The 57,671-nt window shown below is 28.3% G+C and carries 53 protein-coding genes (2 of these 53 cut by a window edge); 42 read left to right on the top strand and 11 right to left on the bottom strand.

Features of this window, described 5'->3' with window-relative positions:
• From ACYUEW_RS08905 to nadA, 9 genes are all read right to left on the bottom strand, one after another.
• Positions 1-131, bottom strand: the 5' portion of a protein-coding gene (locus ACYUEW_RS08905; protein ID WP_003486595.1) for a M4 family metallopeptidase. 1,648 nt of this gene lie to the left of the window's left edge; the window shows 131 of its 1,779 coding nt (coding positions 1-131); the start codon lies at positions 129-131; its stop codon lies beyond the left edge, outside the window.
• Between the two features lie 119 nt (positions 132-250).
• The gene (locus ACYUEW_RS08900) at positions 251-2,017 is read right to left on the bottom strand and encodes a M4 family metallopeptidase (RefSeq protein ID WP_003486593.1); all 1,767 of its coding nucleotides are present in this window, start codon (positions 2,015-2,017) and stop codon (positions 251-253) included.
• 115 nt (positions 2,018-2,132) lie between these two features.
• A complete protein-coding gene (locus tag ACYUEW_RS08895; protein ID WP_460276603.1) occupies positions 2,133-3,926 on the bottom strand; it encodes a M4 family metallopeptidase in 1,794 nt (597 codons plus the stop codon).
• Positions 3,927-4,030: 104 nt separating this feature from the next.
• Entirely contained in the window at positions 4,031-5,815 is a 1,785-nt protein-coding gene (locus ACYUEW_RS08890) for a M4 family metallopeptidase (protein ID WP_460276602.1), read from the bottom strand.
• Positions 5,816-5,935: 120 nt separating this feature from the next.
• The gene (locus ACYUEW_RS08885) at positions 5,936-7,678 is read right to left on the bottom strand and encodes a M4 family metallopeptidase (RefSeq protein WP_460276601.1); all 1,743 of its coding nucleotides are present in this window, start codon (positions 7,676-7,678) and stop codon (positions 5,936-5,938) included.
• 123 nt (positions 7,679-7,801) lie between these two features.
• A complete protein-coding gene (locus ACYUEW_RS08880) occupies positions 7,802-9,541 on the bottom strand; it encodes a M4 family metallopeptidase (protein ID WP_460276600.1) in 1,740 nt (579 codons plus the stop codon).
• A gap of 594 nt (positions 9,542-10,135) precedes the next feature.
• Positions 10,136-10,972 (bottom strand): carboxylating nicotinate-nucleotide diphosphorylase, encoded by an 837-nt coding sequence (nadC, locus tag ACYUEW_RS08875; protein ID WP_460276599.1) that lies wholly within the window; start codon positions 10,970-10,972, stop codon positions 10,136-10,138.
• Positions 10,953-12,254, bottom strand: a complete 1,302-nt coding sequence (locus tag ACYUEW_RS08870; protein WP_460276598.1) for an L-aspartate oxidase — start codon at positions 12,252-12,254, stop codon at positions 10,953-10,955. Before ACYUEW_RS08870 ends, nadC begins: the two co-directional genes overlap by 20 nt.
• A gap of 2 nt (positions 12,255-12,256) precedes the next feature.
• Complete coding sequence (nadA, locus tag ACYUEW_RS08865) at positions 12,257-13,171, bottom strand: quinolinate synthase NadA (RefSeq protein ID WP_460276597.1); 915 nt, start codon at positions 13,169-13,171, stop codon at positions 12,257-12,259.
• Between the two features lie 364 nt (positions 13,172-13,535).
• On the opposite strand from nadA, the gene ACYUEW_RS08860 reads away from it, so the two are divergent.
• Positions 13,536-14,462 (top strand): M28 family peptidase, encoded by a 927-nt coding sequence (locus ACYUEW_RS08860; RefSeq protein ID WP_003486578.1) that lies wholly within the window; start codon positions 13,536-13,538, stop codon positions 14,460-14,462.
• 90 nt (positions 14,463-14,552) lie between these two features.
• On the opposite strand, the gene trhA is transcribed toward ACYUEW_RS08860, so the two are convergent.
• Both trhA and ychF read right to left on the bottom strand, forming a co-directional pair.
• Complete coding sequence (gene trhA / locus ACYUEW_RS08855) at positions 14,553-15,191, bottom strand: PAQR family membrane homeostasis protein TrhA (RefSeq protein WP_003486575.1); 639 nt, start codon at positions 15,189-15,191, stop codon at positions 14,553-14,555.
• Positions 15,192-15,310: 119 nt separating this feature from the next.
• On the bottom strand, positions 15,311-16,408 hold the full coding sequence (ychF, locus tag ACYUEW_RS08850) for a redox-regulated ATPase YchF (RefSeq protein WP_003486574.1): 1,098 nt from the start codon (positions 16,406-16,408) through the stop codon (positions 15,311-15,313).
• 756 nt (positions 16,409-17,164) lie between these two features.
• Here ychF and mraZ point away from each other — a divergent pair.
• From mraZ to ACYUEW_RS08645, 41 genes are all read left to right on the top strand, one after another.
• Entirely contained in the window at positions 17,165-17,593 is a 429-nt protein-coding gene (gene mraZ / locus ACYUEW_RS08845) for a division/cell wall cluster transcriptional repressor MraZ (RefSeq protein ID WP_030034702.1), read from the top strand.
• Positions 17,594-17,672: 79 nt separating this feature from the next.
• Complete coding sequence (rsmH, locus tag ACYUEW_RS08840) at positions 17,673-18,602, top strand: 16S rRNA (cytosine(1402)-N(4))-methyltransferase RsmH (protein ID WP_003486569.1); 930 nt, start codon at positions 17,673-17,675, stop codon at positions 18,600-18,602.
• An 82-nt stretch (positions 18,603-18,684) separates the two neighbouring features.
• The gene (locus tag ACYUEW_RS08835; RefSeq protein ID WP_042385199.1) at positions 18,685-19,188 is read left to right on the top strand and encodes a cell division protein FtsL; all 504 of its coding nucleotides are present in this window, start codon (positions 18,685-18,687) and stop codon (positions 19,186-19,188) included.
• A 15-nt stretch (positions 19,189-19,203) separates the two neighbouring features.
• A complete protein-coding gene (locus ACYUEW_RS08830; RefSeq protein ID WP_042385197.1) occupies positions 19,204-21,384 on the top strand; it encodes a stage V sporulation protein D in 2,181 nt (726 codons plus the stop codon).
• A gap of 230 nt (positions 21,385-21,614) precedes the next feature.
• Positions 21,615-23,063, top strand: a complete 1,449-nt coding sequence (locus tag ACYUEW_RS08825) for a UDP-N-acetylmuramoyl-L-alanyl-D-glutamate--2,6-diaminopimelate ligase (RefSeq protein ID WP_003486561.1) — start codon at positions 21,615-21,617, stop codon at positions 23,061-23,063.
• 116 nt (positions 23,064-23,179) lie between these two features.
• A complete protein-coding gene (locus tag ACYUEW_RS08820; protein WP_003486559.1) occupies positions 23,180-24,568 on the top strand; it encodes a UDP-N-acetylmuramoyl-tripeptide--D-alanyl-D-alanine ligase in 1,389 nt (462 codons plus the stop codon).
• 34 nt (positions 24,569-24,602) lie between these two features.
• Positions 24,603-25,556: a phospho-N-acetylmuramoyl-pentapeptide-transferase gene (gene mraY, locus ACYUEW_RS08815; protein WP_003486557.1), complete on the top strand. Its 954-nt coding sequence runs from the start codon at positions 24,603-24,605 to the stop codon at positions 25,554-25,556.
• A gap of 78 nt (positions 25,557-25,634) precedes the next feature.
• Positions 25,635-26,747, top strand: a complete 1,113-nt coding sequence (gene spoVE / locus ACYUEW_RS08810) for a stage V sporulation protein E (RefSeq protein WP_003486555.1) — start codon at positions 25,635-25,637, stop codon at positions 26,745-26,747.
• A gap of 321 nt (positions 26,748-27,068) precedes the next feature.
• Positions 27,069-27,839 (top strand): cell division protein FtsQ/DivIB, encoded by a 771-nt coding sequence (locus tag ACYUEW_RS08805; protein WP_043031836.1) that lies wholly within the window; start codon positions 27,069-27,071, stop codon positions 27,837-27,839.
• Between the two features lie 10 nt (positions 27,840-27,849).
• On the top strand, positions 27,850-28,563 hold the full coding sequence (locus ACYUEW_RS08800; RefSeq protein WP_003486550.1) for a DUF881 domain-containing protein: 714 nt from the start codon (positions 27,850-27,852) through the stop codon (positions 28,561-28,563).
• 32 nt (positions 28,564-28,595) lie between these two features.
• Positions 28,596-28,946 (top strand): small basic family protein, encoded by a 351-nt coding sequence (locus ACYUEW_RS08795; RefSeq protein ID WP_003486548.1) that lies wholly within the window; start codon positions 28,596-28,598, stop codon positions 28,944-28,946.
• On the top strand, positions 28,947-29,678 hold the full coding sequence (locus ACYUEW_RS08790) for a DUF881 domain-containing protein (RefSeq protein ID WP_003486546.1): 732 nt from the start codon (positions 28,947-28,949) through the stop codon (positions 29,676-29,678).
• A gap of 93 nt (positions 29,679-29,771) precedes the next feature.
• Positions 29,772-30,443: a YggS family pyridoxal phosphate-dependent enzyme gene (locus tag ACYUEW_RS08785; protein WP_042385192.1), complete on the top strand. Its 672-nt coding sequence runs from the start codon at positions 29,772-29,774 to the stop codon at positions 30,441-30,443.
• A gap of 20 nt (positions 30,444-30,463) precedes the next feature.
• Positions 30,464-30,922, top strand: coding sequence for a cell division protein SepF (locus tag ACYUEW_RS08780; protein ID WP_460276596.1), 459 nt, complete (start codon positions 30,464-30,466; stop codon positions 30,920-30,922).
• A gap of 15 nt (positions 30,923-30,937) precedes the next feature.
• The gene (locus ACYUEW_RS08775) at positions 30,938-31,213 is read left to right on the top strand and encodes a YggT family protein (protein WP_003486541.1); all 276 of its coding nucleotides are present in this window, start codon (positions 30,938-30,940) and stop codon (positions 31,211-31,213) included.
• Entirely contained in the window at positions 31,214-31,984 is a 771-nt protein-coding gene (locus ACYUEW_RS08770) for a YlmH family RNA-binding protein (RefSeq protein WP_460276595.1), read from the top strand.
• Positions 31,985-31,999: 15 nt separating this feature from the next.
• Entirely contained in the window at positions 32,000-32,659 is a 660-nt protein-coding gene (locus ACYUEW_RS08765; RefSeq protein WP_460276594.1) for a DivIVA domain-containing protein, read from the top strand.
• Between the two features lie 308 nt (positions 32,660-32,967).
• Positions 32,968-34,056 carry a 3-dehydroquinate synthase gene (aroB, locus tag ACYUEW_RS08760; RefSeq protein ID WP_042385189.1) on the top strand — a complete coding sequence of 363 codons (1,089 nt, stop codon included), beginning with the start codon at positions 32,968-32,970 and terminating at the stop codon, positions 34,054-34,056.
• A complete protein-coding gene (locus ACYUEW_RS08755; RefSeq protein WP_460276593.1) occupies positions 34,057-34,749 on the top strand; it encodes a 5'-methylthioadenosine/adenosylhomocysteine nucleosidase in 693 nt (230 codons plus the stop codon).
• Between the two features lie 99 nt (positions 34,750-34,848).
• On the top strand, positions 34,849-35,652 hold the full coding sequence (aroF, locus tag ACYUEW_RS08750) for a 3-deoxy-7-phosphoheptulonate synthase (RefSeq protein WP_460276592.1): 804 nt from the start codon (positions 34,849-34,851) through the stop codon (positions 35,650-35,652).
• A 179-nt stretch (positions 35,653-35,831) separates the two neighbouring features.
• The gene (gene aroA / locus ACYUEW_RS08745; protein WP_460276591.1) at positions 35,832-37,160 is read left to right on the top strand and encodes a 3-phosphoshikimate 1-carboxyvinyltransferase; all 1,329 of its coding nucleotides are present in this window, start codon (positions 35,832-35,834) and stop codon (positions 37,158-37,160) included.
• Between the two features lie 216 nt (positions 37,161-37,376).
• The gene (locus tag ACYUEW_RS08740; protein ID WP_003486525.1) at positions 37,377-38,000 is read left to right on the top strand and encodes a TraR/DksA C4-type zinc finger protein; all 624 of its coding nucleotides are present in this window, start codon (positions 37,377-37,379) and stop codon (positions 37,998-38,000) included.
• A gap of 315 nt (positions 38,001-38,315) precedes the next feature.
• Positions 38,316-38,759 carry a signal peptidase II gene (lspA, locus tag ACYUEW_RS08735; protein ID WP_003486524.1) on the top strand — a complete coding sequence of 148 codons (444 nt, stop codon included), beginning with the start codon at positions 38,316-38,318 and terminating at the stop codon, positions 38,757-38,759.
• Between the two features lie 3 nt (positions 38,760-38,762).
• Positions 38,763-39,680 carry an RluA family pseudouridine synthase gene (locus tag ACYUEW_RS08730; RefSeq protein ID WP_003486521.1) on the top strand — a complete coding sequence of 306 codons (918 nt, stop codon included), beginning with the start codon at positions 38,763-38,765 and terminating at the stop codon, positions 39,678-39,680.
• Between the two features lie 492 nt (positions 39,681-40,172).
• On the top strand, positions 40,173-40,709 hold the full coding sequence (gene pyrR, locus ACYUEW_RS08725) for a bifunctional pyr operon transcriptional regulator/uracil phosphoribosyltransferase PyrR (RefSeq protein WP_003486519.1): 537 nt from the start codon (positions 40,173-40,175) through the stop codon (positions 40,707-40,709).
• A 43-nt stretch (positions 40,710-40,752) separates the two neighbouring features.
• Positions 40,753-42,096: a uracil permease gene (gene uraA / locus ACYUEW_RS08720; protein WP_003486516.1), complete on the top strand. Its 1,344-nt coding sequence runs from the start codon at positions 40,753-40,755 to the stop codon at positions 42,094-42,096.
• Positions 42,097-42,647: 551 nt separating this feature from the next.
• Positions 42,648-43,409, top strand: coding sequence for an exodeoxyribonuclease III (locus tag ACYUEW_RS08715; RefSeq protein ID WP_265204550.1), 762 nt, complete (start codon positions 42,648-42,650; stop codon positions 43,407-43,409).
• A gap of 223 nt (positions 43,410-43,632) precedes the next feature.
• Positions 43,633-44,775: a THUMP domain-containing class I SAM-dependent RNA methyltransferase gene (locus ACYUEW_RS08710; protein ID WP_003486512.1), complete on the top strand. Its 1,143-nt coding sequence runs from the start codon at positions 43,633-43,635 to the stop codon at positions 44,773-44,775.
• 230 nt (positions 44,776-45,005) lie between these two features.
• Positions 45,006-45,551, top strand: coding sequence for a carbonic anhydrase (locus ACYUEW_RS08705; RefSeq protein WP_003486510.1), 546 nt, complete (start codon positions 45,006-45,008; stop codon positions 45,549-45,551).
• 179 nt (positions 45,552-45,730) lie between these two features.
• Positions 45,731-46,546, top strand: coding sequence for a molybdate ABC transporter substrate-binding protein (gene modA, locus ACYUEW_RS08700; RefSeq protein ID WP_003486508.1), 816 nt, complete (start codon positions 45,731-45,733; stop codon positions 46,544-46,546).
• Between the two features lie 9 nt (positions 46,547-46,555).
• Positions 46,556-47,227, top strand: coding sequence for a molybdate ABC transporter permease subunit (gene modB / locus ACYUEW_RS08695; protein ID WP_003486506.1), 672 nt, complete (start codon positions 46,556-46,558; stop codon positions 47,225-47,227).
• A 198-nt stretch (positions 47,228-47,425) separates the two neighbouring features.
• Positions 47,426-48,085: an ATP-binding cassette domain-containing protein gene (locus tag ACYUEW_RS08690; RefSeq protein ID WP_460276590.1), complete on the top strand. Its 660-nt coding sequence runs from the start codon at positions 47,426-47,428 to the stop codon at positions 48,083-48,085.
• Between the two features lie 65 nt (positions 48,086-48,150).
• Positions 48,151-48,720, top strand: a complete 570-nt coding sequence (locus ACYUEW_RS08685; RefSeq protein ID WP_003486501.1) for a hypothetical protein — start codon at positions 48,151-48,153, stop codon at positions 48,718-48,720.
• Between the two features lie 347 nt (positions 48,721-49,067).
• Positions 49,068-49,988 (top strand): patatin-like phospholipase family protein, encoded by a 921-nt coding sequence (locus ACYUEW_RS08680; protein ID WP_043031838.1) that lies wholly within the window; start codon positions 49,068-49,070, stop codon positions 49,986-49,988.
• A gap of 351 nt (positions 49,989-50,339) precedes the next feature.
• The gene (locus ACYUEW_RS08675) at positions 50,340-50,495 is read left to right on the top strand and encodes a hypothetical protein (RefSeq protein ID WP_003358525.1); all 156 of its coding nucleotides are present in this window, start codon (positions 50,340-50,342) and stop codon (positions 50,493-50,495) included.
• Between the two features lie 268 nt (positions 50,496-50,763).
• On the top strand, positions 50,764-51,816 hold the full coding sequence (locus ACYUEW_RS08670) for a methylcobamide--CoM methyltransferase (RefSeq protein ID WP_043031840.1): 1,053 nt from the start codon (positions 50,764-50,766) through the stop codon (positions 51,814-51,816).
• Positions 51,817-51,863: 47 nt separating this feature from the next.
• Complete coding sequence (locus tag ACYUEW_RS08665; RefSeq protein ID WP_003486495.1) at positions 51,864-53,261, top strand: Na+/H+ antiporter NhaC family protein; 1,398 nt, start codon at positions 51,864-51,866, stop codon at positions 53,259-53,261.
• Between the two features lie 222 nt (positions 53,262-53,483).
• Entirely contained in the window at positions 53,484-55,214 is a 1,731-nt protein-coding gene (locus tag ACYUEW_RS08660; protein WP_003486494.1) for an ASKHA domain-containing protein, read from the top strand.
• A gap of 89 nt (positions 55,215-55,303) precedes the next feature.
• A complete protein-coding gene (locus ACYUEW_RS08655) occupies positions 55,304-56,233 on the top strand; it encodes a GTP-binding protein (RefSeq protein ID WP_460276589.1) in 930 nt (309 codons plus the stop codon).
• A 23-nt stretch (positions 56,234-56,256) separates the two neighbouring features.
• Entirely contained in the window at positions 56,257-57,129 is an 873-nt protein-coding gene (locus ACYUEW_RS08650; protein ID WP_042385182.1) for a methylcobamide--CoM methyltransferase, read from the top strand.
• Between the two features lie 31 nt (positions 57,130-57,160).
• Positions 57,161-57,671: the 5' portion of a corrinoid protein gene (locus ACYUEW_RS08645; RefSeq protein WP_096044093.1), read on the top strand. It continues 152 nt past the right edge of the window; only the first 511 of its 663 coding nucleotides appear in the window; the start codon lies at positions 57,161-57,163; its stop codon lies off the right edge, out of view.

The following is a 57,671-nucleotide window of genomic DNA, read 5'->3' as shown; positions in this document are numbered from 1 at the left end:
TCCCAGGATATTGTTGTGGTTTTTGGCTCGCTTTTACTTTCTTTTCCTACAGGTGCAGCTGAAACTGCTGAAACTGCTGAAAAAGTGATTACAGCACTTAATACTGTAGCTAATAATTTTTTACTTTTCATGAATAAATAACCCCCAGTTAATATATTTTTACTTATAAACCTATTGATATTTATATAGCAAAATATCAATAGGTTTATAATTTTATATAGATATATTTATAGGTTCAATAGGATTTTTATTATAATGGTAATTGAGGTGTAGCAGTTATTCCAACTTGGTCAAAAGCTTTTTCAACAATTTTTACATAGTTGCTATTTTCGCCATAAAGTTCTTTAGTAACTTGAACTACGTCATTTCTGCATTTGGCAAAATTTGTTGTTTCATCCCATTTATAACAATTAGCTGTATAGAATATTTTTCCCATAATATCTTTACTATTTTTTGCACCAGTTTTTTCTATTCCATCTGCAACTAAATAAGCAGCATGGTTTATTATACCTGAGTTTGCATGAACTCCACCGTTGTCATTTTCTTGATCGTTAGGCATATATCTATAATCTTTCATGTGTGCTGGTTGGTCACCTCTAGATGGATCCTTCATATCTCTCATTACGCCGTTAGCTACCCAGCAATCTTCACCTATTATAAAGTTTTTACCCTCAACAGCTACTCCCATAATGTCTGAGAATGATTCGTTTAAAGCTCCAGATTCATTCTCGTATTTAAGATTAGATTCTTTATTAGTTACACCGTGGCTCAGTTCATGTCCCACAACATCTAAAGCTTTTGCTATAGAAGAGAAGTATACTCCATCACCATCACCAAAGAACATACTATCATATGGTCCGAACCAAAAAGCGTTACCAAAATTTTTACCAATATGGACAAATCCATTAACATTCATACCATTACCATCAATGCTGTTTCTGTTTAAATTATTTTTATAATAATCATAGGTCTTTCCCATATTTACATAAGCGTCTATAGAGTTAGCTTGATTGGCATTTACGAAATTATTACTTTGATTAGATACTAGTTCGGATTTAGACAGTAATCTTTGTTTATAATGAGGTCCTCCATAGTAATAATCTCTGATATACATAGATAAGTCATTAGCACTAACCTTATTTTTTAAATCATATACATAAATATTCTTACTACTATCTTTTAAATAATAGTTTCCGTTTTTATAAGTTAAATCAATATCTATTATCCCGTCTAAACTAGTTCTACCTTTTCCTTTAACGGTTTGGCCTTGAACATCGATTACATTATTTGCATTGCTAGATTTTTTAGCTTCATCTTTAATTTTTTTAGCATTGGGTAATTTTTGACCTTTAGTATCAATTAAAGTAGGAGTGTTATTGAATTTATTTACTATAGAACCATCTTCAGCATTAACAAAAACCGTCCAACTCCCATTATCTGTAATTAGATCTACTAAATAAACTACATAAGGTTTCCCATCAAAATTATAAAGATATATATCGGCCTTTTTACTAGTTGCTTTTTCATCTTTAATATCATTTTTAGCTTTTGCTATGGCATTATCCTTTGATAGTTTAATTCTGTTTTTCCAATTTCCATTTTCAAAAACAGTATCAATTCTACCATTTATAGAATCCATGGAGGAGTCTTTTTCAGTTGTAAAGACAATTCTTCCATAGTATACAGGTATACCTTCTACTTCATAAATCATATGATAGTTAGTTTTACCTTTTTCGTCTTTTACAGTTTTGGTGCTTTTAAGAGAGCCTTTTTGTACACCAAATTTAGATATGTTTTTTTCAAAGAATTTAGCTATTTCCCCAGAATTATTAAATTTCTTTTCAGTTATATCAGTAGTAGCTTTTTTAGTATTTTGTTCATTTTTTTCCCAAGTTATTGTTGTAGTTTTTGGTTCAACTTTACTTTCTTTTCCTACAGGCGCAGCATAAACTGCAGAAACAGTAGAAAGAGTGATCACAGCACTTAGCACTGTAGCTAATAATTTTTTACTTTTCATGAATAAATAACCCCCATTTAATATATTTTTACTTATAAACTTACTAATGTTTATAAAGTAAAATACTAAAATTATATAGTTTTATAAATATATTTTATAATCAAAGTATATTTGATTATAATGGCAATTGAGGTGTAGCAGTTATTCCAACTTTATCGAAAGCATTTTTTACAATTTCAATTTCTTTACTATTGTCGCCGTAAAGATCTTTAGTAACTTTAACTACATCGTTTCTGCATTTAGCAAAATCTGTTATTTGATCCCAGTAATAGCAGTTAGCTATATAGAATATTTTTGCCATAATATCTTTACTATCTTTTGCACCCATTTTTTCAAATCCATCTGCAATTAAATAAGCAGCATGGTTTATTATACCTGAATTTGTATGAACTCCACCCCAATCATGATCTTCATCAACAGGAAGATCTCTAAAATCTTTCATATGAGCTGGTTGATTTCCTCTAGCTGGATTTTTCATATCTCTCATTATCGGTCCATATTGAGCACTAGGTATCCAGCAATCTTCACCTATTTCAAAGTTTTTACCCTCAATAGCTGTTCCCATAATATCTGAGAAAGATTCGTTTAAAGCACCAGATTCTTTTTCATATTTAAGATCGGATTGCTTATTAGTAACACCATGACTTAGTTCGTGGCCTACAACATCTAAAGCTTTAGCAAGAGGGGAGAAGTATAGTCCGTTACCATCGCCAAAGAACATACTATCGTATTCTCCATACCAAAAGGCGTTACCATAATCTTTGCCTACATGAACAAATCCCTTAACATCCATACCTTTATTATCAATACTATTTCTAGATAATTTATTTTTATAATAATCATAAGACTTACCCATATTTACATAAGCATCTACAGAGTTAACTTTATCATTATCTACAAAATTATTATTGGAATTAGATACTAATTCAGATCTACCCATTAGCGCTTCATTGTGGTTCCCAGGGTACCAAGTCAAATAATTTTCTAAGTCAGTGTCATTAACTTGATTTTTTAAATCATATATATAAATTTTTCTATTATTATCTTTTAAAAAATATCTTCCATAGCCATAAGTTAGATCAATATTTACTAGTCCATCTAAGCTAGTTCTTCCTACTCCTTTAACGCTTTGACCTTGTACATTAACTATACTATTTACATTGGTAGCCTTATTAGCCTTTTTAGCTTCATTTTTTTTAGCTCCATCTTTAATTTCTTTAGCATTGGGTAATTTTTCAGCTTTATTGTCAATTAAAGTAGGAGTATTATTAAATTTATTTACTATAGAGCCATCTTCTGCATTAACAAAAACATCCCAATTGCCGCTATTTGTAATTAAATTTACTAAATAAACTACATAAGGTTTTCCTTCAAAATTGTACAAATATAAATCAGCTTTTTCACTATTTGACTTTTGATCTTTAATATCAGTTTTAGCTTTTTCTATGGCATCTTCTTTTGATAGTTTGATTTTGTTTTTCCAATTTCCATTTTCAAAAACAGTATCAACTCTACCATTTATAGAGTCCATAGTTGAGTCTTTTTCAGTAGTAAAGACAATTCTTCCATAGTATACAGGTATTCCTTCTACTTCATAAATTGTATGATAGTGAGTTTTACCTTTGTCATCTTTTAAAGTTTTAGTACTCTTAAGAGTACCTTTTTTTACCCCAAATTTAGATATGTTTTTCTCAAAAAATTTAGTTATTTCTTCAGCGTTGTTAAATTTCTTTTGCTTTATGTCTGTGGTAGCCTTTCTAGTATTTTGTTCACTTTTGTCCCAAGATATTGTTGTGGTCTTTGGGTCACTTTTACTTTCTTTTCCTACAGGTGCAGCTGAAACTGCTGAAACTGCTGAAAAAGTGATCACAGCACTTAACACTGTAGCTAATAATCTTTTACTTTTCATGAATAAATAACCCCCATTTTAATATATTTTTATTTATAAACTTTTTAATGTTTATAAAGTAAATATAGTTTTATAAATATATTTTATAATCAAAGTATATTTGATTATAATGGCAATTGAGGTGTAGCAGTTATTCCAACTTTCTCGAAAGCATTTTTTACAATTTCAACTTCTTTACTATTGTCACCGTAAAGATCTTTAGCAACTTTAACTACATCATTTCTGCATTTAGCAAAATCTGTTGTTTGATCCCAGTAATAGCAGTTAGCTATATAAAATAGTTTTCCCATAATATCTTTACTATCTTTTGCACCCATTTTTTCAAATCCATCTGCAATTAAATAAGCAGCATGGTTTATTATACCTGAATTTATATGAACTCCACCCCAATCATTATCTCTATCAACAGGAAGCTTTCTAAAATTTTTCATGTGAGCGGGTTGTCTTCCTCTAGATGGATCTTTCATATCTCTCATTACCTCTCCATAGAACCAAGTAGGTATCCAGCAATCTTCACCTATTTCAAAGTTTTTACCCTCAATAGCTGTTCCCATAATATCTGAGAAGGATTCATTTAAAGCACCAGATTCCTTTTCATATTTAAGATTTGATGCTTTATTAGTAACACCATGACTTAGTTCGTGGCCTACAATATCTAAAGCTTTAGCAAGAGGAGATAAGCGCACTCCATCACCATCGCCAAAGAACATACTATCGTATTCTCCAACCCAAAAGGCGTTACCCAAATTTTTGTCAAAATGAACAAATCCCTTAACATTCATACCTTTATTATCAAGACTATTTCTAGATAGTTTATTTTTATAATAATCATAAGACTTAGCCATATTTGCATAAGCATCTATAGAGTTAACTTGATTATCATCTACAAAATTATTATTAGAATTAGATACTAATTCAGATCTACGCATAAGCTCTTCATTATGGCCACCCTTTGGAGAGTCATAAAAATCGTTTAAGTCATCCAGATCAACTTGATTTTTTAAATCATATATATAAATTTTTCTATTATTATCTTTTAAATAATATCTTCCATTGCCATAAGTCAGATCAATATTTACTAGTCCATCTAAGCTAGTTCTTCCTAATCCTTTAACGCTTTGACCTTGTACATCAATTACATTATTCACATTATTAGCCTTTTTAGCTTTATTTTTTTCAGCTTCATCTTTAATTTTTTTAGCATTGGGTAATTTCTCAGCTTTAGTATCAAGTAGAGTAGGCGTATTATTAAATTTATTTACTATAGAACCATCTTCAGCATTAACAAAAATATCCCAATTACCGCTATTTGTAATTGAATTTACTAAATAAACTACATAAGGTTTGCCCTCGAAATTATACAGATATAACTCAGCCTTTTCCTTGTTGGATTTTTCATTTTTAATATCAGCTTTAGCTTTTGCTATGGCATCTTCTTTTGATAGTTTGATTTTGTTTTTCCAATTTCCATTTTCAAAAACAGTATCAACTCTACCATTTATAGAATCCATAGTTGAGTCTTTTTCAGTAGTAAAGACAATCCTTCCATAGTATACAGGTATACCTTCTACTTCATAAATTGTATGATAGTGGGTTTTACCTTTGTCATCTTTTAAAGTTTTAGTACTCTTAAGAGTACCTTTTTTTACCCCAAATTTAGATATGTTTTTTTCAAAGAATTTAGTTATTTCTTGAGCGTTGTTAAATTTCTTTTGCTTTATGTCTGTAGTAGCCTTTTTAGCATTTTGTTCACCTTTGTCCCAAGATATTGTTGTGGTTTTTGGATCACTTTTACTTTCTTTTCCTACAGGTGCAGCTGAAACTGCTGAAACTGCTGAAAAAGTGATTACAGCACTTAGCACTGTAGCTAATAATCTTTTACTTTTCATGAATAAATAGCCCCCATTTTAATATATTTTTACTTATAAACCTATTAATATTTATATAGTAAAATATTAATAGGTTTATAATTTTACATAAAAATATTTATATAATTAAAATATTTTTAATTATAATGGTAATTGAGGTGTGGCAGTTATTCCAACTTGGTCGAAAGCGCTTTCTACGATTTTGACATGTTTACTATTTTCACCATAAAGATCCTTAGCAACTTTAACTACATCATTTCTGCATTTAGCAAAATCTGTTATTTCATCCCAGTAATGGCAGTTTGCTCTATAAAATAAATTTGCCATAATATCTTTACTATCTGACTCACCGGATTTTTCCATTCCAACTGCAATTAAATAAGCAGCATGATTTATTATACCTGAATTTGTATGAACTCCACCCCAATCATGCTCTTTATCAACAGGAAGATCTTGAAAATCTTTCATATGAGCTGGTTGATTTCCTTTAGATGGGTCTTCCATATCTCTCAATGCATCTCCAGGAATATTTGGAGTATAGCAGTCTTCACCTAACTGGAAGTTCTTACCCTCAATAGCTACTCCCATAATATCAGAGAAGGATTCATTTAAAGCACCAGACTCCTTTTCATATTTAAGATTGGATTCTTTACTAGTTACACCATGACTCACTTCATGACCTACAACATCTAAAGAACTTGCAAAGGAAGAGAATAATTTACCATCTCCATCACCAAAGAACATAGAACCAAGGTCATCTCTCCAAAAGGCATTATTGAATTTTCTACCAGTGTGAATGAATCCTTCAACATTCATACCTTTATTATCTAGACTATTTCTATTAAACTTATTTTTATAGTAATCATAAGTTTTGGATAAATTAACATAACCATCTACTGCAGTAACATGTTTATCCTCTGTAAATTTATTGCTGTTATTTTCTACAAGGGTTGAACGTCTTAATATATAATCTTTAGAAAAAAGACCAATTGTAGGAGCCCAACTATTATTTATGTCATATAGATAAACATTTTTATTACTATCTTTCAGATAATATTTTCCATTTGCATAAGTTAAATCAATATCAACTATTCCGTCTGAAGTAGTTTTACCTTGCCCTTTAACAGTTTGACCATTAACATTTATTACATTATTTATATTGGCAGGTTCTTTGGAAGCTTTTTTAATTTTTTCAGCATTAGGTAAATTTTCATCTTTATTTTCAATTAGGGTAGGGGTATTGTTAAATTGATTTATTATAGAACCATCCTCAGCATTAACAAAAACATTCCAATCTCCATTATCTGCAACCAAATTAACTAAATAAGCTACATAAGGTTTTCCTTCAAAGTTGTATAAATATAAATCTGCATTTGTTTTAGATAAACTATCATGTTTTATGCTATCTTTAGCTTTTTCTATAGCATTATCCTTTGATAGTTTGACTTTGTTTTTCCAACTGTTATTTTCAAAAGTGGCATCAATTTTACCAGTTATAGAGTCTATAGATGAATCTTTTTTAGTTGTAAAAATAATTCTTCCATAATATACAGGAATATCATCTACTTGATAAATCATATGATAGTTAGTTTTACCTTTGTCATCTTTTACAACTTTAGTATTTTTAAGAGAACCTTTCTTTACACCAAATTTAGAGATGTTCTTTTCGAAGAATTTAGTTATATCCTGGGAGCTGTTAAATTTTTCTTGAGTTATGCCAGTAGTAGATTTTCTAGTATTGTGAGTGTTATTTTCCCAAAATATAGTTGTAGTTTTTGGCTCGCTTTTGCTTTCTTTTCCTACAGGTGCAGCAGAAACTGCAGATACTGCGGAAAAAGTAATTATAGCACTTAACACTGTAGCTAATAATCTTTTACTTTTCATAAATATCTTAACCTCCAATAGAATATAAATTGTTACTTATAAACCTATTAATATTTATTAAGTAAAGTATTAATAGGTTTATAAGTTTATATAGATATATTTATAAACTTAAAATATTTTTAATTATAATGGTAATTGAGGTGTAGCAGTTATTCCAACTTGATCAAAGGCATTTTCAACAATTTTTACATGCTTACTATTTTCACCATAAAGGTCTTTAGTAACTTTAATTAAGTCATTTCTACATTTAGCAAAATTTGTTGTTTCATCCCATTGATAGCAATTAGCTCTATAAAATAATTTTGCCATAATATCTTTACCATTTGCTTCACCGGATTTTTCCATGCCATCTGCAATCAAATAAGCAGCATGGTTTATTATACCTGAATTTGTATGAACTCCACCCCAATCATTGTCTTCATCATTAGGAAGATATTTGAAATCTTTCATATGAGCTGGTTGATCTCCTCTAGATGGATCCTTCATATCTCTCATTGTATCTCCAGGAATATTTGGTGTATAACATTCTTCACCTATTTCAAAGTTCTTACCATCAATAGCTACTCCCATAATATCAGAGAAGGATTCGTTTAAGGCTCCAGATTCATTTTCATATTTAAGCTTGGATTCTTTACTAGTTACACCGTGACTTACTTCATGGCCTACAATATCTAAGGATTTTGATAGGGGAGAGAATACTCTTCCATCTCCATCACCAAAGAACATAGCACCTAGATCATCTCTCCAAAAGGCATTATTAAAATTTTTACCAGCATGAATAAATCCTTCAACATTCATACCTTTGTTATCTATACTATTTCTGTTGAATTTATTTTTATAATAATCATAGGTTTTGGATAAATTAACATAACCATCTACTGCAACAACATGTTTATCATCTGTAAACTTATTGTTGTTATTTTCTACAAGATTTGATTGTCTTAATATATATGATTTAGGATAATTATACAAACAAGCCCAGCTGTTATTTATATCATATAAATAAATGTTCTTATTACTGTCTTTTAAATAATATTTTCCGTCTTTATAGGTTAAATCGATATCCACTATTCCATTTAGACTAGTTTTTCCTTGGCCTTTAGTACTTTGTCCATTAACATTTATTACACTATTTATATTAGGAGCTTTTTCAGAACTTCTTTTAATCTCTTCAGCATTGGGTAATTTTTGATCTTTATTATCAATTAAAGTAGGGGTGTTATTAAATTTGTTTACTATAGAACCATTTTCAGCATTAACAAAGACATTCCAATCTCCATCATTTGTAACTAAATTTACTAAATAAACTACATAAGGCTTTCCTTCAAAATTGTACAAATATAAGTCTGCATTTGATTTAGATAAATTATCATATTTTAGGCTACTTTTAGCTTTTTCTATAGCATTATCCTTTGATAGTTTAACTTTGTTTTTCCAACTTTCATTTTCAAAAGCAGTATCGATTCTACCATTTATAGAATCCATAGATGAGTCTTTTTCAGTTGTAAAAACAATTCTTCCATAGTATACAGGGATGCCTTCTACTTGATAGATCATATGATAGTGAGTTTTACCTTTGTCATCCTTCACAGCTTTGGTATTTTTAAGAGAACCTTTCTTTACACCAAATTTAGAGATGTTTTTTTCAAAGAATTTACTTATCTCATCAGAATTGTTAAATTTCTTTTGAGTTATATCGGTAGTAGCTTTTTTAGTATTTTGTTCACTTTTGTCCCAAGATATTGTTGTGGTTTTTGGTTCCTTTTTACTTTCTTTTCCTACAGGTGCAGCAGAAACTGCAGAGACTGCTGAAAAAGTGATTACAGCACTTAAGACTGTAGCTAATAATTTTTTACTTTTCATAAATATTTACCCCCTATATGGTTAAATGGAATTTACAATATTAATTATATCAATTGCCAAAATAAAGAACAATTCACAAATTAACCATTTATTAACACTAAGTTTAAATTTACGAATTATTCTTTGAAATTGTAAATATTCCTTCAATTTTTAAAATTCAGTATATTATATGTGAATAAAAAAAATTATGTTCCCAAATAAATGAATATATTAATTTATTAATCTATTTGGATATGAATATATATAGCCTATTTCAAGGTTTTGGAGCAAATGAAAAAATATAAAATTTAACAAGCTATACTGTATAATTTATTTATAGATTAAATAATTATAAGCATTTATAATATTTGTAGATATATTATATGCTTGTTATTGTTTGAAGAAATTTGTAAAAAAATATATTATAATTTATTAACTAAATGTAAATATTGTTCAAAAATATAAAAGTATATGAAGTGGATTATGCACAAAAAAATAATCTGTGTAAACTCCATAGAAAGTAATAATAATTTTTATAAAATTAGAGTTTTCACAAATTATTTTAAATTTTTATTGTAATATAACTATAGAAAAATGGGAAATGAAATTTTGGAGCTATAAATAGGTTAAATTTTTTATACTTAAATCTAAAACTTTAAAAGAATGAGTAAGTGATCCAGTAGAAATATAATCTACACCACAGTTTGCTATATTTTTTATTTTGTCTAAGGTTACATTTCCAGAAGCTTCAGTTATTGCTCTTCCATCTATTATATATATGGCTTCCTTCATCATATCTAAAGACATATTATCAAGCATAATTATATCTGCTTTACAATCTAGAGCTCCTTCTAATTGTTCTAAATTTTCAACTTCAACTTCTATTTTTCTTACGAAAGGGGAATTGTTTTTTGCTAAAGCTATAGCATTTTTTATTCCTCCCGCTGCATTTATATGATTATCTTTTATAAGAATTCCATCATTTAATCCAAATCTGTGATTAAAACCTCCACCAACCCTTACAGCATATTTCTCAAAAATTCTAAGATTTGGAGTAGTTTTTCTAGTATCTAGTAATTTAGTTTTTGTGCTTTTCAATTCATCTACAAATTGTCTAGTTAAAGTAGCTATTCCACTCATCCTTTGGAGGAAGTTTAAAGCAACTCTTTCTGCAGTTAGGAGAGTTTTTACATTTCCGAAAACTTCACCTATTTTTTCATCTTTATGTACTTTATCACCGTCTTTTATATAAAACTTAGCATCTACATCTCCAATTAATAAAAATACCCTTCTAAAAACTTCTAAGCCAGCAATTATACCATCTTCTTTTGCAATTAAATCTACTTTTGCTTTTCTGTTTTCCTTCACTATAGATTCTGTAGTTATGTCTTCAAAGGATATATCTTCTTTAATTGCAGATTTAAGTATTTCATCAACAAGTAACCAATTCATTTTGTAAATCACTCCTTAGCTTAAGTAGAGATTTTGTAATTATTTTTTTATTTAATAAACTATAATATCCTATATTATGTTCCAATATATAAGCCTTTGTATTTGATAATTCAAGATTATTTATTTCAAAATTTATTTTTTCAGCTCCCCGTTTTGCAAATACTAGTCCTTCTAGCAAAGAGTTGCTAGCTAGTCTATTTCTGCCATGTACTCCAGTGCAACTTACTTCACCAAAAGCATATAAACAATTCATAGAAGTTCTTCCAAATAAGTCTACTTGGATCCCACCCATGAAATAATGTTGTGCTGGAGATACAGGAATAGTATCTTTACAAATGTTTATGCCGTTTTTTAAACAATTTTCATAGATAGTAGGGAATCTTTTTTTTAAAAAGGTTTCTGGTTTAAAGGTAATATCTAAATATACATTCTTAGAGTTAGTTTTTCTTTCCTCTTCAAGGATATATTTGGTTACTATATCTCTAGAAAGTAATTCATTTACAAATCTTTCACCTTTAGAATTTAAAAGCTTTCCTCCTTCGCCTCTTACTGATTCAGAAATTAAAAATTTTCTTTCCTTAACAGTGGTCTTAAAAAATGCTGTAGGATGAAATTGTATATAATCCAAGTTTTTAATTTCTATATTGTTTTTTATAGCGATGGCTATACCATCTCCAGCTATAATTGGCTCATTAGTTGAGTTTTTAAATAATCCGCCTATACCTCCTGTTGCCAATAATGTTACTTTTGAATATATGTTTATTTGTTCTTTATTTTTTAAACATATACCTCCAAAGCAAGTATTAGCATTTTGTATTAAATCTATAAGATTACAATTTTCAATTATAGTTATATTGCTTCTTTTAAGTGTATCCTTGATTAAGGTTTCTTCTAATTTTTTACCGGTACAATCCTTAAAATGGACTATTCTGTTTATACTATGAGCTCCTTCTCTTGTATAACTTAATTGGTCTTCGTATTTATCTAAGTTAAAGCCAATATCCTGTAATTTATTAATATTTTCTCTAGATTCCTTTGCTAATGTTTTTACTGCACACAAATTATTTTCATAGGATCCTGCTTTCAAAGTATCTTCTACAAAAGCGTTTATATCATCCTTATTTCTTGCTACAGAGATTCCACCCTGGGCTAGGGTAGTATTACATTCATTAAGTTTACCTTTTGAAATTATTACTATTTTTAAATCTTTTCTTAAATTTAAAGCTGAATATAATCCAGCTACGCCACTTCCAACAATTAAGATATCAGCGTAAATATTCATGATTATTTGCCTCCTAAAGTATGCATATTTATAAGAGCATCATAGGCCTTTAATCTTAAACTTTCATCTAATTCTATTTTATAATTTAAATTTAAAAGACTATCATAAACATTTTTTAAAGAAGTTTTTTTCATGTTTATGCAGTTCATTCCTTCTTCAGGAAAATAGAATTGTTTTTCTGGATTTTTTATTTTTAACTGATAAAGAATTCCTTCTTCAGTAACTATTAAAAATTTTTTATCATTGCTTTCTGTTGCAAATTTTATAATATCTCCTGTACTTCCTACCAAATCGGAAGCATGACGAATTTCTTTTTTACATTCTCCATGACACAAAACTTTTATATTAGTATGTAAGCTCTTAATTTTTTCAATTTCTTCTAATCTTACTTTGTGGTGGGTTATGCAAAAACCATTCCATAATATTATTTCTTTATCTGGTATTTGGGATTGTACATATTCTCCTAAATTTTTGTCTGGAATAAAAATTATTTTTTTCTCTTGTAAGTTTTTTATAATGTTTATTGCATTCGATGAAGTACAGCAAACATCACATACAGATTTTACTTCAGCAGAAGAGTTTATATAACATACTATCTTTGCGTCAGGATGATTTTCCCTTAAACTTAATACATCTTTTTTGGATACCATATCTGCCATTGGACATCCAGCATCAAATACAGGCAAAAGTATGGTTTTATCAGGAGAAAGAATTTTAGCACTTTCAGCCATAAATTTTACTCCGCAAAATAATATTGTGGATTCACTACAATCTTTTGCTATTTTACTTAGGTAGTATGAATCACCTACTGCATCTGCTATATCTTGAATTTCAGGTTTTTGATAATAGTGAGCAAGTATTATGGCATTTCTTTCTCTTTTTAAATAGGCTATTTTATCTTTTAAATTTGTTCTCATATAATCCTCCGAAAGTATACATATTTTATATACAAATGTATATACACCTGTATATAAAATATACCATTATGAAATCTTAATATCAAGTATATAAAGAAGTATATTTTGCATTATTTATCCATATGGTAAGGGCGTGAAGAGGATAATTAAGGATAGTAAGATATATAGGCACAGAAAAAATTGCTATTTTATGTAAAGCACTTCTTAGTTCATGTTTAAATAGGGGATAAAACATGCTATAATTCATTTGTATACAATCTATATGAATATAATAATTTTCATAGCAATTGATATACATAATATTAATATGGTATTTTTCAAATTATAAAATTATAGATTTTAATAAAATGCTAATGGGGGATATATGAACTATTTAAATTATATTTCTAATAAAATTACTAAAGATTTTGGAATAAGACATACTTACAATGAAAAAACAAATTTTTTAGAATTTGTAGATAAGGAATTAAAATCTTTAGGATATGAAACAGAGATAATACAAGGGAAAAACGTAAAGCAATGTAGGAATTTATGTACAGTAGAAGGCAATGCAGATATTATATTTACAGCTCATTATGATACTCCAGGTACTATGCCTAAGTTCCTTGGATTTATTTTTAAACTTTTTGGTCATACAAGGCAAATAATAGGTAGCATAATATATATTATTATTATTTCATTGATAATTAGATTTATGAGAAATACATTAAATATAAGTATGTCTTATATTGTAGTAGTTATATTAATTATTTTCCCTATGCTTATAAAAAATAAAAAAAATTACAATGATAACTCAAGTGGAGTGATAACCCTTTTAAATATTGCATATGAATTAAAAAATGATGAGAGTTTGAAGAAAAAGGTGGATAAAATAAAAATAGTATTTTTAGATAATGAGGAGAGTGGTTTGCTAGGATCTAATTTACTATCAAAGTATTGGGAAGAAAAGGACAAATATTTTAAAGAGAAGAAAATAATTAATTTTGATTGTGTAGGAATAGGAGATATACCTATAGTATATTACTCAAAGGAATTAGATTATGAATTAGCTGATTTGTTACAAATTGCTTTAACTTCTTATAAAAATAATAGTAAGAAATTTATGTGTAAATATTACCCATTATCCGATGACTTTTCATTTAGAAAAAATCCAGCTGTAAGCATAATTTTTTCCAATAACAGTATAATACCAGGAGGGTATTATATTCCTAATGTACACAGCTTAAAAGATAATGTTTTAGAATTAGAAAATATTCAATGGTTAACAAGACAAATATTGAAAAAAATTTAATTTGTTCGAGTTAATTTTTATAACTTTATAATTTAAAAAAACACTATGAAAGTATATAGTTCACAGTGTTTTTGTTTATTATATCTAATTTTATCTAGGTATCATATAGAAAAGTGAGAAAAAGTGAAAAACACTTCCACCTATTACAAATAAATGCCATATTGAGTGGTTATAAGGTATATCGTCTAACATAAAAAGAAAAGCTCCAACAGTATAAATAATACCACCTACTATAAGATATATAAGGGATATTCTGGGGATAACTAAAGCTAATTTTTTAGCATGAAGCATTATAAGCCAACCCATAAAAATATATATTCCGGTAGATAGTTTTTCGTATTTACCAGTTGTAAATACTTTTAAGATAATTCCTATTAAAGTAAGCCCCCATTCTATACCAAATATAGTCCAACCCAAAGGATCTCTAAGAGAAGTAAGTATAAAGGGAGTATAGGTACCTGCAATTAAAAGAAAAATAGAGGAATGATCAAATATCCTAAATAATTTTTTTACTTTTTTGCCCTGAAGACTATGGTATAAGGTGGATTCCAAATATAATATAAAAAGGCATGCTCCAAAGATGCTATAACTTGTTACATACCAAGCGTTCCCATATTTAGCTGAAAATACAATCAAAATAACCAAAGCAGCTATAGATAATAAAGCACCAATACCATGAGTTATAGCATTTGCTATTTCTTCACCTTTAGTATAAAATTCATTTAACATAAACATATCTCCTTTATAATATATATATTATATTATACTATAATGGTAAAAATATGCACAATATATTACTAAAAAATCACTATGGTAAATCCATAGTGATTTTTTAGTAATGATATAGATTAAACATTAAATCTAAAGTTTACAATATCTCCATCTTGCATTACATATTCTTTTCCCTCAAGCCTAAAAAATCCTTTTTCCTTAGCGTGGGCTTCAGAACCACATTCTATAAGTTTATCGTAGGATATAACTTCTGCTCTTATAAAGCCTTTTTCAATATCAGTATGAATTTTACCAGCAGCCTTAGGTGCTTTTGTGCCTTTAACTATAGTCCAAGCTCTAACTTCAACTTGACCTGCAGTTAAAAAGCTTATAAGACCTAATAATTTATAGCTAGATTGAACTAGCTTATCAAGTCCAGATTCTTCTAATCCATATTCAGAAAGCATTTCAGTCTTTTCATCATCTTCTAAAGTGGATAATTCTTCTTCAAGTCTTGCACATAAAGTTATTACTTCGGAATTTTCCGCTTTTGCAAAATCTTTAACCTTTTTAACAAATTCATTTTCAGGGTTTCCAGACATTAAATCATCTTCAGATACATTAGCTGCATATAAAACAGGTTTTGAAGTTAAAAGAAAATAACCTTTAACTAATTTTTCTTCATCTTCTTCAAGTTCCAAAGTTCTTACAGGCTTACCTTCCTCTAAATGAGCAACTATTCTTTTCATAAGATCTTCTTCTGCTTTGGCTTCTTTGTTTCCGCTCTTAGCTAACTTACTGTTTTTCTCTATTCTTCTTTGCATTAATTCTATATCAGAAAATATAAGCTCTAAACTAATAGTTTCTATATCACGAATAGGATCTACAGAGCCATCTACATGTACTATATTTGAGTCTTCAAAACATCTTACTACATGAACAATAGCTTCAACCTCTCTTATATGAGATAGGAATTTATTTCCTAGTCCTTCTCCTTTACTTGCTCCTTTAACTAATCCAGCAATGTCATAAAACTCAATAGCAGTAGGAACCTTTTTTTTAGAGTTATACATTTTTTCTAAAACATCTAATCTTTTATCTGGTACACTAACTACTCCTACATTTGGTTCTATGGTACAGAATGGATAGTTAGCAGATTCAGCTCCTGCTTTTGTTATTGCATTAAATAATGTACTTTTACCTACGTTAGGTAAACCAACTATTCCTAATTTCATATATGTACAGTCCTTTCTTTTTATATTGACGTTATGTAATTAAAAAAATCTAAATAATTTATAAAACAACTTATAATTTAAATGAAAAAATAATTTAAGTTATAATATTCAATTTATAAATAGAGCTAGATTTTGTAAAAAAATTAGTTTTTTATAATTTCCTATTAAATTATACTAAAGGCTAAAGTTTATTTCAACAATAGGGTGATTATATTTATATTATGTATTTTGGAAATATAGTTTAAAGAATAATATATCATTATATTAAGTTTTATAGAGAGGATATTTTTATTGGATGTAGAGTTTTTGTAAATAAATAGATAGGTTTATATAAATTTTAAAATAATTTAAAAAAGTTTTAAAAGTGCAATAAAAATAACAATAAAATAAAATTACTATAGAGAAAATGACAGGTTTATTTTATTTATTTATATATAATATAGGATATAAAAATATTTTATCAAAATATGTCTAAAAATTAATAGAATATTAAATAAAATTTTGTTTTTTTATCACTATATTTTATATAAATAAGGGGAAATTACTTAAAAAAACGAATTAGATTTCAGAAAACTTAATAATAGGGCTGTTAAACCTTATTTTGTTAATCTTATTAATATTTTAAATTAATTTAAAAATTGGAGTAAAAATATTTAAATTAATAGAAGGAATTTTAATGAAAATATAGAATATTAACCTTGATAGTGGTTTAAAGTGGTTTAAAGTGGAGTGAAAATTACCAATTGGGGTGGAGATATGTTTATAGGGGAGTATAATCATAGTTTAGATACAAAAAATAGAATTATAATCCCGGCAAAGTTTAGAGAGGAATTAGGAAAGAACTTTGTATTGACTAAAGGATTAGATGGTTGTCTTTATGTATATCCTAAAAGTCAGTGGGAGGTTCTTCAGAAAAAATTAGAAACTCTACCTCTAACCAATAAAAATGCCAGAGCTTTTGTAAGATTTTTTTTCTCAGGAGCTCATGAATTAGAGCTAGATAAACAGGGGAGAACACTAATACCACAAAACCTTTTAGAATATGGACAAATACAAAAGGAAATAGTAAGTATAGGAGTTTCCAATAGAATAGAAATCTGGAGTAGGGAAAAATGGGAAGAATATAATAACTCTAATATAGATTATGATAGTATAGCAGAGCAAATGAGCGAATTGGGAATATAATCATTTGTTATATTTTAACTATTTAGATTTAATTTTAATTATAAAATAAGTGTAAATGAATTACATTAGGAGGATACACATGGAGTTTAAACATATATCTGTATTATTAGAAGAGACTATAGATTCACTTAATATAAAGGAAGATGGTATATATGTGGACTGTACCTTAGGTGGTGGAGGACATTCTAAAGAAATATTAAAAAAATTATCTCACAAGGGAAAATTAATAGGTATAGATCAAGATACAAGTGCTCTTAAAGCAGCTAAAGAAAGATTAAAAGATTACGAAAATGTAATTTATGTACATAATAATTTTTATAATATAGATAGTATTTTAGAAGAGCTAGATATAGAGAAAGTTGATGGTATAGTAATGGATTTAGGGGTATCTTCTTACCAATTAGATGAAGCTTCAAGAGGCTTTAGTTATATGAAAGATGCACCTTTAGATATGAGAATGAATAGAGATGAAAATTTTTCAGCCTACGATGTAGTAAATAGCTATGGAGAGGAAGAGCTATTTAAAATATTAAAAAATTATGGAGAAGAAAAATTTTCTAGAAAAATTGCTAGATTTATAGTAGAAAGAAGAACAGAAAAATCTATAGAGACTACAGGGGAATTAGTAGAGATAATAAAAAAAGCCATTCCAGCTAAGTTTCAAAGGGAAGGGCATCCTGCTAAAAGAACCTTCCAAGCTATAAGGATAGAAGTAAATAAGGAACTTCAAATATTAAATAAAGCTATAGAAGATAGTGTAAATAGACTAAATAAAGATGGAAGATTAAGTATAATAACCTTTCACTCATTAGAGGATAGAATAGTAAAGGTGAAATTTAAAGAGTTAGAAAAACCTTGTACTTGCCCACCAAGCTTTCCAATTTGTGTTTGTGGAAAGAAACCACAAATAAAAATAATAACAAAAAAACCAATGGAACCCTCAAAGGAAGAAAAAGAAATTAACTCCAGAAGTAGAAGTGCAAAACTTAGAGTATGTAGAAGAATTTAAATATATAAATTTAATGCTTTTAAAAATTTTTATATCCAATACTTTAAAAATATAGTTATAAAACAGAAGGAGGCTGAATAAATTGGTAATGTTAGAAGGAAAAAACAGATTTAGTGGGAATACAGTTTTAAAACCACAGTATGAACCACAGATAGAAAAAGATAAAGAAAAAGAGAAAAAAGAGCAATACAAAAGGAATAAAAAAATACAACAAAAGCTTTTAAAAAAGAAATTCAAAACTTTAAGGAATATTATAATAGCTTTTATATTAGGGGTTACTTTAGTTGCTAGATATGGAATATTATATAGTATGCAAAAAGAGTTAAGTAGTGTAAATAGTGAGATATCAGAAGTAGAAAAGGAAAGTGAAAATTTGAAGGTAGAATTAGTTCACCATAGCAATTTAAGCAATATAGAGAAGGTAGCAGGACAAAACCTTAAAATGGTACCCCCTGATAAAGATTCAGCAATATATACGGATTTAAGCTATAATAATTTTAAAAAAGAAGATTCTAAGAATCATATTGGAGAAAAGCATAATGCTTTTTTAGAGTTTTTTTCTAACTTAAAGAAAGTGCTATTTTAAATGGAGGTAACATAATTGTCAAATAGTAAGTACAGAGACAAAGTAATAATTAGAAAAAGAATGGTGTTTATATTTGCTCTTTTAATTTTAGCTTTTATAGGTTTAGTAATAAAAATGGGAACTATAATGATAGGTCAGTCTCCAATGTTGAAAAAAAAAGCTGTGGATCAATGGACAAGTGAAGTAAAAATTGATGCTAAAAGAGGTAGAATACTAGACAGAAATGGCAACGAGCTAGCAGTAAGTGCTAATGTGTACAGAGTAGATTTAGATATGAACACTTTGAGAAGTACTATGGAAGAAAAAAAGCTGTCTAAAAATGATGTAGCATCAAAACTTTCAAAAGCATTAGATATGGAACAAAAAGAAGTAGAAAAAGTATTGGATAAAAAACTTCCAAGTGGATTACCTTTAGCCTCTGCCACTTTAAAAAGAAGAATAGAAAAGGACAAGGCTGACAAGGTAAGGGAATTAGATTTAAGAGGAATTTTAGTATCTGCAGATACTAAAAGATACTACCCTAATAATAATTTTTTATCTCATGTATTAGGACATACAAATTCCGATGGAAGGGGACTTACAGGGGTAGAATTGTACTATAACAATATATTATCAGGTAAGCCAGGGGTAAGAATTGCTGAAACGGATAATAAAAGCAAGGAATTACCTTATACTATTTCAGAATACACTAAACCAGAGGATGGAAAAGATTTAATATTAACTATAGATGAAATGATACAACACTTTAGTGAAAAAGCAGCAGAGCAAGCTTTAAAGGATAACAAAGCAAAGGCAGTATCTGTAGTAGTAATGGATCCTAAAACTGGAGAAGTACTAGCTATGGCAAATAAGCCAGATTATAATCCTAATGATCCTTGGCAGGAAGGGAAAAGCTATGAAGAACTTCAACAAAACTGGAGAAATAGATCGGTTAATGATACTTTTGAACCAGGATCTGTATTTAAAGTCTTTACAGCAGCTACGGCTTTAGAAGAAAATTTAATAACCTCCGAGGATAAGTTTACTTGTAATGGAAGTATAACTATAGGGAAAAGAACTATACGTTGCTGGAAAAGTGGAGGACATGGTACTCAAAACTTTGTGGAGATACTTAAAAACTCTTGTAACGTAGGTTTTGCACAGTTAGGTCATAAGATAGGTAAAGAAAAATTAAATTCATATATTCAAAAATTCGGTTTCGGTAAAAAAACTGGTATAGATCTTCCAGGAGAAGCACCAGGGATAACAAAGAAAACAGAAAATATATCAGATATAGATTTAGCTACAATATCCTTTGGTCAAGCTAACACGTTGTCTATAGTACAATATCTCCAAGCTTTTAATGCAGTGGCTAATGGAGGAAATCTTATAAAACCTCATGTTATGAAAGAAGTAGGTCGTTTTGATGAGGAAAAAAATAAAGAAATAATAGAAAAGAAAAACACTATAGATAGTAAGCAAGTTTTAAATAACAATAAGATGGCTACCCTAAGAAGCTACTTAGAAAAAGTAGTAGCAGAAGGGGGAGGTAAAAAGGCTTATATAGCAGGTTATCATATAGGTGGTAAAACTGGTACAGCTCAAAAGGCTGGTAAGGGTGGATATATGCCTGGTAAATATGTAGCTTCCTTTGCAGGAATGGCACCAGCTAATGATCCAAGAATAACAGTATTTGTTTCTATTGATGAACCGGATCCTTCAAATTACTATGCAGGTCAAATAGCAGCTCCAGCAGCACAGGGGTTATTTAAAGATATATTTAATTATTTAGCATTGAAAAGTGATGCAGAAGGAGAAGATATAGCTAAAAGTCTTTTAAAGGATATAACTATTCCTGAAGTTAGAGGTAAGACAAAAGAAGAAGCACAAAAAATATTAAAGGATTTAAAATTAGATTGTGAAATACAGTCCGAAGGAGAATATGTAGTAGATATGAATCCTAAACCAGGGTATACTGTAAAAGAAGGTAGTAAAATCGTTCTTTACACAGGAAACAATCAAAATTATAATAAAGTAGTAGTTGTTCCAAATGTAAAAGGCCATACTGTAGAACAGGCTATGTCTGTATTAAATAGTATAGGATTAAGAGGGGACATACAGGGTGATGGAATTATTTCTCACCAAAGTATAGAAGCAAATAAGGAAGTTAAAAAAGGAACTATGGTTAACTTAAAAGCAGAACCAATAGGAGATTAATATAATAAAAAATTGGCATGCAGTAGTACAGAATTCTGTGTATTGCATGCTAATATTTTGTTAGTTCTACATAAATAATTTAATTAATAGACTTTAAAAAAATTACATAAGAAACTATAATGAAATAAGGATATGTGAATAAAAAAATAAAATTTTTTATTTACAAAAATTAAATATGATTTTATTGTTATTATATTAAGCGACAATAATTGGGATAAGGAAGTGTTACAATGGATTTAAGTTTAATACTAAAGTCATTAGAATATTCTTTTGTAAAAGAGGATAAAAAGGAGATAGAAAAAATAGAATATGATTCAAGAAAGGTTAAAGAAGGAGATTTATTTGTTTGTATAGAGGGATATGCAACAGATGGTCATAAATATGCCAAAAAAGCTTATGATAATGGAGCCAAAGTAATTGTTTGTGAGAAAGATTTAGAAGACTTATCTTGTTACAAGGATTGTACTATAATAAAGGTTCCAGACAGTAGAAAAGCCTTAGCTATAATGGCATCTAATTATTATGGTACCCCATCTAAACATATTAAAATAATAGGTATTACAGGAACAAATGGGAAAACTACTTCTACTTTTATGATGAAAGCTATATTAGAAAAAGCAGGCTATAAAGTAGGACTTTTAGGAACTATAGCAAATTATATAGGAAATAAAAAAATAGAATCCAATAGAACTACGCCAGAATCTTTAGAACTACAAAAATTATTTAAAGATATGGTAGATGAAAAAGTAGATTATTGTGTTATGGAAGTATCTTCCCATTCTTTATATTTAGATAGAGTTTATGGGGTAGAATTTAAAGAGGCTATATTTACAAATCTAACACAGGATCATTTGGATTTTCATAAAACCTTTGAAAACTATTTTAACTCCAAACTAATTTTATTTAAAAATGCCCAAAATTCAGTGATAAATATAGATGATAGTTATGGAGAAAAAGTATTAAAGAAAGCTTTAGGGAATAAAGTAACCTATGGAGTAGAAAAAAGTTGTGACTTAAAAGCAGAAAATTTACACATGCATTCTAGAGGAGTAGAATTTGATACTATATTTAAAAATGAAAAAGAAACCATAGCTTTAAATATACCAGGAAAATATAATATATATAATGCGCTAGGAAGTATTGGTGCCTGCCTTTTAGAGGGGATTTCTTTACAAACTATAAAAGAAGCACTAGGGGATATATCTGTACCAGGAAGATGTGAAATTGTAACTAAAAACTATGATTTAGGTTATGATGTTATAGTAGATTATGCCCATACACCAGATGGATTAGAAAATATATTAGCTACTGCTAGAGAGTTCACAAAGGGAAGATTAATAAGTGTATATGGATGTGGTGGAGATAGAGATAGAACTAAAAGACCTATTATGGGAAAAGTAGGATCAGATTTAAGTGATATAGCTATAATAACCTCAGATAATCCAAGAACAGAGGATCCATCCCTTATAATAAAAGATGTGCTAGAAGGTATAGAAAAAGATAATTATATAGTGGTTGAAGGAAGACGAGATGCAATAAAAAAGGCTATGGAAATAGCCAAAGAAAATGATGTTATAGTAGTGGCAGGAAAAGGCCATGAAGATTATCAGATATTAAAGGATAGAACTATTCATTTTGATGAAAGAGAAGTAATAGAGGAGTTAATAAAAGAAATATAAATTATATTAAATATAATTATTTAAATTATTTTTAATATAAAGTAGATGGATTTATAATTACATTTGGTTAGAAAATAATAGTAAAAAGATTATTACTCTGAAATGGGAGTGTTAGCGTGGAAAATGTTAAACTAGAAGAAATAATAAAAGCAGTTAATGGTGAGTTAGTGATAACTGGAGAAAAAGATGAATATAATTCAGTAAGTACAGATACAAGAAAAATAGAAAAGGGAGATATATTTATAGCCCTAAAAGGAGAAAATTTTAATGGAAATAACTTTGTACAAACGGCCATAGAAAAGGGAGCGTCTTTATGCATAGTAAGTGAAATAAATTTTGATAAAGAAAAAATAGGTAAATCTTCTTATGTAATAAAGGTAGAGAGTACTAATAAGGCTCTTTTAGATTTAGCTAAATACTATAAAAGTAAACTAGATATAAAAGTGGTTGCTATTACTGGATCTACAGGAAAAACATCTACAAAGGATTTAGTGGCGGCTGTGCTTTCAGAAAAATATAAAGTATTTAAAACAGAAGGAAATTTTAATAATGAGATAGGACTTCCTCTTATGATTTTTAAATTAGATAAAAGTTATGATATAGCAGTTTTAGAAATGGGTATGAATCATTTTAATGAAATACACAATATGGCAGAAGCAGCAAAACCAGATATAGCTATAATAACTAATATAGGGATATCACATATAGAGAATTTAGGATCTAGAGAAAATATTTTAAAAGCAAAATTGGAAGTAACAGATTTCTTTAGTAAGGATAGTATTTTAATAGTAAATGGAGACAATGATCTTCTATCAAATTTTGAAAGTGATAAATATAAGGTATGCAAAATAGGTACAGAGAAAAAATTTGATTTTAATGGAGAGAATTTAAATTTAGAAGAGGAAAGTATAGAATTTGATGTATTAGAACAAGGTGAAACAGCCTATAAAGGCTTTAATGTAAATGTACCTGGAAAGCATAATGTGCTTAATTCTCTTACAGCTATAGCTTGTGGAAAAGTTTTAGATATGAACTACGAGGATATACAAACTGGAATAAAAAATTTAAAAGCTACCTCTATGAGACTAGACATTATTAAAGAGAAGGGCTTTACTATAATAAATGACTGTTATAATGCAAGTCCGGATTCTATGAAAGCAGCTATAGATGTAATGAAAAATGTAAAAGGAAAAAGAACTATAGCTTTATTAGGTTCCATGAGGGAACTTGGAAATGAGGGGTATAGAGCCCATAGAGAAGTTTCTGAATATGCAAAAGAAAAGGGAATAGATTTATTATTTTCTATAGGAGAGTTTAGTGAAGCCTATAAGGAAGGTTTTGAAGAAATAAACAAAGAGAATTATAAAAGCTTTTTAAATAATGAAGAAGCAGCAAAATACATAAAAAATATAATAAAAGATGGTGATATAATATTAGTTAAAGCATCTAGAGCTATGAAGCTAGAAGAAATAGTAAAAGAACTAAGGATAAAACAAGAAAAATAGGAGGTGACTTGCTCACAAGTTAGAGCAATTATTTATGAATAGAATAGTATATGCAGTGCTTTTAGCCTTTTTAATATCTATATTAGGAGGACCAATATTAATACCTTTATTACACAAATTTAAATTCGGACAAAATATAAGAGAAGAGGGACCAAAAAGTCATAGAAAAAAAGCAGGTACTCCTACTATGGGCGGAGTGATATTTATATTATCATCTATAATAACAATGGCGTTAACTATAAGAAAGCCAGGGGATGAAGCTATGGTAGCTTTATATGCATTTATAGCTTTTGGAATAATAGGCGCTTTAGATGATGGTTTGAAAATAATTCATAAAGACAATTTAGGACTAAGGGCTTACCAAAAAATGTTATTGATTTTAGTCGTATCTGGTATATTTGGGTATTATTCTGCCAATAATCCTAATATAGGTACTTCAATAATAATGCCTTTTACTAGGAAAAGTGTGGATTTAGGAATGTTTTATATACCAGGTATAATAATATATTTTGCAGCCACCACTAATGCCGTTAATTTAACAGATGGATTAGATGGATTAGCTACGTCTGTTACATTACTTGTTATGACTTTCTTTGCTTTGGTAAGCTTTGGAATGGGTCACTATACTTTAGCTATATTTTGTGCAGTGTTAGCAGGAGCCCTTTTAGGATTTTTAAGATATAATGCCTTTCCAGCACAAGTATTTATGGGAGATACAGGTTCTTTAGCTTTAGGTGGAGCAGTAGCCGCAGTAGCCATGATACTAAAGTTGGAAATATTGGTTGTAATAGTAGGAGGAATATATGTATTAGAAACTTTATCTGTAATAATACAGGTTATATCCTTTAAGCTTACAGGAAAAAGAGTATTTAAAATGAGTCCTATACATCATCACTTTGAACTAAGTGGATGGCATGAAACTAAAGTAGTATCTGTTTTTTCAATAATTACAGTAATATTATGTTTAGTTGCTTTCTTAGCAGTATAATAAGCATTAGATAATGTAATTATAGCTATGAATTTATTTTGAATCTATAAGTAATCTAATAGGAGGAATTAGCGGGATATGAAAAAAACTAAAACTAAATTAGGCGCCATAGATTTTACTCTTTTTGTTACCATAACCTTATTGGTATCTATAGGGGTAATAATGGTTTATAGTGCTAGTTCTTACAGTGCCTTTTTCAATCCAAATATAAAAGATAGTACTTATTTTTTAAAGAAACAGGGAGTAGCAGCCATTATAGGAATAATATCTATGCTCTTTATCATTAAAATTGATTATCATAAATACAAAAAACATACTAAAAAATTAATGCTTATAACTATAGTTTTATTACTTATGGTTTTTATATTTCCGCCAGTAAAAGGAGCTAGAAGATGGATAAGATTAGGTCCAGCATCTCTTCAACCATCAGAGATAGCTAAATATATAGTGGTTATATATATGGCAAAAAGTTTAGAGTCCAAAGGAGAAAAAATTAAAAGCTTTGCTTACGGTATAATTCCATATCTATTAGTGTCAGGCTTTTATGCAGGCTTGGTATTTGCAGAAAAAAATCTTAGTATAGCAGCTGTTATAATGATAGTTACTTTAATCATTTTATATGTAGCAGGAGCTAGAACTAAACATATATCTTTTGTAATGCTAGTAGTTGGATTAGCAGGAGTAGCAGGTATATATTTTGAACCCTTTAGAATGGCTAGATTCTTAAGCTTTTTAGATCCTTGGAAGGATCCTAAAAATACTGGATATCAGCTTATTCAATCCTTATTAGCCTTAGGATCTGGAGGTATCTGGGGAGTAGGTATAGGTAGATCAAGGCAAAAATGTTACTATATACCGGAACCCCACAATGATTTTATATTTTCAATAATAGGTGAAGAATTAGGTTTGATAGGATGTATTCTTATAGTTATTTTATTCTCAATATTTATATGGAGGGGAATAGTTATAGCTACAAAAGCGAAAGATACATACGGTACTATTTTAGCTACGGGAATTACATCTATAGTAGCAGTTCAAGCCATAATAAATATGGCTGTTGTAACAGGATCCATGCCTGTTACAGGAGTTCCTCTTCCTTTTATAAGTTATGGAGGATCTTCTTTAGCAATTAATTTAATGGCTATGGGAATATTACTTAATATATCTAGACAAACTGAAAATACTATATAAAAAATAGCAACATTTAGTTGCTATTTTTTTATATATTCTTAAATTAATATTAATTTAAGAATATCAGGATATAGTTAACTGGCTTTATATAAAGAAGTATACTATAATTTTATTATAAGAATTGTTATAAAATAAAAATTCTTTAATAAAATTTAAAATAGTATTATAAAGAATTAATATACAATATGTATAAGTGTTTTTCATATTAAAAATATATATTTTAAATATTGTAATTATTTTTTAATGAAATAAATGAATTAAAATGTTAAAATAAATTTAAGTTTAAGTTATAATAAATTAAGTATTTAGGTAGGTAAAATAATGAGTAAAGATTTAATAAGCACAGACGAATATATAAAAATAAAAAAAAAGAGAAAAAGAATAAAAAGGATAGTAGTATTATTTATATTTTTAATATCTATCTTGGTAACCCTATGCCTTAAAATACCTTATTTTAATATAGAATCAATTGAGGTACAAGGTAATGTAAATATATCTAAAGAGCTAATAAAAGATACTTCTACTATTAAAACAGGGAATAATATATTTTATGCTAACAAAAGGGATGCAATAGAGAATATTTCATTGAATCCATATATTGAAGAAGTAAAAATCACAAAAAAATTTCCTAATAAATTACAGATATATGTTAAAGAAAGAGAAGCTTTGTTTTATAATAAAGTGGATAAAGACTTTTTTATTATATCTAAGAATGGATGCCTATTAGAAAAAAGAAAAGACATTAAAAATATGAAACTTATCAATTTACAAGGGTTTGAATTCAATGAATCTAAAATAGGAAATCCTTTAAAATCTAAGGATGAAAGAGCAGTAAAAATTTTAAATGATTTTGGAGTACTATTAAAAAATAATACCTCTGATGTAGTTTTTGCTCAGTTAGATCTAAGAAATTTATTGGATATTAGAATTTATTCCAAGGGTATATGCGTAAAAATAGGCACATCAGATCAAATAGAAAAGAAATTAAATACAGCTGTAAATATTTTAAAAAGGGATGAACTTAAAAAAGCAAAAAAGGGATATGTAGATGTGAGTTATGAAGGAAATCCTGTATTTTATATAGAAAAATAGGAGGTAAGAAATGAAAAAGACTTCACAAATTAGTATAGCATTGGTTTGTGCTATATTAGGATTTATGTTATCTCATCAATTTAAATCTATAGTAAAACAAGAAAAAACTCTAAATATAACAAGTAAAAGTAGTGAAGATGTTACTGTAGAAATCGATCAATATAAAAAAGAAAAAACAGAATTAGAGAAAAGAGTAGATGAACTTCAAGGAAAATTAAAAGATTATGAGAATAAGGCTTCTTCTAAAAGTGATGCTACTAAAAATTTACTTCAAGAGCTTGAAACCACAAGACTGCTAACTGGAAATACAGATGTAAAGGGACCAGGTGTAGTAATATATTTAAATCCTATAAATGATATATTTGGATCTACTCCAAGTGATAAGATAACAGACAAGCATTTAGTCTATTTAGTAAATGAATTAAGGTTTGCAGGGGCTGAGTCTATAGCTATAAATGGTATAAGAATAGTTAATAGAACGGGTATAAGGATTGCTGGAAACTATATAATGATTAATGATGAGAGAGTATCTCCTAATAAAAGGATAACTATAGAGGCCATAGGAAACAAAGACTTATTATATGCCACAATAGATTTCCCAGAGGTCTTTGTGGACTTTAAAGCTATATGTGATATAAAGTATGAAAAAAAAGATGAAATAAAAATGTCAAAATATAACAAGGTTTATAAAAATGAATATGCAAAACCTGTGGAAGAAAAATAATTTCTACTAAAAGTAATTAGGAGGTCTTTTATATGATAGGTTTTTTGGGACTTATAATAGGTATTGTAATAGGAGCAGTCTTTCAAGTTAATATACCAGATAAATTTTCACCTTATATGTCAGTAGCTATATTGGCTTGCTTAGATTCTGTATTTGGAGCTTTAAGAGCCTCACTTGCAAAAAACTTCCATGCAGATATATTTATATCAGGCTTTTTTGGTAATGCAGTATTGGCAGCGGGACTAGCTTATTTAGGCGATAAAATGGGGGTTCCTATATATCTAGCTGCTGTAGTGGTTTTTGGAGGCAGAATATTTGATAATTTTGGAGTAATAAGAAGAATACTTATAGAAAAAGCTAAATCTCATACTGAGGTGAAATAGATGAGAAATAACGAAGCTACTATATTTATATTCATAGCTTCTATAGCCGTAGGAATATTAATCTCCATGAATATAAGTTTTAAAAAGGTAAATGCTAGAACTTTTTTAAATGTAAAACAATATCAAGAATCACTTAATGAAAAAAATAAATTATATGCAGAAGTTAGTAACTTAAAGGAAAAATATAATGCTTACTATGAAAAGTTAGAAAAATATGAAAATCAATTGTCAAACGACAAAGAAATAAGAGAAGAGGTTAATAAGGAAATTTTTCAAAACAAATTGCAATTAGGAACTATACCTGTAGAAGGACCAGGAGTAAGAATAGTATTAAATGATGCAGATAAGGAATTATTTGAAGGAGGAACCTACGAAGAAAATAAACTTAAATTAATACATAATACAGATATTATACAGGTTATAAATGATTTAAAAAATGCTAAAGTGGAGGCTATATCTTTAAATGGTCAAAGAATAACTAATGTTTCTGATATATATTGTGATGGAACTTTTATTGGAATAAATGGGGGAATAAAATTATTAGCTCCTTTTTATATTGAGGCTATAGGTGATAAAACATCAATTAAAGAATATATGCTTAGAAATGATGGGTATCTTCAAATATTAATGCTTAGAAAAATATATGTGGATATACAAGAAAAAGATAAAATAATAGTACCAGCTTATAGTAATGATAAAAAACCAAAAAATATAAAATCCACAGAAAAATAATTAGTTTAAAAGTGTTTAATTCTGAAGGACTTTTAGATTTTATAGAGAATATTATAAAGTAAATAATAATTAAGGCTGTAAGGGGGCATGACTTTGGAAATAGAAGGCAATATTAATAGCGTAAAAAAAAGTTTACCAAAAGATGTAACTCTTATAGGGGTATCCAAAACTAAACCAGTAGAATATATAGAGGAAGCATATGAGGCTGGATTGAGAGATTTTGGAGAAAATAAGGTGCAAGAGCTTGTAGATAAAATAGAGTATTTTAAAGAAAAAAAAGATATAAGATGGCATTTAATAGGCCACCTTCAGAGAAATAAGATAAAGTATATAGTAGGAAAGGTTTATTTAATACATTCTTTAGATAGTATTAGACTTTTAGAAGAAATAGAGGATAAATATAAAAAACAAAATAAGATAGCAAATGTATTAATTCAGATAAACATAGGAAAAGAAGAAAGTAAATATGGCATATATAAAGAAGATTTAGGAAATATGCTAGATGCTATAGAAAAATGTGAAAATGTGAAAGCCAAGGGTCTTATGGCCATAATACCTAAAGGATCTGATGAGGAATGTGCTAAATATTTTAGACAAATGAAAGAAATCTTTTCAACACTACAAAATAAAAGCTTTAAAAATATAGAAGTGAAATACTTATCTATGGGAATGACAGGAGATTACCCTATTGCTATAAAAGAAGGATCTAATATGATAAGAGTAGGACAAGGAATTTTTGGAAAAAGAAATTATGATATAAAGTAATTATTAAGGAGGTAAACATTATGTCAGGTAAAATATTAGATAAAATGGCTGGACTTTTAGGCCTAGAGGATGATTTAGAAGAGGATTTAGAAGAAATAGAAGGACAAGAAGAAACAGTAGAGGAAGAAGTAACTCCGCTTATATCTTCAAATACAAAGAGAAATAATAAAGTAGTAAGTATACATACAGCAGTTTCAGCTAAAGTTAAAATAATAAAACCCTGTAGTTATGAAGAAGCTGTAGATATATGTGATGAATTGAAGAATAGAAAAATAATAATAGTAAATACTACTGATTTAGAAACTAAAATAGCCCAAAGATTACTAGACTTTATGGGTGGTGCAAGCTATGCATTAGGTGGTAGTTTAGAAGAAGTAGAAAAGTCTGTATATATATTAGCACCCTCAACAGTAGAAGTTACCAATGAACTTAAAAGTCAATTAATATCTAGTAAGGGCATATTTAATTGGAATAAATAAAATTTGGAGGCAAATATGGTATCTAACACTATAACAACAGCGGTATCACTTTTATTTAGGCTTTTAGAAGGAGCTATTTTAATTGATGTACTATTATCTTGGATAGCTCCTGGAAGAAGGGATCCTTTCACTAATTTTATACATAGTCTTACGGATCCACTTATGAAACCTGCAAGAAGTTTTCAAAATAAAATAGCTCCTAATTTGATGATAGATTTTTCACCTATATTTGCTTTTGTTTTATTAGATGTTTTAAGAAATTTAGTTTTTATTATTTTAGGCATGTTCTAAATGAACAAAGAAAAATTTTTAAATAAAGTAAATATAGAAGATAAGAGTTTATTGCTAGATATATATAATAAGGCTATTTTGGCAGAAAAAACAGGGAAACAGCTATTTTCATCTTATTTTTGTACTAACAACATATGTAAAGTTTCTTGTGAATTGGCTCACTTTTTAAATTTGAAAATAGATATCTTTGGAGTTTTTAAAGATGCAGAAAGACAAATTATAGGATTTAATGTTTATGATACTGAAGATTTTCCAATAGTTCTAGTTAAAATAAACTATAATTCTAAATTTGTGAATCTAGAACACAAGGATTTTTTAGGTGCTTTAACATCCTTAGGTATAAAGAGAGAAAAAATGGGAGATTTGGTTTTAAAACAAAACAGTTGTTATGTACCTATTTATGAAGATTTATACGAATATATATATATGAATTTAGATCATATAGCTAAAGCACCCTGTAGAATAGAAAAGATGGATTTAAAAACTCAGGTGATTCCTGAGTTTAATTTTCAAGAAAAGTCTATTATTGTTTCTTCTAATAGAGCAGATTCTATAGTGGCATCTCTATGTAATATTTCAAGAACTAAGGCGCTAGATTTAATAGGATCCTCAAAAGTATTTGTGGATTATGATGAAGTTAAATCTAAAAACAAAGAAATACATGGAGGATCTATAGTGACTATAAGAGGATATGGTAAATTTAAAATGGATTCTTTTATAGGAGAAACAGCTAAAGGAAGAATTAAAATATTATTTAAAAAATTTATTTGATTTGAGGTGTGTTCTATGAAGATAACATCAATGGATATTACGAATAAACAATTCAAAAAATCCATGAGAGGATATAATTGTGATGAAGTAGATGAGTTTTTGGATAAAATATCAGAGGACTATGAAGAGCTATATAAAGATAATTCATCTTTAAGAGAAAGAGTAAATACATTAGAAGAGAGATTAAACCATTATGATAAAATGGAAGAAACTATACAAAATACTCTTTTGTTAGCACAAAATGCAGCAGAGCAAGCAAAGGAAACAGCTCAAAAAGAAGCAGATTTAATAATAAAAAATGCTAATGATTCTGCTAAAAGGGTTATAGAAAAATCTCAAGAAGATGTTATGAAAATAAATGATGAATTCCAGTATACAAAACAAGAATTTAATAAATTTAGAAATAGATATAAAACATTTATGAAAACTCAAATGGATATGTTTTATGAAATGGAAAAAGAATTTATGAAAAACTATAATCTTGGTACTGGTATAGAAGAAAAATTTGTGCCTGAAAAGGAGATTGAAGTTCAAGATAGTAGAGCTTTAGTAAATGAGATAGATAATTCACAAACTAGGGAACATAGTTTTAAAGTTTCAGATATTACTATAGATAATTCTTCTTTAAACAAAAATAATAATGAAATAAAGAGTTTTTATATAAAAGAGGATTAATAGAAGAGTTTTTGCATATAGCAAAAACTCTTTTAATTTATATAAATGAAAAAAGTTTTTAGCTTTATAATTAATAAATTATTTTTAATAAATAAAAAAGTGAAATTATACCTAATATGCTAATAAAATATTGGCTATATGGTATAATAAATTTATCCGATGATTACCCACTCTAATACTCCCATATGAGTAAAGAGCAGCTACGTCCCTGGATAACGATTTTTTAGCTTTACAGGGAGTAAAAACTCCCTGTAAAGCTAAGAACTCTGTTTATCCAAATTACTTTATATATGAAAGTAGGTGAAGTTATGAAAGAAATAATATTAGAAAGTTTAGAACTTAAGCATAGGGTATACATAAACAATAACTTAAATAGGTTTCACAATATACTTTTAGAAAATAAGATAAAGGATACAGATAGTATATTTATAGTAACGGATAAAAATATATATAGCTTATATAAACATAAGATGGAGCAATTTATAAATAAAAATAAATATTTTGTATTTGTCATGGATACGGGAGAAGAAAACAAAAATATTAATACAGTAAATAAAATATATGATTTTTTAATAGATAATAATGCTAATAGGCATAGTGTATTAATAGCTTTTGGTGGAGGAATAGTAGGAGATATTACAGGTTTTGTGGCCTCTACATATATGAGAGGTATCCGATTTATAAATATACCAACTACACTATTGGCTCAAGTAGATAGCTCAATAGGAGGAAAAGTTGCTTATAATCATAGAGAAATAAAAAATTTAATAGGAAACTTTTATAATCCAGTCTTTGTTTATGTGAGTACTAGTTTTTTGAAGACCTTAAGTGAAAGAGAGTTTTTAAACGGATTAGGAGAAATAATAAAATATTCTTTAATAAGGGAGAACGATTTATCTTATTTTATAGAAAAGAATATTAAATTTATACTAGAAAGAGAGCAAGACAAACTTATTCATATAGTGAAGGAATGTTTATCTATAAAAGCAGCTATTGTAGAAGAAGATTTTAGAGATTTAGGTATGAGAAATTCCTTGAATTTTGGTCATACCGTAGGGCATGCCATAGAAGCTAATTCTAATTACAAGATATCTCATGGAGAAGCAGTAGCTTTAGGCATATTAGTAGCTTTAAAATTGTCAGAAAAAAAGCTAAATCTAGATAAAAACATATATAATAATATAGTAAAGTTATATAAAAAGTTAAATTTACCACTTTTCTATAAAGTTGACAACTATAAAACATTTTTGTATGCTATAAGACATGATAAAAAAAATAGAGACAAAATTAGATTTGCTTTACTAGAGGAAGTAGGTAAAGTAAAGGTAAAAGTAGAAGTGGAAGAAAATGAGATTATTAAAGCTATAAAAGAAAGTATAGATAGGGAGGAAAAATAAATGACAATAGGTATTATAGGTGCAATGGATGAGGAATTAGAATTATTATTAAAGGAATTAGATTTAGAAAAAAAGCAAGTTAAAGCCAATATGACTTTTAATTTTGGAAAACTTTGGGGAAACAATGTAGTAGCTGTAAGATGCGGTATAGGCAAAGTAAATGCAGCAGTTTGTGCTCAGATACTCATAGATGATTTTAAAGTGGATAAAATAATAAATGTAGGTATAGCTGGAGGAACAGCAGAAAATGTATTACCAGGAGATGTGGTAGTAGCGAATAGTTTAGTTCAACATGATATGGATACTTCTGCTTTTGGAGATCCAATAGGACAAATTCCAAGATTAGATACATTTGATTTTAAATGTGACATTGAATTAATAGAGAAAGCTAAAAAGGCCTTCCAGAATAGAACAGACCATAAATGTTTAGTAGGAAGAATAGTCACAGGAGATCAATTCATAAATGATAAGGAAAGAGTTCAATGGATGTGCAAAGAGTTTAATGCACTAGCTTGTGAAATGGAGGGTGGAAGTATAGCTCAGGTTTCTTATTTAAATAACGTTCCTTTTGTAGTTATAAGATCCATATCAGATAATGCAAGTACAGGAGCTCATATGGAGTATGAAGATTCTATGACTATAGCTATAAAAAATTCCACCAACATATTAAAAGGAATGCTTACAAATATATAAATTTATCAGATATTTAGTTATCTAAAAGTTTAAAATAGTATATAAAACATTAGTCTAAAGAAGAGAGAAAAGAAAGAAATTTTCGTAGGTGATATTTTAATGGAAAAATTATTAATAGATAGAAAAAATGGTAAAAATATTATAGTCAAGGTAGGAGATATAGTTATAGGAGGAGAAGAAAAAGTAATTATATCAGGTCCTTGTGCAGTAGAAGATGAAAAAACAGTTATGGCTATAGCAGGAAGCCTTAAAAAATTAGGAGCTCATATGTTAAGAGGAGGAGCCTTTAAACCAAGAACTTCTCCTTATTCTTTCCAAGGGTTAAAATTTGAAGGACTTAAAATTTTAAAAGAATGTGGAGATAAATTTAACATGCCCATAGTAAGCGAAGTAATTGATGCTAGGGATTTAGAAGAAGCTTATGATTATATTGATATGATACAAATAGGTTCAAGAAACATGTATAACTATACTCTTTTAAAAGAAGTAGGAAAGATAAAAAAGCCTATTCTTTTAAAAAGAGGCATGAGTGCTACTCTTAATGAATGGATTTATGCAGCAGAGTATATAATGAGTGAAGGTAATATGAATGTAGTATTATGTGAAAGAGGTATAAGAACTTTTGAAAGTTATACAAGAAACACACTAGATTTAAATACTGTAGCAGTAATAAAGGATAAATATAGAGTCCCTATAATAGTAGATCCAAGTCATGCCACAGGTTTTAGAGAATATGTAAAACCAATGGCTTTAGCTTCTATAGCAGCAGGAGCGGATGGGCTTATAATAGAAAGTCATATAAATCCAGATAATGCTATATCTGATGCTAGACAGACTATAAATGTTAAAGAGATGAAAGAAATAATTGATAAAGTAAAACAAATTGATAAAATATTATATTGATAAAATATTATAGGGGAATTTTTATGATTTTTGGTTTCTAGGGTACTGAATAAATTATTCTAAAATTTTATAAGTAAAAATATTTTTATTGAAATTTGTACTAATAAGTTGAAAATAGCTTAACATAATTATGAAATTATATTAAATCTAAATTAATATTAAGAAATTGGTGAATAAAAATGGATTTATTGGTTAAAGGTTTAAAAAAAAGCTTAACGGGAGAATACGAAATAATAGGAGATAAATCTATAGGTCATAGATCTTTAATAATAGGAGCATTAGCTAAAGGAGAATATAAAGTTTATAATTTTCCCAAGAACTTAGATTGTCTGGCTACTTTAGATTCCATGAAAAAACTTGGAGTAGATATAAAGGTAGAAGGAAATACCTTAAAGGTAAATTCCCCTGGATATGAAAATTTTAATAAGAAACCAGAAGTATTACAGGGTAAAAATTCAGGAACCACAGTAAGACTTATGGCGGGTGTTTTAAGTGGCATAGGGGCAGAAACAAAATTTATAGGTGATGACTCTTTAAGCTGTAGACCTATGAAAAGAATTATAGAGCCCTTAGAAAAAATGGGAGCAAAAATAGAAAGCAAAGATAATAAACTACCTCTTAAGTTTTTAAAGCATGATGGATTAAATTCTATAAAATATAATATGAAAGTGGCATCCGCCCAAGTAAAATCCTGTATATTGTTAGCAGGTTTAATGTCAAAAGGAAAAACCACAATAGTAGAGGATAAGTCTACCAGAGATCATACGGAGAGAATGTTAAAATATTTAGATGCTTATATAAATATAAGGAATATATATTCTAAGGATAGAAAGAAAAGTACTTTTAAAAAAGAAGTAACTATAGAAAAGTCTAAATTAAATAGTAAAGATATATATGTACCGGGAGATATATCCTCAGCAGCCTTCTTAATTTCAGCAAGTTTACTTATAGAAGGTTCTAATTTGTGTATAAAAAATGTACTTTTAAATGAAGGCAGAATAGAATATATAAATGTTTTAAGGAATATGGGAGCAAATATAGAAATAGAAAAGGGAAAGTTATTAAATGGTGAACCTGTAGGAAATATACGTGTGAAAGAAAGCTATTTAAAGGGTATTACAGTAGAAAAACATATTATACCTAATATAATAGATGAAATACCAGTACTTTCTGTAATAGCGGCCTTTAGTGAAGGGAAAACTATATTTAAATCTGTAGAAGAACTGAAATTTAAAGAAAGTGATAGAGTAGAAGCTATTATAGAAAATTTAAAAAGGGCTGGGGTAAAATCTGCATATAAAAATGGAGATTTAATTATAGAAGGAAACAAATCCTACATAGATAAATCCTTAGAGATAGAAAGTTTCAAAGACCACAGAATAGCTTTAGCTTTTTTAGTTTTATCTTTAAGAAATAAAAAACATACTTTAATTAAGGATTACGAATGCACAGAAATATCATTTCCTAATTCTTTAAGTTTATTTAATTTAGATTACGATTTGATTTAGATAGGTCTAAATTTTTTATATATAAAAAAATTATTATAATATACAATTTTAATTTAAAAGAGCAGTAGTTATTATAATAAGGAAATTGTTATTATATATAAAATGGTAACAAAAATTAGGTTAATTAAAAGCTTTTTACATAGAATAAATAAAGCAAATATACTTAAAATATCATTAGGAAAGTAAAAGTTCTATGGAGAAAGGGGTTTATAACCTATGGATAAAAATTCTTTAGAATATTTTAAAAATAAACTTATAAGAGAAAAAGAAGGCGTAAACTCTTTGCTAGAGGAAATGAAGGATAATGAAACCATAGATTCTAACTCTGCCATAAGCATGGAATTATCTAATTATGATAACCATCCTGCAGATACAGGATCAGAACTTTTTGAAAAGGAAAAAGGGCTGGCTCTTAAGGAAAATGAAATATCTATAATGAAAAAAATAAATGATGCATTAAAAAATATAGAGGATGGAAGTTATGGAGTCTGTAAGAGTTGTGGGAAACATATACCAAAGGAAAGATTAGAATTTGTTCCTTATGCAGAGTTTTGTGTTAAATGCCAAAATGAAGTTAGTGGAAAAAATGTTAGAAAAGTTCAAAGACCTATTGAAGAAGAAGTATTGGGTTATCCTTTTGGATATGGATATAATGATAAAACTACAAAAGTAGAATTTGATGCAGAAGATTCTTATCAAAGTGTAGAGTTTTTTAATAAGATGAAAAATATGGATGAATATTACAATGTAGGAGAAGAACAGGATTTAGAAGAAGAAGGTTATGTAGAACCAGTAGAAAGAATAAGTAATGAGTATTATAAAAGTACATTATATGATTAAAAATTAAACATCAAGTAATTCTAAGGTTCAGTGAGAGTCTATTTATCTGATGACTACCTGCTCTAATACTCTCATCTTCTTAAAAGTGGGAGTAAAGAGCAGCTACGTCCTTGGATAACCATTTTCTAAGCTTTAAGGGAGTAAAAACTCCCTTGGTAAAGTCAAAAACTCTGTTTATAATAGAACACTGAACTTTGGAATAATTTTTAAAGAATAAACTTATATATTAAAGTATTTATAGATACTTTAAATTTAAAGTTATAAAAAATTCTATTTAATGATAAAGTATAGTTTTACAGTAATAGGGGGGATATTTTGGGAATAATTATATTAATATTAGGTATAGTTTTAGATAGAATAAGTAAAATATGGGCTTTAAACACATTAGCTTCTGGTAAGGATATAGTTATAATAAAAAATTTATTTAGCCTTTCTTATTTAGAAAATAGAGGAGCAGCTTTTGGGATATTTCAAAATAGATTAATATTTTTGAGTTTAATAACTGTAATTGTAATTTTAGGAGTAGCATATTTTATTGTAAAGTACAAGCCAACTTCAAAGTTACTAAAAATATCTTTATCATTAATAATAAGTGGAGCCATAGGAAATTTAATAGATAGAATTTATTATAAATTTGTAGTAGATTTTATAATGTTACACTATAAAGATGTTTATTTTTTCCCTACATTTAATGTAGCGGATACATTAGTAGTTATAGGTACCATATTATTAGCTATATACATATTAAAGGAAGAGTAGTTTATGGAAAAAATATGCTTAAAAGTAGAAAAAGAATTTGATAATGTAAGATTAGATTTATACTTATCCAAAATATTTGAAGATAAATCTAGATCTTATCTTCAAGGAATTATAGATGAGGGGAATGTTCTAGTAAATAATAAAGAAAAAAAGAGAAACTATAAATTAAAAGTTGGAGATAATATTAAAGTAAATATACCAGAACCTAAATTGCTTCAAATAGAACCAGAAGATATTAAGCTAGATATTATATATGAAGATAAGGATGTAATAGTTGTAAATAAGCCCCAAGAAATGGTGGTACATCCTGCACCAGGGGTATATTCTGGAACTTTAGTTAATGCTCTTTTGAGTCATTGTAAAGATTTATCTGGTATAAATGGAGTAGCAAGGCCTGGTATTGTTCATAGAATAGATAAAGATACTTCAGGAATATTAGTTGTGGCAAAGAATGACATATCTCACAATAATTTAGCAGCTCAATTTAAAGAGCATTCAATTTCTAGGGTATATATGGCTTTAGTAGAGGGCATAATAAAGGATGGACAGGGAACTATAGAGGCGCCTATAGGTAGACACCCTGTAGATAGAATAAAAATGGCGGTAGTGAAAGATGGAAGGTATGCCGTAACCCATTATAAGGTTATAGAAAGATTTAAAAATCACACTTTAGTAGAGTGTAAGTTAGAAACAGGAAGAACACATCAAATAAGAGTTCATATGAGCCATATAATGCATCCTTTAGTAGGAGATCCTGTTTATGGTTATAAAAAACAAAGATTTAATCTAAAAGGACAAATGTTGCATGCAAAGTTATTAGGTTTTATTCATCCTACTACAGGACAATATGTAGAATTTGAAAGCCAACTACCAGAGTATTTCAAAAAAATAATAAAAATTTTAAGAAATGAATTGATTTAATTTAAAAAAAGTGATAAAATATGTCTATAAATGTCACAAAAGATAAAAACATAAAAGAGCAAAAGATAAAATTTTTAATAACAAAAGATAAAATAATTTAATAACAAAAGAAAAATATAATTGTAATTAAAAAATTAATATTTATTCATAAAAACAAAAGACAAAATTACAATTTATAATTATTAGTAAAAACAAAAGATAAAATTAAAACTGTTGAAAAACTAAATTAAATGTTGTATAATAGTAAGAAATATTTTACCTTTAAAATGATCCTGTGAGGTCATAAGGCTATGAATAAATTTAGATGGAACTATTATGCCTTTACTCACAGAGTAAAGGCATTTTTTTATTCTATGATTAACAATTCTAATATTCCTTCTTACATAAGAGGAAAATAAGAATTTTAAAGTTTTTGCATTAGTTTAACTAAAATTTAGATGGGCAAAAACTCAACTTAATTAAGTTTCAGTTTACAAAAAAGGAGGCATAAAAATGAATCTTAAGGCTGAAATACTAGATGAAAAAGGTATTAAAAGAAGTCTTACAAGAATAGCCCATGAAATAATAGAAAAAAATAAGGGGGTAGAAGATATTATTCTTGTAGGTATAAAAAGAAGAGGGTACCCTCTAGCTAAGAGAATAGCTAAGGCTATAGAAAATATTGAGGATATAAAAGTACCTGTAGGTTCTGTAGATATAACTTTATATAGAGACGATTTAACTAAAGAAAATGAACAGCCAGTAATAAAAAGCTTAGATTTAGAACATCATATTAATGATAAAAAAATAATTCTAGTAGATGATGTAGTATTTACAGGAAGAACAGTAAGAGCAGCTATGGATGCTACTATACATCATGGAAGACCTTCTGGTATACAGTTGGCAGTTCTAGTTGATAGAGGGCATAGAGAATTACCTATAAGACCAGATTTTGTAGGAAAAAATATTCCAACCTCAAGAACAGAAGTAGTATCAGTACATTTAAAAGAACTTGATGGACAAGATTCCATTAAAATATTTGAAAAATAGCGTCTTTTAAAATAGTCCAGAGAGACTAAAAGGAGGAAATAATATGAAAAAATATGTAGATGTAAATGAAAAATTACCTATCTTAAAAACTATACCATTAAGTTTTCAACATTTATTTGCAATGGTGGGAGCCACTATATTAGTACCAATGCTTACAGGTATGAGTCCTTCCATTGCATTGTTTGGAAGTGGTGTAGGAACACTTCTTTATGTACTTTGTACAAAGGCAAAACTACCAGCTTATATAGGATCATCTTTTGCATTCATAGGTCCCATGACGGTGGCATCATCAGCTTATGGAACTAATGCCATGTTATCAGGAATAATAACTGCAGGTTTAATTTATATATTAGTAGCAGCTATAATAAGTTTTACAGGAACAGATTGGTTAAATAAAGTATTACCACCAATTGTAGTTGGTTCCGTTGTAATAGTAATAGGTTTAGGATTAGCAGGAGTAGCAATAAATTGGGCGGGTCTTAATTCTAATTTTACAGTAGATTCTATGCAAAGTGTACCAAGATGGGCATGGATTACAGTTTCAATGATAACCCTAGGAATAGGAATACTTGGAACTATGTATTTTAAAGGATTCTTAGGAGTAATACCAATTCTTATAGCAATGATATGTGGATATATTTCAGCATTATCCCTAGGGGTTATATCTCAGGAAACTTTAACTAAAATAGCAAGTGCACCCTTATTTCAGCTTCCACCATTTATGAAACCAGAGTTTAACATAAATGCCATGATATTAATGGCACCAGTAGCTTTTGTAACTTTAGCAGAACATATTGGACATGTTTATGTAACAAATAATGTAGTAGGGAAAGACTTTACAAAGGATCCTGGACTTCATAGATCTATACTAGGAGATGGAGTAGCTACTTTATTAGCAGGATTTATAGGAGGACCTCCAAATACAACTTATGGAGAAAACATAGGAGTTATGGCTATAACTAAAGTATACAGTGTATGGGTAATTGTGGGGGCTGCAATAATAGCTATTATACTTTCATTTATAGGACCTGTAGCTACACTAATAGCTACCATACCAATGCCAGTAATGGGTGGAGTAAGTATACTTTTATTTGGAATAATCGCTTCCTCAGGTTTTAGAGTATTTGTAGAGGATAAAATAGATTTTAGTAAAAAGAGAAACCTAATAATATCCTCTGTAATAATAGTGTTAGGAATAGGTGGAGCAGCAGTAAAATTTAAGTTAGCAGGCTCAGAAGTAGAAATAGCAGGAGTTGCATTAGCAACACTAGTAGGAATAATATTAAATTTAATACTTCCAAAAGAAAGTAGAACAGAAGAAGAAGATAATAAAGAAGAAAATCTTAAAGAAGAATTTGTTAAACCTATAGAAAAAAATGTGGGTTAAAAGATTTAATGTATAATACCTTTTAAAGGTTAAGAATTAAAGCAAAAAGTATTTTTAGTCAATAAATAGCTATAAAAAATAAAGAATACTAATATTTGTGTTCTAATATCTAAACTAACGCACTGATGCCACGTCCTGTGGCAAAGTGCTAGCTTATATATTAGTCCACAAATAAAGTATTCTAATTATTTTTCTAGATATTTATTTTCTCTAAAAGTACTTTTTGTTTTAATAGGTTTAAAAGGTATTATTCTAATTTGTATTTATGAAAAGCCTAAAAGCTATATATTTTTTTTTCAAAGAATTTCACTGTGGATTTCCTAAATCATCTGTAAGAAGTTTATACTAGCTTCTACTATTTGTTTAAAAAGATGCATGTGTGCCGTAAAAGGCATTTTAAAAAGATTAATCATATCTGCACTCTATACTCTAAATAACAAAAGTGCCTAGCACTTTTATTATTTTACGTGTGTTTTTCAAAATTTTTTGGTATAATTTATAATAGTTATTAAATAACATTATTTAGATGAATTTAAGAAAAGGTGAGGATTATGAGAATTTATTCTTGGAATGTTAATGGTTTAAGAGCGGTAGCGAAAAAGAATTTTCTGGAGTGGATAGGGGAAGAAAATCCTGATATATTATGTATACAAGAAACAAAACTGCAGGAAAATCAATTAGAAGATAATATAAAAAATATAGATGGCTATTATTCTTATTTTAGTTTTGCTCATAAAAAGGGATATAGTGGTGTAGCTACTTACACTAAGGAGGAGCCTATTTCAGTAAAACATGGCATAGGTATAGAAAGATTTGATTCAGAAGGAAGAATACTTATAACTGAATTTAAGGATTTTATACTTTTAAACATATATTTTCCTAATGGCCAAAGGGATGAGGAAAGACTTCAATATAAATTAGATTTTTATGAAGCCTTATTTAATTATTGTGATGAGTTAGTTGAGGAAGGTAAAAAGCTAGTTATATGTGGAGATTATAATACAGCTCATAATGAAATAGATCTTAAAAATCCTAAAGCTAATGAGAAAGCCTCAGGATTTTTAAGAATAGAAAGGGACTGGTTAGATAAAATAATAGAAAGAGGATATATAGATACCTTTAGAAATATGAATCCAGATAAGATTAAATATTCCTGGTGGAGCTATAGATTCAAAGCTAGAGAGAGAAATGCAGGATGGAGAATTGATTACCATTTTGTTTCAAACAATCTATTAGATAGGGTGGAAAATACAGAAATATTAAATGAGGTTTATGGTTCAGATCATTGTCCTGTAATGTTAGAGCTAAAGTAAATAGTTACTAATATAAAATATTTTAGATTACAGGCTAAATAATTTTTTCTTATTAAAATATTTTTAATACTTAGGATAATAATCTATTAAGAAAGTGCATTTAAAAACCTATAAAATAGGAAAAATTCAATATATATAATCAATTATGATAGATTAATAAAGTTATAAGAAAATTTATTCAGTATATGAAACACAAATTATATTTAAAGTAGGAGATGAAAAAATGGAATATACACTAATTGCCACAGCAACCTTTGGGTTAGAAAAAGTAGTAGCTAATGAATTAAAAGAATTAGGTTATGATGATTTAACAATAGAAAATGGTAAAGTTACCTTTGTAGGTGATGAAAGAGATATAGTTACATGTAATATGTGGCTTAGAACTGCAGATAGAGTTTTAATAAAAATGGCAGAATTTAAAGCGGAAAGTTTTGAAGAGCTTTTTCAAGGAACTAAATCAGTACCTTGGGGAAAATATATTTCAGAAGATGGATTTATGCATGTTACAGGAAAATCTATTAAATCCGCACTACATAGTGTGCCAGATTGTCAATCTATAGTAAAAAAAGCTGTAATAGAGGCTATGAAAAGAGAGTATGTTAAGGATTGGTTTAGCGAAGATGGTGCAGAGTATAAAATAGAGGTAGGTATTTTAAAGGATATAGTTACATTAACATTGGATACTTCAGGCCCAGGACTTCATAAAAGAGGATATAGAGAAAACGCAGGAGAAGCTCCCCTTAAGGAAACATTAGCAGCAGCTTTGGTGCTTTTAAGTAAATGGGAACCTTCTAGAATACTTTCAGACCCTATGTGCGGTTCTGGAACTATTGCCATAGAAGCAGCTTTGATAGGTAAAAATATAGCACCAGGCTTAAATAGAAATTTTGCAGCAGAGGCTTGGGATATAATACCTCTTAATATGTGGGAAGAAGTAAGGCGCCATGCTAGAAACTCTATAAATAAAGAGGATTTTAGAATATTAGCTTCAGATATAAATGGAAGAATATTAAAAACAGCTAGGGATAATGCAGAAAAAGCAGGAGTTTCTGATTATATAGCTTTTCAAAAGATGTCTATGGAAGAGTTTAAATCAAAAAAGAAATATGGATTTATAATAACTAATCCACCTTATGGCGAAAGATTAAATACTTTAAAAGAAGTAGAAAAACTTTATAAAAATCTAGGAGAAGTATATTCAAGTTTACAGGATTGGTCTTGTTTTATATTAACTTCTTATGAAGGTTTTGAAAAAATATTTGGGAAAAAATCAGATAAAAATAGAAAACTATATAACGGAAGATTAAAATGTTATTACTATCAATATATAGGATTAGAGCCTCCTAAAAAACATTATGAAAAGTAATATTTAAAGGATATAGATTCAAGTATTAATTTATTATATAAGTTTATTTAGATAGTTTAATATAGGACACTACTTAATATAAAACCCACTAGCTAAAGTTAAAGTGTTTTAATATCTATCATTTTTTATAAGATCTAGGAATTAATGAAGATAGTTAAGTAATGCAAATATTAGAATTATAAATAAAGGTGGTGAAATTTTATGGGATTATAATATCTCATAAATAAAATATGGATAGATTAATAAAAGTAGAAAACATTAAAGATATATTACCTATTTATAAAAACACAGCTATTGAAAAACTTTTTAAATATCATAATTTAGGTTATAAACTAGAAAAATATGATAATGCAGAATTGTTAGTTGGAATGTGTATGGATAATCGCAAACAACTTAAGATACCTAATAATTTTGCATATATACTTAGAACTGGTGGAGGGAACCTAAGATATAGTGAGTTTAAAATATCTTATGCCATTGCAGTAGGTGGGGTTAAGACCTTAGCATTAATAGGGCACAACCATTGTGGAATGGTAAATTTAATGAATAAAAAGGAAAAATTTATTCAAGGACTAGTGGACAATGCTGGCTGGAATATGCAGCAAGCAGAAGAACACTTTATGAGTTTTGCTCCTATGTTTGAAATAGAAAATGAAATTAGTTTTTTATTAAGTGAAACTAAGAGGCTAAGAGAAAAATATCCTAAAATATTGATAGCACCATTATTTTATAATGTAGATGATAATTTATTATATTTAGTTAAGGAGAATAATTAGAAACCTTCTAGATAATCAACTATTAAAATAACTTAATTTATTTGACATTAAAAAATATATGTAAAAGATAATTATTTAATATTATATTAGAAAAATATTTACAAAAGGCATTTGGGGACAGTTTACAAAAATAGAAATATGATCTATATTTAAAATATATAAAAAAAGGAGGGAGTATTTTGAAGAAAATTTTAAGTTTTTTAATTGTATCTATTTTAGCATTAGGTTTATTTGGATGTACTAATACTAAGGTAGAGGAAAAAAAAGAAGATGCATCCAATAAGAAGGAATCTAAAGAAAATCTTGATATAACTGTATCTGCTGCTGCAAGCTTAACAGAAGCTTTAACAGAAATACAGAAAAAATATGAAAAAGAAACAGGAGCTAAGCTTTCAATAACTTTTGATGCTTCTGGCACACTTCAAAAGCAAATAGAACAAGGAGCTCCAACGGATTTATTTATATCAGCATCTAAGAAGAATATGGATAAATTACAGGAAGAAAAATTAATAGATAATGATACAAGAAAAGATTTATTAGGAAACAAACTTGTTTTAATCGTATCTGAAGAAAATAGAGACAAAAAAGTTGAAAAAATATCTGATTTAAAAAATATGAATTTTAAATTAGCTATAGGAGAACCTGAATCTGTTCCAGCAGGAAAATATGCAAAAGAAGCGATAGAATACTATAAATTGTGGGATGTTTTAAAAGATAAAATTGTATATGGTAAATCTGTAAAACAAGTGGCTAAGTATGTAGAAAGTGGAGAAGCCGCTGCAGGAATTGTTTATAATAACGATGCTAAGGTATTAAAGAAAAGTTACATAAAATATACTTTTGATGAAAAATCTCATAATCCTATTGTTTATCCAATGGCAGTAGTTAAAAATAGCAAAAACAAAGAAGGTGCAAAGAAGTTTGCAAAATATATTCAGACAAAAGAAGCCAAAGATATATTTATAAAATATGGATTTAATCCTATAGAAAAATAGGAAATCATTATGATATTAGAACCAATTATTTTATCAGTGAAAATAGCTTTTATATCTACAATTTTTACATTTTTATTTGGTATACTATTGGCTAGAGTTATTACTAAGTATAATTTTAGAGGAAAAGATATACTTGAGAGCTTAATTATTATGCCAATGGTTCTTCCACCAACAATTACAGGTTATGGGCTGCTTATTTTAATGAGCAGGAGGCATTTTATAGGAAAATTTTTATATGAGAACTTTGGAATAACTATTATATTTACTCCTGCTGCAGCTTGTGTTGCAGCGATAATAGTTTCAATACCTTTAATGTATCAAAGTGCTAAAGCAGCATTTTTGAATATTGATCATATATATGAAAATGCAGCAAGAACACTTGGTGCAAGTGAATGGAGGATTTTTTTAAAGATAAGTTTTCCATTGGCATGGCCAGGTATAGTAAGTGGAAGTGTATTGTCCTTTGCAAGGGCTTTAGGAGAATTCGGAGCTACTTTAATGGTTGCGGGGAACATACCTGGTAAAACACAGACCATACCTACTGCTATATATTTTGCTGTAGATAACGGATATACAAAAGTGGCAAATACACTTTTAGGAGTAGTTGTAGTATTTAGCTTTGTTTTAATATTTTCATTAAATTCATGGCTAAAAAAGAAGGACTATAAAAGGCTAAATTAAATTATATTTATAAAGACTTAGAGGCAGTATATTATGTTAGTATATAATTAACAAACATGATTACTGCTTTTAGTTATAATTGACGAAATTACATAACTCTTAAATAATATTGAAAAGAAAAGTTGATGAATTGTTTACAATAATATTTGTAGTCAATTAATTCAATTTTAAAAAAGGAATTAAAAGGAGTTTTGACAAATGATAAAATTAGATATAGTTAAAAGCTTAAATTATTTTGATTTACACTGTAATTTAACTTTAGGGAATGAAGTAGTCGCATTGCAAGGTTCTTCAGGATCAGGAAAAACAACCATTTTGGATTGCATTGCAGGTATCAAAACTCCTGATAAGGGGATTATTAAGATTGATAATAAAATTGTTTTTTCTTCTTCGGAAAATATAAATTTACCAATAAAAGATAGACATATAGGATATTTATTTCAAAATTATGCTTTGTTTCCTCACATGACTGTGGAAGATAATATATTATTTGGAGTAAAGAATCAAAAGGATTATGATATAAGTTATATAAATTATATAATTGAAACATTTAAAATAGAACATCTTAAAGATAGAAAGCCTAATGAAATATCAGGTGGAGAAAAACAGAGAGTAGCTTTAGCAAGAGCTTTGGCAATAAAGCCTAACGTATTAATGTTAGATGAGCCATTTTCAGCATTGGACAAGGCTACTAAGGAAGCAGTCTATAAAGAATTTATGGAATATAAGAAGCAGTTTAAAATGAGTATTTTTTTGGTTACTCATAATCCTTATGAAGCAGAATTGCTTGCGGATAGGTCCATAATTATTAATGATGGAGTCCTTGTAAAAAGTAATGATGCTTTTAATATTGTGTAAAATAGTTTATAATAAAATAAATTCGGATTTAAAACATAGTAATAGATGAAGGGGACGATATAATTATGAAAAGTTTTTTTAAGACACTACTTATTGTATTGATATGCATAGTGATAGCAGGATTTGCATTTTTTAAGATGGCTACTTACCAAGGAGACAAAGGAGAGAATTTAAGTGATAATTCCATTAAGAATGAAAATATATTAGACAAACTAAAGAATGTAGAACTTAGCAAAGGAACTTTAACTGTAAATGAAGAAGATGTAAATGAAATGCTAAAAGTTTATTTTCAAAATGAGAAAAATGTAGGAAGTATATTGGTGAAATCTGCTAAAGTTGATACTAAGGATAATAAATTAAATTTATATATACCAGTTAGATATAATGGAATTGATTTGCTTATGTCATCCTATGGAGATGTAAGTGCAAGGGATGATAAAATAATCTATAAAGTAGATAGTATAAAAATGGGAAAAGTATCAGTACCTAAAAGTATTCTTCTAAATGAAATAAAAAAATCAAACATGAGTAATATTCAGAGCAATGGAGATGAGATTATTATAGATAAGGGGATTACTAAAGTTAAAATAAAGGATATAAAAATCGAAGATGGGAAATTTAAAGTTAGTTTTTAAAAATATAATTTTACCGTAGTTTTTTCAGTGGTTATATGATTTAATAGAAGATTAAAAATCATATAATCACTGAAATTTTTTTGAAATAGAATATATGCTATTTATAAAGTAAATTTTATAATTTAGATAAAGAATAATTTAAAACAAAACACATGTTGTTTATAAAGTTATTCTAAGATATGAATATTGGCTTTTATAGAAGTAAACATTGTAATTATTATAAGTAGTATGTATTAGTTATATTATAATGTTTAAGTTATATATGTTAAATTGTACCTATATAAAGTATATTAAGAGTTTAAGAAACATACTATAAAATAAAGCAATATATTTTAAGGTGAGTTTATTTGTTAAAAGCAGACGGTGTTTTTCAAGGTGGTGGAGTTAAGGCTACAGCTTTTACAGGAGCTATTTGTAGATTAGAAGAGGAAGGAATGATGTGGCAAAGGCTTGCAGGAACATCTGCAGGAGCTATAATAGCAGCTTTTTTAGCTGTAGGCTATAGAGGAAAAGAAATAAAAAAAATAATGTACGAGTTAGATTATAAAAAAGTTGGAAATATAACTGCTATCAAAAAATTCCCTTTAGCCAAAAAGTCTTTAGGACTTATATTGGAAAAGGGTATTTTTAGTACACTGTATATAGAAAAATACCTTGAAGAAGTGTTTAAGAATAAAGGAAAAACAAAGTTTAAACATATAAGTTTAAATAAAGAGTCTCCATTAAAGATAATAGCTTCAGATGTTACTAATAAAAGATTACTTATATTGCCAGATGATATAAAAAAATATGGCATGGATCCTATGGAATTAGAAATAGCTAAAGCAGTAACAATGAGCATAAGTATTCCATTCTTTTTTACACCAGTAAAGCTTAAATATATGGAAAAAGAAGCCTATATAGTAGATGGAGGAATAACTAGTAATTATCCTATATGGATATTTGATGTAAAGGACGTGCCTAGATGGCCAACATTTGGGTTTAAGTTAGGCAATAGTGGGGAATTTAATAGAACTATAGAAAATAAGGATTTTATATCCTACATAGTAGATGTAGTAGAAACAACTATAGATTCTTATGATGAAAGTTATTTAAGGGATAAAGACAAAATCAGGACTATATCTATACCAGCCTTAGGAGTAAAAACTACAGAATTCAATATATCCTTAGAAACTAAGGAAAAATTATATAAAGAAGGTTATGAAAAGGCAGATGAATTTTTGAAAAAATGGGATTTTAGAAGATACATAAGATCCTATAGAATTTAGGAAATTTTAATTAACTATATAAATTTTTAGCGTTTTAAATTAATTGTTGTTTTATATAGGCTTATAATTAAAAGTTGTAAATTGTTCTAAAATATTGCCCTAAAATCTAGATGATTTTATAAACAGAGTTCTTAGCTTCAGAGGGAGTTTTTACTCCAACTTTGAAGAAAAGCAGAGAGTCCAAATCTTTGATTTGGTGTGAATCGCTTTCACAGAGTGCGATGGGAGTATTAGAGCGGGTAGTCATCGAATAAAAGGCTATAGTTTAAATTTGTTAATGATTTTTATAAATATTTATTTAAAAGTTACTTATACTAAAGATGTAAACTTAATAAATCAGGAGGTATTATTATGAAGCCAAAAGAAAAGAGAGAATGGACAGAAGAAAATTATTTGGCTAATGGTCATAAGACTCAAAATCAATGGGCAAAAAATAAGCTTAATACTACTATAAAAGAACCAGGAACGAATGAAAGTGGTATAGAAGCAAAAAAGAAAGGATACTAATTTACACTAAAATATTTTTATAGATAAATCCCCCCTAAATAAAAAACTTCTTTCTGGTGAAAATTAGAAGTATAAAACCAGAAAGAAGTTTTTTTATTTAAAAACAAGTATTATATAAAAATTTTATAGAAAAAATTTAGCTTATTTGAATTCCATATAATTGTAGAAAATTTATTATTGTAATGCTAAAATACACAGTTGGAAGTAATAATTAGAAATTAAGGATAATAATTTGAAAAATATTTTTATTTAGAAAGGAATGTTTTAATTGATCAAAGAAGAAATGACACCAAAAGAGAGGGTTGTAGCTTTTTCTAAAGGGGAGGAAATTGACAGAATAATATGTATCCCGGATATGGGAGTTACTATGGCACCTTTTATTGGAGTTACAGCTAGAGATTATTATCATTCAGCACAGCTTATGGCAGATTTAGAAATAGCTTTGTTTAAAAGGCTTCATCATGATGGTGTAAGTATATCTACTAGCCTTAGAGGAGTTGCTGAGGCTATGGGCGCTAAAGTTGGTTATCCCGAATATGGAATTTCTTATTTAATAGAGCCAGCTATTAATTCTATAGATGAAATAGAATCTCTTAAAGTTGTGGATCCTTTAAAAGATGGGAATCTACCAACTTTACTTGAAGCAATAAGACTTACTAGAGATGCACTTATGGATAAAGTAGATGTTGGTGCTGCTATGTCTGGACCTTTTAGTGTTGCAGCTTCTGTAGTTGGAACAGAAAACCTATTAAAATGGATGATTAAGTATCCTAAAAAAGTTCACACTTTAATGGATATAGTAGCGGAATCTAATAATAGATACATAGAGGAAGTAGCCAAGCTTGGAGTATCTATTGGATTTGCAGATCCAGTTTCATCTACTAGTCTTATAAGTCCAAAACAATTTAGAGAATTTTCATTACCAGCTCTAAAGAAAAATATTAATAAAATAAAAGAGAAGACTGGTGGAGCCCCTGCTATACATATTTGTGGCAATAGTAAGGAAATATGGGAAGATGTTGTGAATGCGGGGATTTCTAATTTTAGTATTGATAATGCAGAAGATTTAGAAGAAGCTAAAAACATAATGGGAGATAGAGTAGTCATTACTGGAAACGTTCCCCCTGTAGATATAGTCTACAGAGGAAATAAAGAAGCTATTTTTAAATCCGTTAAAGAATGTATTAAAAAAGGTCATGATTCTAAGAAAGGCTATATTTTAAGTACAGGCTGTCAAATTCCAATGCACACACCAATAGAAAATATTGAAATGTTTATGGAAGCAGGAAAAACTTATGGAAAATATCCTATAGATCTATAATAAAGAATTTAGAAAATAACTTTAAATTAAGATGAGGAGAGTTTCAAATGGGAAATACAAATGAAAATAAAGGAAATGGAAAGGCTCTTATACCTTTTGCTATTTTTGTGTTAGTGTATTTATGCTCAGGAATTATATTATCTATTATGGGAGTAGAAATGGCATTCTATCAATTTCCAGCTCCAATTGCAGTAGTAATAGGAATAATATTTGCATTTATTCTAATACAAGGAACTTTAGATGAAAAAATGGACAGCTTTGTTAAAGGTTGTGGGGACGAGAATATAATAATAATGTGCATTATATATCTTTTAGCTGGTGGATTTTCATCAGTTTCTAAAGCAATGGGTGGAGCTGATGCTACAGTAAATTTAGGATTAACTTTAATACCACCTCAATTTATTGTAGTAGGTATATTCTTAATATCTGCATTTATTTCTATTGCAACAGGAACATCAGTAGGAACTGTTGTTGCAGTAGGTCCTATAGCTGCTCAGTTAGTAGCAAAAGCAGGATTAAATATGCCCTTGGCACTAGGAGCATTAGTTGGGGGAGCTCTATATGGAGATAATTTATCAATTATATCCGATACAACTATAGCTGCTACAAGGACTCAAGGTGTAGATATGAAAGATAAATTTAGAGTTAACTTTGGCTTTGCTACGGTAGCAGCTTTAGTTACAATAGTTTTTTTGTTTATATTTGGAAAGCCAGTAACTACGCCAAAAATGGTAAGTCATTCATTTAATTTAATAAAAATAATTCCTTATATGTTTGTTTTAATAGCAGCCTTAGCTGGGAAAAATGTATTTGCAGTATTAATGGGTGGAATAATACTTTCTGGAGCTATTGGGATTGGTTATGGAGACTTCACAATTTTAGGATTTGCAAAGGAAGTTTATGGGGGATTTACAGGGATGTTTGATATTTTTTCATTATCACTGTTAACTGGAGGACTTGCTAATATGGTATCCAAAGGTGGTGGTCTTGACTGGCTTTTATACAAGATAAATAAAATGATAAAAGGTAAAAAATCTGCTGAATTAGGAATAAGTTCACTTGTAGCATTAACAGATGCAGCTACAGCAAATAATACGGTTTCTATAATTGTTTGTGGTGAATTGTCAAAGGAAATATCAAAGGAATATAAAATAGATCCAAGAAAAACGGCTTCTCTTCTAAGTACATTTTCAATGGCAATGCAAGGAATAATACCATATGGAGCTCAATTATTGATAGCAGGTAGTTTTACTAAAGGCTCAGTTAGCCCAGTTCAAATTGTACCTTATATGTGGTATCCATTTATATTAGCTATATTTGGTATAATTTTCATATTAACTCCTTTTGGGAATGGTTATTTAAAGAAACATCCTTGGGATTTTGAAAATAGTAGACCTGCGATAAAGGGGAGTTTTGAAAATAGTAAACCTGTAGAAAAGGCATAAATTGATTTAAAGGACAAACTCATGAATAAATTTTTATGTGTTTGTCCTCATACCCTTATTTTTCATATAAATATTTTATCCGATGACTACCCGCTCTAATACTCCCATCTTATTTAAAGTGGGAGTAAAAACTCCCTCTGAAACCAAGAACTCTGTTTATAATTGTAGTTTTTATTTCAGCAAAGAAAATACAATTAATTTGATATAGAAAGAGGTAATTTTATGGCTAGGATTACTTTTATAAAGAAACAGTTGGAAATAGAAGTGGAAAACGGTACAAAACTTATAGAATGTATAAGAAAAGCAGGTCTTTATATTGAAGCACCTTGTAATGGAAAAGGTAAATGTGGTAAATGTAAAGTTATAGCGAGAGGTAAGCTTTCGCCTAAAACAAAAGAGGAAGAAAAATTTACAGAAGAAGAGAATATTAGGCTTGCGTGTATTTGTGAAGTAAAGGGTGATGCCCAAATAGAATTAATAGAAAAAGATAAAAATAAAAAATTAAAAACTATTAATAAGGGTTTTTCTATAGAAACAAAATTGGATAGTAAAATAAAAAAAATAGAACTAAAAAATGTAGACGAAAAGATTAATATACCTTATAAAAATACTTTAGATTTTACCATAGAAAAGTTAAGTGTTTTAAAGAGAATAGGGGAAATAGAAAAAAGTAAGGAAAAAGAATTTTGTGGGGTAATTTATAAAGAAGAACTGATAGATATAATACATAAAGAGGATAAAGTCTTAGCTGTAGCTGTGGATATAGGAACTACAGGTTTATCTGCTTATCTTTTAAATTTAGAAAATGGACAAATTTTAAATAAAATATCAGATTTAAATCCTCAGACGGAATACGGAGGAGATGTATTATCTAGAATAACTTATTGCATGGAAAATAAAGATGGCATAGAAGTTTTATCTAAATGTATAAGAAAAAAAATAGATTCCATGGTACAAGAATTAATAGGTAAGAATTATAAAAGAAAAAGTGTATATGAAATAGCTATAGCAGCTAATACTACCATGCTTCATCTTTTCACAGGAGTTAGTCCAAATACCATAGCCAAAGCACCCTATAGATCTATATTTTTAGACCAATTAGAAATAAAAGCTAAGGATATGGATATAAAAATAAATGAGGAAGGAAATGTTATATTATTACCATCATTATCTTCCTATGTAGGGGCCGATATTGTGGCGGGTATTGTGGCTATAGATTTTCAAAATAAAAAACATCCAGCCGTATTTATAGATATAGGAACTAATGGTGAATTAGCAGCTATTTATAAGGGAAGTATGTCAGCTTCATCTACCGCAGCTGGACCTGCCTTTGAGGGGATGAATATCTCCTGTGGTTCAAGAGCTGAAGAAGGAGCTATAGATAGTTTTTCTATAGATGAAGAATATAACATTAAATATTCAACTATTGGCAATGAAGAGGCTAAAAGTATTTGTGGTAGTGGACTTATGGATGTTATGGCAGCATTAATAAAAAGTAAAGTAGTTATGACTAGTGGAAGATTTAATAAAAATATGCCAGATAATTTAAAAGAAAGATTAAAAGATAAGAAGTTTTATATAACAGAGAATGTTTATATATCTCAAAATGATATAAGACAAATGCAGCTGGCTAAAGGCGCAATATCTTCAGGAGTTACTATGCTCTTAAAAGAAATAGATGCTAATATTGAGGATATAGAAGAGGCAGTAATTGCAGGAGCCTTTGGATATCATATAAATCCAGAAAGTATAAAAATATTAGGAATAATACCGAAAGGTTTTAAAGGTAAAATAACTTTTGTAGGAAACTCCTCCATAGAAGGAGCAAGATTATCTTTACTAAATAAGGATATTTCAAAAGAGATGGTAGATATAAGAGAAAGCATAAAAGTTATAGAACTTTCCACCAGGGAGGATTTTCAAGATTATTTTGTAAAGGCTCTAAGTTTTTAATGATATTTTAGAACTTATAGTGTTTTACTAATAAAAACAAAATATAATTAAAATTGTAGCATTAGGTAAATCTTAATGGAGTGATTAAAATGATAAAAGTAAATTTAATTTCAGGTTTTTTAGGAGCGGGAAAAACTACTTTAATAAAAAAGATTTTGGGAAATGTGAAGGAAGAAAAAGTAATAATAATAGAAAATGAATTTGGGGAAGTAGCTATAGATGGAGACTTAATAAAAAAAGAGGATTTTGATGTATTTGAATTAAGAAGTGGATGTATTTGTTGCATGATGAAACAAGACTTTGAGGATTCTCTACAAAAGGTAATAGAAGAATACAAACCGGATAGAATAATAATAGAACCTACAGGGATAAGTTCCCTAAGTCAACTTTTAGATATATTAGAAAAGGATAATTTTAAAGACAGGATTAATATTAACTCAGTAATAACTGTAGTAGATGGTACAAGCTATTTAGAGGAAAAGGATGCCTTTGGAGAATTTTATATGGATCAAGTAAAAAATGCAAAAACATTAATAGTGAGTAAAACTCAAATAGTTGATAAAAGTACTCTAAAAGAAGTAAAAGAATCCTTAAGGGAGTTTAATGAAAAAGCCCATATAATAACATTGCCCTTTGAAGAATTTAATAAGGAATATATACTAAATTTTTTAGATGAAGATTTATTAAAGGATATGGAAAGAGAGCCTGTAGAGGTTATGATATCTACAGAGGATGGATTTGAGAGTTTAGGGGTAAAAACTAATAAAATATTTGAAATGAAGGAAATAAATGAGATTATTAGTAAGTTATTTACTAGGGAATATGGGAATGTAATAAGAATAAAAGGGTTTTTAAAAGGGAAAGAAGAAATAATTCAAATCAATTGTACTAAAAAGGTTCATAACATAGAAACAGTTAAAGGCAGAGAAGAATTAAAGATTTGTATAATAGGACAAGGTCTATGTAAAAATGAGATAAAATCTTTGTTCAGAGAAAAATATAAAATAAAAAAGATATAAATATTTTTTAAGGAGTAATGATAATGGATTATGATGTGAACTTTAAATGTGTTTTAGATACAGGAGAAGAGATACCTAAAGAAGCAGTAAAAATGGCAGGAGTAAAATTTCCTGATGTACATAAAAATGCAAAAGATATGGCAGTACTTTCTAAGAGTATAAGAGAATATAATGAGGATCTTTTTTCTATAGTACCTTTTTGTATGACAGTGGAAGCGGAAGCATTAGGAGGGGAAATAAATTTAGGAGATGAAAAGGCTGGCCCTAGAGTTTCAACTTATACTTTTAAAAGTATTGAGGATATTAAGGGATTAAAGGAAATAGATTTTGAAACTAAAAGAATGGGAGAGGTTTTAAAATCTGTTGAGATATTAAAGAAAGAAGGAGAAACTGTAATAATGGATGTACAGGGACCTTTTACTATAATAAGTTCTTTAATTGATCCAAGAATTTTTTATAAGGCAGTAAGAAAAAATAAAGATGAAGTAGAAAGACTTATGGAAATAGTAGAAAAGAGCTCAGTGGAATTTATAAAGGAAGGAGTAAAAAGAGGAGTAGATATAATATCCTTTGGAGATTCTGCTGGAACTTTAGATATATTAGGACCAAAAATGTATAAAGAATTAGGTGGAAAATATACCTACAATGTTTTAAAAGAAGCTAAAAATTACCTAGAAGATTCTATAATTCATCTTTGTGGTATAACTTCATCTTCATTAGATAGAGCAGGATTTATAAAGTCAAATCCTATAGAAGTACCAGAAGGAATCACTTATGGTCAGGCACTAAACTATATTATAAAAGAAAATAAAGATGTAAAAATATTAGGTCATAATTGTTTAAGAAAGACCGCTAAACCAATGAACAAATCCGTAGTTTGGGAAATAAAATTATAATTATAATAAAAATATTAAGGAGGAAAAGTAAATGAGTAATGTATCAGAAGAATTAATAAAAAAATTATCAGAATCAGTAGTAGAAATGGAAGAAGAGGAAACAGTAGAACTAGCTAAGGAATGTATAGAAAAAAATATTAGTGCCTATGAAGCTATAGATAAGGGTCTTGCCAATGGGATGAATAGAGCAGGTGAATTATATGAAGAAGGAGAATATTATATTCCAGAATTATTGATGTGTTCTGATGCTATGTACTCAGGATTAGAAATTTTAAAACCCCATTTAAAGAAGAATGATTTGGGGAAAAAGCATAAAATAGTTATAGGAGTAATACAAGGAGATACCCATGACATAGGGAAAAATTTAGTTAAAATAATGATGGAAACAGAAGGATTTGAAGTGGTGGACTTAGGAAGAGACGTGCCACCAAAAGATTTCGTAGATAAAGCTAAAGAAATAGAAGCGGATATAATTTGTATGTCTACCCTTATGACTACAACTATGGATGGTATGGAAGAAGTTATAAAATTATTAAAAGAAG

The organism is Clostridium sp. CTA-1 (assembly GCF_054768215.1).
The sequence above is the reverse complement of the archived record's forward strand: the minus strand, read 5'-3'. Positions and strand labels throughout refer to the sequence as shown.

Excerpts from the sequence above, each read along its gene's own strand:
- ACYUEW_RS08795 (WP_003486548.1), top strand. The coding sequence starts at position 28,596 with ATGATAGGTTTTTTGGGACTTATAATAGGTATTGTAATAGGAGCAGTC.
- ACYUEW_RS08690 (WP_460276590.1), top strand. The coding sequence starts at position 47,426 with ATGATAAAATTAGATATAGTTAAAAGCTTAAATTATTTTGATTTACAC.
- ACYUEW_RS08825 (WP_003486561.1), top strand. The coding sequence starts at position 21,615 with ATGGATTTAAGTTTAATACTAAAGTCATTAGAATATTCTTTTGTAAAA.
- ACYUEW_RS08715 (WP_265204550.1), top strand. The coding sequence starts at position 42,648 with ATGAGAATTTATTCTTGGAATGTTAATGGTTTAAGAGCGGTAGCGAAA.
- ACYUEW_RS08860 (WP_003486578.1), top strand. The coding sequence starts at position 13,536 with ATGAACTATTTAAATTATATTTCTAATAAAATTACTAAAGATTTTGGA.
- aroF (WP_460276592.1), top strand. The coding sequence starts at position 34,849 with ATGGAAAAATTATTAATAGATAGAAAAAATGGTAAAAATATTATAGTC.
- ACYUEW_RS08730 (WP_003486521.1), top strand. The coding sequence starts at position 38,763 with ATGGAAAAAATATGCTTAAAAGTAGAAAAAGAATTTGATAATGTAAGA.
- pyrR (WP_003486519.1), top strand. The coding sequence starts at position 40,173 with ATGAATCTTAAGGCTGAAATACTAGATGAAAAAGGTATTAAAAGAAGT.
- modB (WP_003486506.1), top strand. The coding sequence starts at position 46,556 with ATGATATTAGAACCAATTATTTTATCAGTGAAAATAGCTTTTATATCT.
- ychF (WP_003486574.1), bottom strand. The coding sequence starts at position 16,408 with ATGAAATTAGGAATAGTTGGTTTACCTAACGTAGGTAAAAGTACATTA.
- aroA (WP_460276591.1), top strand. The coding sequence starts at position 35,832 with ATGGATTTATTGGTTAAAGGTTTAAAAAAAAGCTTAACGGGAGAATAC.
- ACYUEW_RS08775 (WP_003486541.1), top strand. The coding sequence starts at position 30,938 with ATGGTATCTAACACTATAACAACAGCGGTATCACTTTTATTTAGGCTT.
- ACYUEW_RS08675 (WP_003358525.1), top strand. The coding sequence starts at position 50,340 with ATGAAGCCAAAAGAAAAGAGAGAATGGACAGAAGAAAATTATTTGGCT.
- ACYUEW_RS08900 (WP_003486593.1), bottom strand. The coding sequence starts at position 2,017 with ATGAAAAGTAAAAAATTATTAGCTACAGTGCTAAGTGCTGTGATCACT.
- ACYUEW_RS08685 (WP_003486501.1), top strand. The coding sequence starts at position 48,151 with ATGAAAAGTTTTTTTAAGACACTACTTATTGTATTGATATGCATAGTG.
- ACYUEW_RS08655 (WP_460276589.1), top strand. The coding sequence starts at position 55,304 with ATGATAAAAGTAAATTTAATTTCAGGTTTTTTAGGAGCGGGAAAAACT.
- ACYUEW_RS08800 (WP_003486550.1), top strand. The coding sequence starts at position 27,850 with ATGAAAAAGACTTCACAAATTAGTATAGCATTGGTTTGTGCTATATTA.
- aroB (WP_042385189.1), top strand. The coding sequence starts at position 32,968 with ATGAAAGAAATAATATTAGAAAGTTTAGAACTTAAGCATAGGGTATAC.
- spoVE (WP_003486555.1), top strand. The coding sequence starts at position 25,635 with ATGAAAAAAACTAAAACTAAATTAGGCGCCATAGATTTTACTCTTTTT.
- trhA (WP_003486575.1), bottom strand. The coding sequence starts at position 15,191 with ATGTTAAATGAATTTTATACTAAAGGTGAAGAAATAGCAAATGCTATA.
- mraY (WP_003486557.1), top strand. The coding sequence starts at position 24,603 with ATGAATAGAATAGTATATGCAGTGCTTTTAGCCTTTTTAATATCTATA.
- ACYUEW_RS08650 (WP_042385182.1), top strand. The coding sequence starts at position 56,257 with ATGGATTATGATGTGAACTTTAAATGTGTTTTAGATACAGGAGAAGAG.
- ACYUEW_RS08790 (WP_003486546.1), top strand. The coding sequence starts at position 28,947 with ATGAGAAATAACGAAGCTACTATATTTATATTCATAGCTTCTATAGCC.
- ACYUEW_RS08665 (WP_003486495.1), top strand. The coding sequence starts at position 51,864 with ATGGGAAATACAAATGAAAATAAAGGAAATGGAAAGGCTCTTATACCT.
- uraA (WP_003486516.1), top strand. The coding sequence starts at position 40,753 with ATGAAAAAATATGTAGATGTAAATGAAAAATTACCTATCTTAAAAACT.
- mraZ (WP_030034702.1), top strand. The coding sequence starts at position 17,165 with ATGTTTATAGGGGAGTATAATCATAGTTTAGATACAAAAAATAGAATT.
- ACYUEW_RS08765 (WP_460276594.1), top strand. The coding sequence starts at position 32,000 with ATGAAGATAACATCAATGGATATTACGAATAAACAATTCAAAAAATCC.
- nadC (WP_460276599.1), bottom strand. The coding sequence starts at position 10,972 with ATGAATTGGTTACTTGTTGATGAAATACTTAAATCTGCAATTAAAGAA.
- ACYUEW_RS08740 (WP_003486525.1), top strand. The coding sequence starts at position 37,377 with ATGGATAAAAATTCTTTAGAATATTTTAAAAATAAACTTATAAGAGAA.
- ACYUEW_RS08890 (WP_460276602.1), bottom strand. The coding sequence starts at position 5,815 with ATGAAAAGTAAAAGATTATTAGCTACAGTGCTAAGTGCTGTAATCACT.
- rsmH (WP_003486569.1), top strand. The coding sequence starts at position 17,673 with ATGGAGTTTAAACATATATCTGTATTATTAGAAGAGACTATAGATTCA.
- nadA (WP_460276597.1), bottom strand. The coding sequence starts at position 13,171 with ATGAGAACAAATTTAAAAGATAAAATAGCCTATTTAAAAAGAGAAAGA.
- ACYUEW_RS08880 (WP_460276600.1), bottom strand. The coding sequence starts at position 9,541 with ATGAAAAGTAAAAAATTATTAGCTACAGTCTTAAGTGCTGTAATCACT.
- ACYUEW_RS08780 (WP_460276596.1), top strand. The coding sequence starts at position 30,464 with ATGTCAGGTAAAATATTAGATAAAATGGCTGGACTTTTAGGCCTAGAG.
- ACYUEW_RS08895 (WP_460276603.1), bottom strand. The coding sequence starts at position 3,926 with ATGAAAAGTAAAAGATTATTAGCTACAGTGTTAAGTGCTGTGATCACT.
- ACYUEW_RS08705 (WP_003486510.1), top strand. The coding sequence starts at position 45,006 with ATGGATAGATTAATAAAAGTAGAAAACATTAAAGATATATTACCTATT.
- ACYUEW_RS08885 (WP_460276601.1), bottom strand. The coding sequence starts at position 7,678 with ATGAAAAGTAAAAGATTATTAGCTACAGTGTTAAGTGCTATAATTACT.
- ACYUEW_RS08660 (WP_003486494.1), top strand. The coding sequence starts at position 53,484 with ATGGCTAGGATTACTTTTATAAAGAAACAGTTGGAAATAGAAGTGGAA.
- ACYUEW_RS08755 (WP_460276593.1), top strand. The coding sequence starts at position 34,057 with ATGACAATAGGTATTATAGGTGCAATGGATGAGGAATTAGAATTATTA.
- ACYUEW_RS08870 (WP_460276598.1), bottom strand. The coding sequence starts at position 12,254 with ATGAATATTTACGCTGATATCTTAATTGTTGGAAGTGGCGTAGCTGGA.
- ACYUEW_RS08805 (WP_043031836.1), top strand. The coding sequence starts at position 27,069 with ATGAGTAAAGATTTAATAAGCACAGACGAATATATAAAAATAAAAAAA.
- ACYUEW_RS08710 (WP_003486512.1), top strand. The coding sequence starts at position 43,633 with ATGGAATATACACTAATTGCCACAGCAACCTTTGGGTTAGAAAAAGTA.
- ACYUEW_RS08770 (WP_460276595.1), top strand. The coding sequence starts at position 31,214 with ATGAACAAAGAAAAATTTTTAAATAAAGTAAATATAGAAGATAAGAGT.